The sequence below is a fragment of the Maricaulis parjimensis genome (genome assembly GCF_016817355.1).
Classification (GTDB): Bacteria; Pseudomonadota; Alphaproteobacteria; order Caulobacterales; family Maricaulaceae; genus Maricaulis; species Maricaulis parjimensis.
This window is the reverse complement of the sequence record NZ_JADOTT010000002.1, coordinates 400,212-455,528: the sequence shown is the minus strand read 5'-3', so window position 1 is coordinate 455,528 and position 55,317 is coordinate 400,212. Positions and strand designations below refer to the sequence as shown.

The 55,317-nt window shown below is 63.7% G+C and carries 59 protein-coding genes (2 of these 59 running past the window's edge); 26 read left to right on the top strand and 33 right to left on the bottom strand.

The features are described 5' to 3' along the window. Together I0K07_RS05720 and I0K07_RS05715 are read left to right on the top strand one after the other, a co-directional pair. Window positions 1-233: the 3' end of an acyltransferase family protein gene (locus tag I0K07_RS05720; RefSeq protein WP_203291854.1), read on the top strand. It extends 874 nt beyond the left edge of the window; the window shows 233 of its 1,107 coding nt (coding positions 875-1,107); its start codon lies off the left edge, out of view; the stop codon is at window positions 231-233. Between the two features lie 75 nt (window positions 234-308). Next, complete coding sequence (locus I0K07_RS05715; protein WP_203291853.1) at window positions 309-1,790, top strand: KAP family P-loop NTPase fold protein; 1,482 nt, start codon at window positions 309-311, stop codon at window positions 1,788-1,790. Between the two features lie 5 nt (window positions 1,791-1,795). On the opposite strand, the gene I0K07_RS05710 is transcribed toward I0K07_RS05715, so the two are convergent. Next, window positions 1,796-2,152: a hypothetical protein gene (locus tag I0K07_RS05710; protein WP_203291852.1), complete on the bottom strand. Its 357-nt coding sequence runs from the start codon at window positions 2,150-2,152 to the stop codon at window positions 1,796-1,798. A gap of 138 nt (window positions 2,153-2,290) precedes the next feature. Here I0K07_RS05710 and I0K07_RS05705 point away from each other — a divergent pair, with 138 nt between their 5' ends. Then, window positions 2,291-2,728 carry a hypothetical protein gene (locus I0K07_RS05705; RefSeq protein WP_203291851.1) on the top strand — a complete coding sequence of 146 codons (438 nt, stop codon included), beginning with the start codon at window positions 2,291-2,293 and terminating at the stop codon, window positions 2,726-2,728. 10 nt (window positions 2,729-2,738) lie between these two features. On the opposite strand, the gene I0K07_RS05700 is transcribed toward I0K07_RS05705, so the two are convergent. The 4 genes from I0K07_RS05700 to I0K07_RS05685 all read right to left on the bottom strand — a co-directional run bounded on the left by I0K07_RS05700 (window position 2,739) and on the right by I0K07_RS05685 (window position 7,762). Then, complete coding sequence (locus tag I0K07_RS05700; RefSeq protein WP_238934571.1) at window positions 2,739-3,941, bottom strand: hypothetical protein; 1,203 nt, start codon at window positions 3,939-3,941, stop codon at window positions 2,739-2,741. A 4-nt stretch (window positions 3,942-3,945) separates the two neighbouring features. Continuing rightward, window positions 3,946-5,235 carry an adenylosuccinate synthase gene (locus tag I0K07_RS05695; protein ID WP_203291850.1) on the bottom strand — a complete coding sequence of 430 codons (1,290 nt, stop codon included), beginning with the start codon at window positions 5,233-5,235 and terminating at the stop codon, window positions 3,946-3,948. 155 nt (window positions 5,236-5,390) lie between these two features. Next, window positions 5,391-6,926 (bottom strand): serine hydrolase domain-containing protein, encoded by a 1,536-nt coding sequence (locus I0K07_RS05690; RefSeq protein ID WP_203291849.1) that lies wholly within the window; start codon window positions 6,924-6,926, stop codon window positions 5,391-5,393. Between the two features lie 83 nt (window positions 6,927-7,009). Next, complete coding sequence (locus I0K07_RS05685) at window positions 7,010-7,762, bottom strand: helix-turn-helix domain-containing protein (protein WP_203291848.1); 753 nt, start codon at window positions 7,760-7,762, stop codon at window positions 7,010-7,012. Window positions 7,763-7,960: 198 nt separating this feature from the next. Here I0K07_RS05685 and I0K07_RS05680 point away from each other — a divergent pair, with 198 nt between their 5' ends. Further along, complete coding sequence (locus I0K07_RS05680) at window positions 7,961-8,530, top strand: hypothetical protein (RefSeq protein ID WP_203291847.1); 570 nt, start codon at window positions 7,961-7,963, stop codon at window positions 8,528-8,530. Between the two features lie 73 nt (window positions 8,531-8,603). Here I0K07_RS05680 and I0K07_RS05675 read toward each other — a convergent pair whose 3' ends face one another. Next, window positions 8,604-9,176 (bottom strand): acyloxyacyl hydrolase, encoded by a 573-nt coding sequence (locus tag I0K07_RS05675; RefSeq protein WP_203291846.1) that lies wholly within the window; start codon window positions 9,174-9,176, stop codon window positions 8,604-8,606. A 67-nt stretch (window positions 9,177-9,243) separates the two neighbouring features. Continuing rightward, window positions 9,244-10,434 (bottom strand): phosphoserine transaminase, encoded by a 1,191-nt coding sequence (locus tag I0K07_RS05670; RefSeq protein WP_338041026.1) that lies wholly within the window; start codon window positions 10,432-10,434, stop codon window positions 9,244-9,246. 88 nt (window positions 10,435-10,522) lie between these two features. On the opposite strand from I0K07_RS05670, the gene I0K07_RS05665 reads away from it, so the two are divergent. Together I0K07_RS05665 and I0K07_RS05660 are read left to right on the top strand one after the other, a co-directional pair. Beyond that, window positions 10,523-11,656, top strand: a complete 1,134-nt coding sequence (locus tag I0K07_RS05665; protein ID WP_238934570.1) for an aminotransferase class V-fold PLP-dependent enzyme — start codon at window positions 10,523-10,525, stop codon at window positions 11,654-11,656. Continuing rightward, window positions 11,653-12,558 (top strand): DMT family transporter, encoded by a 906-nt coding sequence (locus tag I0K07_RS05660; RefSeq protein WP_338041025.1) that lies wholly within the window; start codon window positions 11,653-11,655, stop codon window positions 12,556-12,558. Before I0K07_RS05665 ends, I0K07_RS05660 begins: the two co-directional genes overlap by 4 nt. Here the strand turns inward: I0K07_RS05660 and thiD are convergent. From thiD to I0K07_RS05640, 4 genes are all read right to left on the bottom strand, one after another. Next, complete coding sequence (thiD, locus tag I0K07_RS05655; protein WP_203291845.1) at window positions 12,555-13,364, bottom strand: bifunctional hydroxymethylpyrimidine kinase/phosphomethylpyrimidine kinase; 810 nt, start codon at window positions 13,362-13,364, stop codon at window positions 12,555-12,557. The two genes, I0K07_RS05660 and thiD, sit on opposite strands and share 4 nt — an antisense overlap. Before the next feature lie 68 nt (window positions 13,365-13,432). After that, entirely contained in the window at window positions 13,433-14,413 is a 981-nt protein-coding gene (locus I0K07_RS05650; RefSeq protein ID WP_203291844.1) for a tetratricopeptide repeat protein, read from the bottom strand. A 42-nt stretch (window positions 14,414-14,455) separates the two neighbouring features. Then, window positions 14,456-15,301: a hypothetical protein gene (locus I0K07_RS05645; protein WP_203291843.1), complete on the bottom strand. Its 846-nt coding sequence runs from the start codon at window positions 15,299-15,301 to the stop codon at window positions 14,456-14,458. A gap of 106 nt (window positions 15,302-15,407) precedes the next feature. Then, on the bottom strand, window positions 15,408-16,298 hold the full coding sequence (locus I0K07_RS05640) for a LysR family transcriptional regulator (RefSeq protein WP_203291842.1): 891 nt from the start codon (window positions 16,296-16,298) through the stop codon (window positions 15,408-15,410). A 96-nt stretch (window positions 16,299-16,394) separates the two neighbouring features. Here I0K07_RS05640 and I0K07_RS05635 point away from each other — a divergent pair, with 96 nt between their 5' ends. Then, window positions 16,395-17,156: a DODA-type extradiol aromatic ring-opening family dioxygenase gene (locus I0K07_RS05635; protein WP_203291841.1), complete on the top strand. Its 762-nt coding sequence runs from the start codon at window positions 16,395-16,397 to the stop codon at window positions 17,154-17,156. 1 nt (window position 17,157) lies between these two features. Here I0K07_RS05635 and I0K07_RS05630 read toward each other — a convergent pair whose 3' ends face one another. From I0K07_RS05630 to I0K07_RS05560, 15 genes are all read right to left on the bottom strand, one after another. Further along, complete coding sequence (locus I0K07_RS05630; RefSeq protein WP_203291840.1) at window positions 17,158-18,273, bottom strand: glutathione S-transferase family protein; 1,116 nt, start codon at window positions 18,271-18,273, stop codon at window positions 17,158-17,160. Window positions 18,274-18,332: 59 nt separating this feature from the next. Continuing rightward, entirely contained in the window at window positions 18,333-19,508 is a 1,176-nt protein-coding gene (locus I0K07_RS05625) for a hypothetical protein (protein WP_203291839.1), read from the bottom strand. An 89-nt stretch (window positions 19,509-19,597) separates the two neighbouring features. Next, window positions 19,598-20,266, bottom strand: coding sequence for a helix-turn-helix domain-containing protein (locus I0K07_RS05620; protein ID WP_203291838.1), 669 nt, complete (start codon window positions 20,264-20,266; stop codon window positions 19,598-19,600). Next, window positions 20,266-21,096 carry a class I SAM-dependent methyltransferase gene (locus I0K07_RS05615; protein ID WP_203291837.1) on the bottom strand — a complete coding sequence of 277 codons (831 nt, stop codon included), beginning with the start codon at window positions 21,094-21,096 and terminating at the stop codon, window positions 20,266-20,268. Before I0K07_RS05615 ends, I0K07_RS05620 begins: the two co-directional genes overlap by 1 nt. 83 nt (window positions 21,097-21,179) lie before the next feature. Next, entirely contained in the window at window positions 21,180-21,392 is a 213-nt protein-coding gene (locus I0K07_RS05610) for a hypothetical protein (protein ID WP_203291836.1), read from the bottom strand. Between the two features lie 1,091 nt (window positions 21,393-22,483). After that, window positions 22,484-24,694, bottom strand: coding sequence for a 3-hydroxyacyl-CoA dehydrogenase NAD-binding domain-containing protein (locus I0K07_RS05605; RefSeq protein ID WP_203291835.1), 2,211 nt, complete (start codon window positions 24,692-24,694; stop codon window positions 22,484-22,486). Next, on the bottom strand, window positions 24,694-24,951 hold the full coding sequence (locus I0K07_RS05600; protein WP_203291834.1) for a glycine zipper domain-containing protein: 258 nt from the start codon (window positions 24,949-24,951) through the stop codon (window positions 24,694-24,696). Before I0K07_RS05600 ends, I0K07_RS05605 begins: the two co-directional genes overlap by 1 nt. Window positions 24,952-24,954: 3 nt before the next feature. After that, window positions 24,955-26,160 carry an acetyl-CoA C-acetyltransferase gene (locus I0K07_RS05595; protein ID WP_203291833.1) on the bottom strand — a complete coding sequence of 402 codons (1,206 nt, stop codon included), beginning with the start codon at window positions 26,158-26,160 and terminating at the stop codon, window positions 24,955-24,957. A gap of 100 nt (window positions 26,161-26,260) precedes the next feature. Then, a complete protein-coding gene (locus I0K07_RS05590) occupies window positions 26,261-26,866 on the bottom strand; it encodes an FMN-binding negative transcriptional regulator (protein ID WP_203291832.1) in 606 nt (201 codons plus the stop codon). A 34-nt stretch (window positions 26,867-26,900) separates the two neighbouring features. Further along, window positions 26,901-27,257, bottom strand: coding sequence for a hypothetical protein (locus I0K07_RS05585; protein WP_203291831.1), 357 nt, complete (start codon window positions 27,255-27,257; stop codon window positions 26,901-26,903). Continuing rightward, window positions 27,250-27,624, bottom strand: coding sequence for a hypothetical protein (locus I0K07_RS05580; protein WP_203291830.1), 375 nt, complete (start codon window positions 27,622-27,624; stop codon window positions 27,250-27,252). The genes I0K07_RS05585 and I0K07_RS05580 overlap by 8 nt, the downstream gene beginning before the upstream one ends. Beyond that, complete coding sequence (locus I0K07_RS05575) at window positions 27,621-28,094, bottom strand: hypothetical protein (protein WP_203291829.1); 474 nt, start codon at window positions 28,092-28,094, stop codon at window positions 27,621-27,623. Before I0K07_RS05575 ends, I0K07_RS05580 begins: the two co-directional genes overlap by 4 nt. 2 nt (window positions 28,095-28,096) lie before the next feature. After that, window positions 28,097-29,263 carry an acyl-CoA dehydrogenase family protein gene (locus I0K07_RS05570; RefSeq protein ID WP_238934569.1) on the bottom strand — a complete coding sequence of 389 codons (1,167 nt, stop codon included), beginning with the start codon at window positions 29,261-29,263 and terminating at the stop codon, window positions 28,097-28,099. A 103-nt stretch (window positions 29,264-29,366) separates the two neighbouring features. Continuing rightward, a complete protein-coding gene (locus I0K07_RS05565) occupies window positions 29,367-31,157 on the bottom strand; it encodes an acyl-CoA dehydrogenase C-terminal domain-containing protein (RefSeq protein WP_203291828.1) in 1,791 nt (596 codons plus the stop codon). A 53-nt stretch (window positions 31,158-31,210) separates the two neighbouring features. Further along, window positions 31,211-31,696, bottom strand: a complete 486-nt coding sequence (locus I0K07_RS05560; RefSeq protein WP_203291827.1) for a MerR family transcriptional regulator — start codon at window positions 31,694-31,696, stop codon at window positions 31,211-31,213. A gap of 122 nt (window positions 31,697-31,818) precedes the next feature. Between I0K07_RS05560 and I0K07_RS05555 the strand changes: the two genes are divergently transcribed. The 6 genes from I0K07_RS05555 to I0K07_RS05530 all read left to right on the top strand — a co-directional run bounded on the left by I0K07_RS05555 (window position 31,819) and on the right by I0K07_RS05530 (window position 39,309). Further along, window positions 31,819-33,420, top strand: coding sequence for a hypothetical protein (locus I0K07_RS05555; RefSeq protein ID WP_203291826.1), 1,602 nt, complete (start codon window positions 31,819-31,821; stop codon window positions 33,418-33,420). A 273-nt stretch (window positions 33,421-33,693) separates the two neighbouring features. Further along, window positions 33,694-36,813 carry a peptidoglycan-binding protein gene (locus I0K07_RS05550; RefSeq protein ID WP_203291825.1) on the top strand — a complete coding sequence of 1,040 codons (3,120 nt, stop codon included), beginning with the start codon at window positions 33,694-33,696 and terminating at the stop codon, window positions 36,811-36,813. A gap of 7 nt (window positions 36,814-36,820) precedes the next feature. Then, window positions 36,821-37,753, top strand: a complete 933-nt coding sequence (locus I0K07_RS05545; protein ID WP_203291824.1) for a TSUP family transporter — start codon at window positions 36,821-36,823, stop codon at window positions 37,751-37,753. Continuing rightward, on the top strand, window positions 37,754-38,518 hold the full coding sequence (locus tag I0K07_RS05540) for a TIGR02186 family protein (RefSeq protein WP_203291823.1): 765 nt from the start codon (window positions 37,754-37,756) through the stop codon (window positions 38,516-38,518). Between the two features lie 20 nt (window positions 38,519-38,538). Then, the gene (locus I0K07_RS05535; RefSeq protein ID WP_203291822.1) at window positions 38,539-38,808 is read left to right on the top strand and encodes a hypothetical protein; all 270 of its coding nucleotides are present in this window, start codon (window positions 38,539-38,541) and stop codon (window positions 38,806-38,808) included. A 42-nt stretch (window positions 38,809-38,850) separates the two neighbouring features. Further along, window positions 38,851-39,309 carry a DUF3429 domain-containing protein gene (locus tag I0K07_RS05530; protein ID WP_203291821.1) on the top strand — a complete coding sequence of 153 codons (459 nt, stop codon included), beginning with the start codon at window positions 38,851-38,853 and terminating at the stop codon, window positions 39,307-39,309. On the opposite strand, the gene pdeM is transcribed toward I0K07_RS05530, so the two are convergent. Both pdeM and I0K07_RS05520 read right to left on the bottom strand, forming a co-directional pair. Beyond that, entirely contained in the window at window positions 39,306-40,016 is a 711-nt protein-coding gene (gene pdeM, locus I0K07_RS05525) for a ligase-associated DNA damage response endonuclease PdeM (protein ID WP_238934567.1), read from the bottom strand. The genes I0K07_RS05530 and pdeM overlap by 4 nt on opposite strands. After that, entirely contained in the window at window positions 40,009-42,489 is a 2,481-nt protein-coding gene (locus I0K07_RS05520) for a ligase-associated DNA damage response DEXH box helicase (RefSeq protein ID WP_203291820.1), read from the bottom strand. The genes pdeM and I0K07_RS05520 overlap by 8 nt, the downstream gene beginning before the upstream one ends. 146 nt (window positions 42,490-42,635) lie before the next feature. Between I0K07_RS05520 and I0K07_RS05515 the strand changes: the two genes are divergently transcribed. The 11 genes from I0K07_RS05515 (at window position 42,636) to I0K07_RS05465 (ending at window position 50,456) form a co-directional block, all read left to right on the top strand. Beyond that, a complete protein-coding gene (locus I0K07_RS05515; protein ID WP_203291819.1) occupies window positions 42,636-43,592 on the top strand; it encodes a hypothetical protein in 957 nt (318 codons plus the stop codon). Between the two features lie 70 nt (window positions 43,593-43,662). Beyond that, the gene (locus I0K07_RS05510; protein WP_203291818.1) at window positions 43,663-44,394 is read left to right on the top strand and encodes a hypothetical protein; all 732 of its coding nucleotides are present in this window, start codon (window positions 43,663-43,665) and stop codon (window positions 44,392-44,394) included. A 63-nt stretch (window positions 44,395-44,457) separates the two neighbouring features. Next, the gene (locus I0K07_RS05505; RefSeq protein WP_203291817.1) at window positions 44,458-45,288 is read left to right on the top strand and encodes a mechanosensitive ion channel family protein; all 831 of its coding nucleotides are present in this window, start codon (window positions 44,458-44,460) and stop codon (window positions 45,286-45,288) included. A 66-nt stretch (window positions 45,289-45,354) separates the two neighbouring features. After that, the gene (locus I0K07_RS05500) at window positions 45,355-45,678 is read left to right on the top strand and encodes a DUF6460 domain-containing protein (protein ID WP_203291816.1); all 324 of its coding nucleotides are present in this window, start codon (window positions 45,355-45,357) and stop codon (window positions 45,676-45,678) included. 71 nt (window positions 45,679-45,749) lie between these two features. Then, entirely contained in the window at window positions 45,750-46,583 is an 834-nt protein-coding gene (locus tag I0K07_RS05495) for a response regulator (RefSeq protein ID WP_203291815.1), read from the top strand. Between the two features lie 67 nt (window positions 46,584-46,650). Continuing rightward, complete coding sequence (locus tag I0K07_RS05490; protein ID WP_203291814.1) at window positions 46,651-47,157, top strand: PaaI family thioesterase; 507 nt, start codon at window positions 46,651-46,653, stop codon at window positions 47,155-47,157. Next, window positions 47,154-47,576, top strand: coding sequence for a PaaI family thioesterase (locus I0K07_RS05485; RefSeq protein WP_203291813.1), 423 nt, complete (start codon window positions 47,154-47,156; stop codon window positions 47,574-47,576). Before I0K07_RS05490 ends, I0K07_RS05485 begins: the two co-directional genes overlap by 4 nt. Before the next feature lie 150 nt (window positions 47,577-47,726). After that, window positions 47,727-48,059, top strand: coding sequence for a UrcA family protein (locus I0K07_RS05480; RefSeq protein ID WP_203291812.1), 333 nt, complete (start codon window positions 47,727-47,729; stop codon window positions 48,057-48,059). Window positions 48,060-48,160: 101 nt separating this feature from the next. Further along, window positions 48,161-48,523, top strand: a complete 363-nt coding sequence (locus tag I0K07_RS05475) for a thiol-disulfide oxidoreductase DCC family protein (RefSeq protein WP_203291811.1) — start codon at window positions 48,161-48,163, stop codon at window positions 48,521-48,523. Between the two features lie 191 nt (window positions 48,524-48,714). Then, the gene (locus I0K07_RS05470; RefSeq protein ID WP_203291810.1) at window positions 48,715-49,035 is read left to right on the top strand and encodes a UrcA family protein; all 321 of its coding nucleotides are present in this window, start codon (window positions 48,715-48,717) and stop codon (window positions 49,033-49,035) included. 50 nt (window positions 49,036-49,085) lie between these two features. Next, window positions 49,086-50,456, top strand: a complete 1,371-nt coding sequence (locus I0K07_RS05465; RefSeq protein ID WP_203291809.1) for an MATE family efflux transporter — start codon at window positions 49,086-49,088, stop codon at window positions 50,454-50,456. Here I0K07_RS05465 and I0K07_RS05460 read toward each other — a convergent pair. Next, on the bottom strand, window positions 50,408-51,439 hold the full coding sequence (locus tag I0K07_RS05460) for a quinone-dependent dihydroorotate dehydrogenase (RefSeq protein ID WP_203291808.1): 1,032 nt from the start codon (window positions 51,437-51,439) through the stop codon (window positions 50,408-50,410). The two genes, I0K07_RS05465 and I0K07_RS05460, sit on opposite strands and share 49 nt — an antisense overlap. 1 nt (window position 51,440) lies before the next feature. Further along, window positions 51,441-51,797: a DUF952 domain-containing protein gene (locus I0K07_RS05455; protein ID WP_203291807.1), complete on the bottom strand. Its 357-nt coding sequence runs from the start codon at window positions 51,795-51,797 to the stop codon at window positions 51,441-51,443. Between the two features lie 92 nt (window positions 51,798-51,889). Here I0K07_RS05455 and I0K07_RS05450 point away from each other — a divergent pair, with 92 nt between their 5' ends. Then, the gene (locus tag I0K07_RS05450; RefSeq protein ID WP_203291806.1) at window positions 51,890-52,513 is read left to right on the top strand and encodes a S24 family peptidase; all 624 of its coding nucleotides are present in this window, start codon (window positions 51,890-51,892) and stop codon (window positions 52,511-52,513) included. 72 nt (window positions 52,514-52,585) lie between these two features. After that, window positions 52,586-53,968 (top strand): cytochrome P450, encoded by a 1,383-nt coding sequence (locus I0K07_RS05445; RefSeq protein WP_203291805.1) that lies wholly within the window; start codon window positions 52,586-52,588, stop codon window positions 53,966-53,968. 158 nt (window positions 53,969-54,126) lie between these two features. Here the strand turns inward: I0K07_RS05445 and I0K07_RS05440 are convergent, their stop codons facing one another. The 3 genes from I0K07_RS05440 to I0K07_RS05430 form a co-directional block, all read right to left on the bottom strand. Continuing rightward, a complete protein-coding gene (locus I0K07_RS05440) occupies window positions 54,127-54,348 on the bottom strand; it encodes a helix-turn-helix transcriptional regulator (RefSeq protein WP_203291804.1) in 222 nt (73 codons plus the stop codon). 3 nt (window positions 54,349-54,351) lie between these two features. Continuing rightward, window positions 54,352-54,783, bottom strand: a complete 432-nt coding sequence (locus I0K07_RS05435; RefSeq protein WP_203291803.1) for a hypothetical protein — start codon at window positions 54,781-54,783, stop codon at window positions 54,352-54,354. Window positions 54,784-54,923: 140 nt separating this feature from the next. Further along, window positions 54,924-55,317, bottom strand: the 3' end of a protein-coding gene (locus I0K07_RS05430; protein WP_203291802.1) for a lysine--tRNA ligase. 1,196 nt of this gene lie beyond the right edge of the window; only the last 394 of its 1,590 coding nucleotides appear in the window; its start codon lies beyond the right edge, outside the window — the gene reads right to left on this strand; the stop codon is at window positions 54,924-54,926.

Sequence of the window (55,317 nt, the reverse complement as noted above, 5' to 3'; positions counted from 1 at the left end):
ATGTCGAGGATATCTCCTACGGCATCTACATCATGCACTGGCCGCTGGGTCAGATGCTGATGGTCTCCTTCCCGGCCATGAATACGACCGTGCTGGCCATCGCCATGTTCCTCGCCGTCCTGCCGGTCGCCTGGCTGATGCGCGTTCTAGTGGAAAGCCCGTCCCTGGCGCTGAAGTCGAAACTCTTCCCGCGCAAGGCGCGCACGGCGACAGCCCGACCTGCCACCGCCTGATCCTGATCCGATTGCCTTGCCCAAACCGCAACTTTAAACTGCCGGTCCTTATCGGCAGAAAGAAGCGGGGCAGGCATGGCGGAGTTCTTGTGGGACGAACCGGTTGCGCCTGACCTGAATTCGGTGACCGGCCGGATTGCCCGCGCCCTGTCCAGTGCCACCAGCCGCTATCAGGCCGGCGGCAGCCATGCCGACCAGGCCAATTCGGAAGGTCCGGTCACCATGGCGGTCTACGGACCGTGGGGATCCGGCAAGACCACCCTGCTCAAACATGTCGAGAACGCCTTCGGGGCCGATCGGGCCAGCGGAGGCGCCGAGGCCTTCACGCTCTGGTTCGAACCCTGGCGCTATGAGCGCGAGGAAAACCTGATCGTGCCGCTGCTCACCGAGCTGACGGCCCGCGTCACCAGCCAGGTGCGTGGTGAAAAGACGAAGCAGGCGGCCATCAAGACCGGCATGAAACTGATCGGCCGCGTAGCCAAGGCGAGCGCAAGGACAGCCGCCAGCTTCCTCGCCGAACGGGTCGGTCTGAAGGGCGAGGATATTGAGTCCATCGGCGAAGACTTTCTCTCCTTCTATGAGGATGAAAGCAGCCGCTTCAGCTATCCCTCCAGCGAAAACGAAGCCTTCCGGAATGACTTCAAGGAATTGATCCGGCTGGCGGGCTCCGGACGTCTCTCGGGTTCGGCCAATCGCCCGGTCTGCATTTTCATCGACGATTTGGACCGCTGCTCCGCCGCCCAGGTCCAGCGCATGCTGGAATCCATGAAGAATTTTCTCTGGGTGGATGGCGTGACCTATGTCCTCGCCCTGGACCGCGAACAGGTCACGCTGGCGGTCGCGGAACAGTATTTCGCCCTGGTTCAGGCCAGCTATCGCGACCCGGTCCTGCAGGCCAAGGCGATGGCCAAGAATTATCTCGAGAAATTCTTCCTCTACACATTCGACCTGGATGACGGGGCGGACCTGCTGGAAAACGGCATCATCGATCAGGCGCGCACGGACTTCTGGGACCAGCTGGAAATCGCGGTTCATCCGGCTCCGCCGATAGGCTGGGACGATTTCAGGGCGGTCTATGAATGCACCGACGTCAATCTTCGGCGTCTCAAACGCGTGGCCCGCTGGCTCTATTACGAGCTCGCCCTCGCCCACGAAATGGGCATGGATGACACTTTCTATTCCGACGAGCTGCTGCCGCGTTTCGCGGAATTCGTGATCTCCGAGAACTATTCCGAATTCTGGCTGGGCATGCTGGCGAATTCAGGCAAGACGCAACGCAAGTCTGTCTATTTCCTGCTCACCAATCTGCTCAGCACATTATCCACTCTGATCGGTGACGACCTTGCCCAGACTTTCGAAAACACAATTGACGACGTCCGCATGGTCCTGATCGGTGAAGATGTGGCTCCGACAAACCTGGGGGCGTCATCCTTGAAAATGGCCAAACGGCTGGCCAATACCCCGGCCGGAGACTTGCTGCTGTCGATCATGGATGCCGATGACCCGGACGCGGTCGACCAGTTGGACCGCCTGATCACAACTGCCATGCGCCAATAGGCTGCCTATTTCTTGGACCGCCGAGCCTTCTTGCGGGCCCGAAATTCCTCAGCGTCAAGAATTTTGACCCGGGCTTTCAAAGCGGCAACATCGAGAAGCTGGCTGACATCTTCCGTATCGAGGGCGATCTGGCGAGCCGCCTCTTCCCGCGCCTTCAGCACGGCATCCCGCTCATCTTCCGGAAGACCGAGAAGCTCGCGCGCTTCCTCATCCTGCGGATCGGGCTTACGCATGTCCGCTTCGATGCCGGCGATCGCGTCGCGCTGCTTCTTCATGAACTCGGCATGCTCGTCCAGCGCTTCCTTCTTGGTCAGAGGACGCTGTTGCTGGGTACGCGGCTGGAAAGGCGAATAATTCGACATGGTCCAAGGATAGCTCAGAATTATGGTCTTGTCTTGACGCTCACTTCAAAACTCCACGCGACCGACTACGCCGCTTTAATCCTTCCCTGCCAGTCTGGCGGGCGTATCCGCACTGGACCGGATTGAGGGGAGACCATCATGGCATTTGATCGCATCGCTCGGACCGCAGTCTTGGCGACAGCTCTGGCCACGGGCCTGGGCCTGGCCGCGCCGGTAGCTCTGGCTGACGACCAACGCCTGCCATCCGGCGAAATTCTCGAGATGGATGGCAATGCCGGCACCTGCCAGCTCACCTTCACGGCCGATGGCCAGATCACGGCCTCCGGCGGCACGACGTGCGAAGCCCTCTGGTCCGGCAGCTGGCAGGCCGAGCCCGGCATCATCGCCTTCTACTGGGCGCAATACCGCACGGCCTGCCCGTCCTGGCCCGAATATGAAACCGGACAACGATTCGATCTGGGCGGTTCGGCGGATGCTTTCCCCACACCACCCGGTGTGGCCGACGCGCGCTGCTGGATCGACGAATACCGGTCCAATGCCACCTATCTTGAAGTGATCGAAGGCGCAGCGGACTGAGGCCTGCAGGCTAACCCTCCGCCGGCGTCCCAAAAACAGAAATCGCCACGCCCAGCACGGTCAGCGCGCCATAGGCCCCGACCTTCGTCCAGGCATTCTCCCGCCAGGCGGAACGCGCGGCGATCAGGGATTGGACGGCGTAATAGGCGGCAAAGGCGCGCGAGGCGTAGGCGATGATCTCATAGAGATTGGCAAACCAAGTCAGGCCGAGCCCGGCCAGAACCAGGATGAGATAGGCCAGGCGCAGGGGCAGGCGGTCACCGGAAAGCTCCACGAACAGGCCGCCCGTTCCGGCCGTGTCGGCCACGGCCGCGCTGAGCTGGGAGCTGAGCGCCGCGCCGACCAGAAGCACCGGCAGGATGGGCGCCACAACGCGCATCATGTCGACGATGGCGGTCTCGCCGGTGGGCATGCCCTCGCCGTCAAAGCTGATCGCGACCAGGCCGATATAGCCCAGATAGATCACGGCCGAGATGTATTGCGCCCAGCGCATGGTGTGGATGCGTTCAACCGGGCTGTAGGTGTCACCGAGATAACGCGAAGTCTCGAACCCCTGCACGGTGACAATGAGGCCGAAAGCCAGCGTCACGGCCGTCCAGCCGGTGACGGACGGCGCTTCCAGCACCACGCCGCCAGCCTGGTATTCGCCCCAGGCAAACAGGCACAGCCCGGCCAGCAGACCGGTAATCACCGCCAGTTTCACACTGACGAAGATCTGCTCGACATGCTCCAGCGCGGAAAAGCCGCGCGTCCAGCCGGTCAGCAGGATGAGGAGGAAAGCCGCGCTTGTCAGAAGCCGGCCATGGGCCTGGTCGGCAACATCGGTCAGGCTGACGCCGAACGCGCCGAACAGGTTGAGATAATAGGCGACCGAAATGATATAGGCGAAGGCCAGCAGCCAGGAGGCCAACCGGTCCAGACGTCCATCCCAGACGGGCCGCTTGTCCTGTCCCTCTCCGCGCACACGGATATTACGCCTCACCGCCGCCCCGAACATCCAGGCTGTCGCGACAAGGGCTGCCATGACGGCCGGCCCCCAGACGCCATAGGAGGATTGGAGGACAGGCGCGAGAATGAGAAAGCCCGATCCGATGATCGAGGCAAGCGGCGTGATGGTGGCGCGCCAGAGACGGTTTTCCGCGACCTGACGGCTGGCCAGGATGATCCCGGCCAGCACACAACCGGCAATGATCACGGCATTGGCCGCGATCATGATCCTACCCCTTGAACGGATCCTGCATCAGGATCACGTCCTCGCGCTCCGGCGAGGTGGAGACCAGGGCGATCGGGCATTCGATCAGCTCTTCCAGGCGGCGGACATATTTGACGGCTTCGGCCGGCAGGTCGGCCCAGGAACGGGCGCCCGCCGTGGACCCCTCCCAGCCTTGCAGTTCTTCATAGACCGGCTTGACCTTGGCCTGCGCTTCCTTGCCCGCGGGCAGATAGTCCAGACGCTCGCCATCCAGCTCATAGGCCACACAGACCTTGATCGTCTTGAACCCGTCCAGCACATCCAGCTTGGTCAGGGCGACACCATGCACACCGCCAACCTGCAGGGTCTGGCGGGTGATCACGGCATCGAACCAGCCACAACGGCGCTTGCGTCCGGTGACAACACCGAATTCGCGGCCGCGCTCGCCCAGGCTCTGGCCGTCCTCATCAAACAGCTCGGTCGGGAAGGGTCCTTCACCCACGCGGGTCATATAGGCCTTGGCGATGCCCAGCACATAGCCGACATCCTTCGGGCCGACACCGGTACCAGCCGAAGCCTGGCCGGAGACCGTGTTGGACGAGGTCACATAGGGATAGGTGCCATGGTCGACGTCCAGCAGGGCACCCTGGGCGCCTTCAAACAGGACTTTCTGATCGGCATCGATCACAGATTTCAGGACACGCCAGACCGGGGCCGCATAGGGCAGGATTTTCGGCGCGATTTCCATCAGCTCTGAAACCAGCTGATCGGCAGAGTATTCCGACTGCTTCATGCCACGGCGCAGGGCGTTGTGGTGGTGCAGGATTTCCGAAACGCGGGCGCGCAGCGCCGTCTCGTCGGCCAGATCGACAACGCGGACAGCGCGACGGCCGACCTTGTCTTCATAGGCCGGGCCGATACCGCGACGGGTTGTGCCGATGGCTTCCCCGTCATCGCGGTTTTCGCGCATGGCATCCAGTTCGCGGTGGATCGGCAGGATCAGCGAGGCGGTCTCGGAGATTTTCACGACATCCGGGGTGATCTGGACGCCCTGTTCGGCGATCCGCTCGACCTCGGAAATGAAGGCCCAGGGGTCGACAACGACGCCATTGCCGATCACGGAAAGCTTGCCGCGGACCACGCCGGACGGCAGCAGGGAGAGTTTGTAGACCTTCTCGCCGACGACCAGGGTGTGACCGGCATTATGGCCACCCTGGAAGCGGGCCACCACGTCTGCGCGGTGCGACAGCCAGTCGACCAGCTTGCCCTTGCCTTCATCGCCCCATTGAGCGCCGACGACGGTTACATTGGCCATTCAAGCCTCCCGTTTTGAACCCCGGCCATCCCGCCAACACCCGGTCCTGCGAGCCGTCTCGCAGGGGAAGGATGTCAGTCATCTGATGATCAAGAATGGCCGGTCCGAACGGGCCGCAGGCTTAGAACAGATCGGGGGGTCTCACAAGAGAGGGATCAGTGCTCCACATCCCCCATTCGCGCAAAGCGGATACCATCAAGTGTGAGGGCTTCGATCCGGTCCGCATCATTGCGCTCGAATTCGACCGGGTCCGGCACGGCTCCCGGATTGTTCCAGCCGGCGAACAAATCCCGGCGGCCCGGTTCCAGCACGAGGCGATAATCCTGCAGACGGGCCACCAGCCCCTCCTCTTCCAGACGCAGCACGAAATCCGCATCCGGCAGACCGGCTGAATACACACCTTCATACTCGGCCAGTTCGGCAGCATCCGGTTGCCAGGTCCAACCTTCCCAGTCCGCATCGGCGCGGAATTCGGCCAGCGCCGTGCTGCGGCGGTTCAGCAGCCAGTCAATCCGCGGACCGTATTGCTCGACCCGGACATCCGACCAGCGCTGCGCATCCTCATGCTCGATCAGGAATTGCAGATACATGATCACGGTGCGGCTGGTCAGCCAGCCGGTCATGTTGTCGGAGTTGGAGAAGCTCGCCACACCGACACCCAGATCCGGCGAGAAGGCCATCATGGTGCGCGCACCGGTATAGCCGCCACCATGGACATACAGGGTATGCCCCTCGAAATCACAGACATTCCAGCCCAGCGCATAGCCCGAACAGGGTAGTTCGATGGCGTTACGGCCATTCTCCTCATGCGTTTCGGCATAGGAAGTCTGGGCCGTGGTCACCATGTCGGCTGTCAGCCCGGAACCGGCCGGGCCTTCACCACGCAGTTGAAGCTGCAGCCAGTGCGCCATGTCGGTGGTGGAGGTCACCATGCCACCGGCCGATTGCATCATCCCGTCGGTCTTGGGCGGAATATCGGCCCAGCCGCCCTCCTCGCCCGTCCAGATATGGTTCCAGGACAGGGTGTCGAGGCTGAAATCGGAGGTTCGGGCCGAGGTGTTCTCCAAGCCCATCGGCTGGAAAATGTCCTCGGCCAGCCAGTCCTGCCAGGTCCGGCCCGTCGCCGTCTCCAGGATGGCGCCATAAACATTATAGCCCAGATTGGAGTAGTCGAAGCCGGCTTCGCGCTCTTCGCCATAGGCGGTGATCAGGCCCGGATAGGCGGCCGGGTCGACCCGCATCGCATAGGCTTCCAGGAAGGTGATGATACCCGCCTCAAACGGCACTTGGTGGGTGATCAGATCGCGCAGTGTCCAGTCGGCAGCATCCAGATCGCCCGGCAGGTCGAGATCGGGCCAGTAATCGGCGATCGTGCTGTCGAGGGAGAGGATGCCTTCAGCATCCAGACGCGCGGCCAGCAGGCCCATATAGGCCTTGGTCTGCGACGCGATATAGATCGGCGTTTCCGGCGTGAAGGGTGCGCCCGTCGCCGTGTGCCGGATCCCGTCCGTGCGGTTGAGCAGGACATCATCCGCCGTCACCACCACAACGCCATAGCCCGGATCAATCCCGTCGAACCGGTCCAGCCAGGCGCTCAGCTCGGCCGCGGCGCCTTGAGGCGTTTCGGCTTGGGCGGCAGGCAGGACACAGACCAGGGCAGCAGCAGACAGGAGGCAGGATCGGATACGCATCTTCATTTCTTCCGGTTCAGTTCGACGTGACGCCCTGATTACGCGCGCCGGGATGACGGCGTCTTGAACGGATGTAACCCCGGTCAGGCGGCCGGGATCAGTTCGCGCATATCCCGCGGCGACCGGCCCAGCTGGCGCTTCATCGTCCGGCTGAGATGGGCCTGGTCGGCGAATCCGGCGGCGGCCGCGATTTCCGCCAGTCCTTCATCCCGCCCCATCAGGCCGATGGCCCGGGCCAGCCGGCAGCGTGTTCGATACAGGCTGGGCGGAATGGTGAAATGTCTCACAAAACTCCGCGAAGCTTGCACACGGTGCACGCCGATCTCGGCGGCCATCTCGGCGAAGTCAGCCGCGTCGTCCGGATCGCTCAACCGCGCCCGCAATTGCTCCAGCCAGTCCGGAACAAAGCGTTCCATGGCCGGCTTGCGGGCCAACGCCAGCAAATCCGTCAGCACGCCGGACGGATCACCGGAGGGGTCGTCCAGCAAGGCGATCAGTCCCGACAGGGACGGGTCCGGCCGCCGCGCCTGCCAGTGCCAGTCCTCACCCATTTCCGCTGCCATTTCGCTGTCCGGGTCGATATTCACTGCCAGGATCACAGCCCCATCGCGGCCATAATCATTGGCATGGTCCAGACCGGCCGGCTTGATGCCGAAACTGGGCAGGTCGGTTTCCACTTCCTGCCCGCCATGCCGTTCCCGGATCGATCCGGCGAGCAGGAAGGAGAGCTGGTGATAGTCATGTGTGTGGGCGTCCATCCCACTGGCCGCGCCATAGCCGGTCAGCCTCACACGCACGCCTTCATGCCGGATCAGCTCTGCCTGACGGTAGTTCATTAAGTTACGCATCCTTTTCATCTGAAGGAGAGATGCCTGAGCGCACCTGTTCAGATGATGAAACTTGCGTCATCCAAGCCGAACCCCGTGCGACAAACAGCCGGGAAAGTGCGATGAAGGGTCCCGCCTTCGCCTTGTCGCGCCTTCTACTGCGTGCCAGCGTGGCGCAATGACGATGCGTGATCGGGAGGGAATGCAATGAAACTCACCAAACTGGCCAGCGCAGCCGCACTATTCATGCTCGCTACGGGCGGCAGCCTGGCTCAGGCCGGCGCCCCCGCCTGCACCAGCGATGTGCATGATGATTTCGACTTCTGGGTTGGCGAATGGAATGTCTATGCCCCTGGAAATGAAGAGGGTCTGGGCCCCTATGTCGGTCACAACACGGTCTCCCGCATCCATGGCGGCTGCTTGATCACCGAACATTGGGTCAATACGGCCGGCGCTGGCGGGGAAAGCATGAACATGTATGACCCCCTCATCGGCGCCTGGCGCCAGGTCTGGATGAGCAATGGCTGGTATATCGACTATACCGGCGGTCTCAACGCGGACGGTGCCATGGTTCTGACCGGGGAATCCTACACAATTCAAACGGATACCCGCGCCGAACTGCGCGGCATCTGGACCCTGCGCGAGGACGGCACGGTCAGCCAGGAATTCGAGCAGAAGGATGCCGAGGGCGTCTGGCAAAATGTCTTCACCGGCATCTATGTCCGCGAGGAAGACGACCCGCGCGCGGAAGAAGCCGAAGCCGCCAGGGCGGGCTAGATCCGAAGCTCAGCGAAGAAAAAAGGCTCCGCCAACCGGGCGGAGCCTTTTTGCTGGCCGCTATGCCTGAACCCTACCGGCCCCAGCGATAGCCCAGGCGGATACCGACATTGTCGAGCGCCTGATTGCGGCCCGAGGCCAGGATCTGGCCGTGGGAGATGTGTTCGTAATAGGCACCGATCGACCAGGTTTCGGTCAGGTCGTAATCCAGGCCCAGCGCGGTGTGGAACAGGATTTCATTGCCCATCAGCGCCCGCGTGGTCGCCAGACGGATCCGGGTCGGATCTCCCGGCGGGGAGTTCTCATCAATGTCCACGACGCCGTCATTATAGGACAGGCCCTCGCGCACTTCGAGATTCCAGCCGTCGGCGAATTCCCAGTTCCAGGCCAGGCCGGCGGCTCCGAAATTGGTCAGGCCATTCGTGTTGAAAGAGCCATACACATAGGGGCGCGGCGACCAGATGACGTCCAGGAAATCCGGCGAGGCAAACAGCACGTCCACCGTGATATTCGGCCCGTCCTCAACATGGTCGGACAGGTCATGCGCCGTGGCACCGATACGGAATTCAAGGCCGCGATCATCATCCGCCATCGCCGTGGCCGACAGACAAGAAACGGCCAGAACGGCCAAACCGGTGCGAAGCATGAGCATTTCCCCTCTACCCGCCGGACCGGCGGTCAGTACAGATTCGTTACGAGCGATACCGCTTTGATCACATCGCGTCCAGCGCTTCGCGATAGGCCCAGTCGAGCCAGGGCCCCAGCGCGGCGACATCATCCGCCTCGATCGTCGGACCGCACCAGATCCGGATGCCCGGCACGGAGGAGCGGTGCATATTGACGTCCAGCGCCGCATTTTCCCGCTCCAGCAGGGAGCAGAGCTTCTTGGTCAGCGCCCATTGCGCTTCCGTATCCATCGCCTGGACTTGCGGATCGGTGAATTTGAACGCCACGGACAGCGGCGAACGCACGGCTTCATCCTCGCACAAATAGCTCGCCCAGTCGCAAGTCTTTGCCCAGGCATCCAGGGTCGCGAAATTGGCTTCGCGGCGCTTGATGAGGGCATCGAGCCCGCCAATCCGCGTCGCCCATTTCAGAGCGGCCACATAATCCTCGACGGCCATCAGGGAGGGCGTGTTGAGGGTGGAGCCCTCATAGATCGCCATATTGGCCTTTTCGCCCTTGTGCAGCTGGAGAATGGCCGGGATCGGCCAGTCCGGCTTGTAGCTGTTCAGGCGTTCGATCGCGCGCGGTCCCATCACCAGCATGCCGTGCTGGGCCTCCCCGCCCATGCATTTCTGCCAGGAGAAGGTCAGCACATCGATCTTGGACCAGTCGATATCCACGGCGAAGGCCCCGGACGTCGCGTCACACAGGGTCAGCCCCTCACGGTCGGCATCGATCCAGTCATAATCGGGAATGCACACGCCGGCCGCCGTGCCATTGAGCGTGAAGACCGCATCGCGCTTGCCGTCATATTCCGACAGGTCCGGCAATTGGCCGGCCGGCGTCTGGAAAATCCGCAAATCCTCCAGCGGCAATTCCTCGCGCGCATCGGTCGCCCAGCGATTGCCGAACACGTCCCAGGCAAACACATCGACGCCACGCTGGCCCAGCAGCGACCACATCGCCGCTTCCATCGCGCCGGTATCGGAACCCGGCATGACCGCAACCTGATAACCGTCCGGCAGGCCCAGAAGGGCATGGGTACGCTCAATGGCTTCCTTGATCCGCGCCAGGCCCGGCCCGCCCCGATGCGTGCGCGACAGTGGCGCATCGGCAATCGCCTCCCAGGACCAGCCCGGGAATTTCTTCACCGGCCCGCACGAAAATCGCGGATCGGCCGGTCGCAGGACAGGTTTGGGATTATTGGTCTGGGCAGGGGCGGTCATCGTGTCGTCCACGTCGGATCTCCAGCAGGTGGCGGCAGGCAGGTCTGTACAGCGGTTTGCACGTTGACGCCCTCTGTGCGCCGGGGCAAGAGGCTGGGTCATGATCCCGTCCCAACGCTCCCTTTTTGATCTGCCTCGCGACCGGATCTACCTCAATGCCGCCTATATGGGCCCGATGCCCAAGGCCGCCGTCGCCGCGGGCGAAGCCAGCTATCGCGGCAAGGCGCAGCCCTGGCATTATGACATCCAGCAGGATTTCTTCGACACGCCCGACGCCCTGCGCGCCCAGGCTGCCCGACTGTTTGGCGCCGAGGCCGGAGATGTCGCCCTTGTCCCGGCGGCCTCCTACGGTCTCGCCACGGCCGCCCGGAACCTGGCCCCGCAGAAGCGCACCGAAATCCTGGTCCTGGACGAGCAATTCCCCTCCCATGTCTATGTCTGGCGGAAGCTGGCGGAAGAGCATGGATGCCGCGTCCGCACGGTGAAACGCTCTGCCAACCAGTCCTGGAGCGAGGCCATGCTGGGCGCGATCGGCCCGGCCACGTCCATCGTCGCCTGCCCGCAGGTCCATTGGGCCGATGGCGGCCAGCTCGACCTTCCTGCCATCAGCGACGCCGCGCGCCGCCAGGGTGCGGCGCTCGTGCTCGACCTGACCCAATCCCTGGGTGCCCTTCCCTTCGACATGCACGCCATCCAGCCCGACTTTGCCGTGGCGGCGGGATACAAATGGCTACTGGGCCCCTATTCGCTCGGCTATCTCTACGTCGCCGAACACCATCAGGATGGCGAAGCGCTGGAAGAGAACTGGATCGTGCGCGACCGGGCAGAGGATTTCGCGCGCCTTGTCGACTATGCGGACGCTTACGCCCCCGGCGCCAAGCGCTTTGACATGGGCGAGCGCTCCGGCTTCCAGCTGGTACCGGCGGCTGCGTCAGCGCTGGCCCAGATCCTGGACTGGGGCGTGGACGCGCTCTGCGAGACACTTGCCGCCCGCACGGCTGAAATCGCCGCCGCCACAGCGCCGCTGGGCCTGACCGACGATACACCGGGTCGGGCACCGCATTATCTGGCGCTCACCCTGCCGGCCGGCAGCCCGCCGGACCTGGTCGCCCGTCTGGCCGCGCGGAATATCAATGTGTCCCAGCGTGGCGACCGACTGCGCGTGACACCGCACCTCTACAACGACGCCGACGACATCGCGGCCTTTGTCGATGGGTTGGAATCCGTCCTGTGACCACACCGCTGAAACATCCCACCCTGCGTGACTGGGCGGCCCTGCTCCTGCTGACCGTGTTGTGGGGGTCCGCCTTCGCCTTCATCAAGCAGAGCGTGGAAACCCTGCCGCCCGCGGCCCTGATCCTTGTGCGGATCGGTGCTGCTGCCGTGCTTCTCACAGGCTGGGCCTATTTGCGGGGCCGCAAACTCCCTGCGCTCCGGGACCCGCGCTGGCTCTGGTTTGCCGGGTTGGGCTTTTTCGGGAACACACTGCCCTTCTTCTTCGTCAGTTGGGGTCAGCAGCATATCGACAGCGCCCTGGCGGGCATTCTGGTGGCGACCATGCCTCTGGCGACGGTCGCCCTGGCGCATGTTTTCGTTCCGGGTGAGCGACTCAATTCGCGCCGGATGGTCGGCATCATTGTAGGTTTTGCCGGCGTCGTCCTGCTTCTGGGACCAGCCGCCCTGTCGCAATTGGGCGGACAGGATACCTGGGCCCAGCTGGCCATTGTCGGCGCGGCGGTCTGCTATGGCATCAATGCCATTCTGGCGCGGCTCGTGCCGGAAACCCCGCCCTCTGTGTCCAGTGCCGGCATGCTGATCTGTGCGGCGATATTCGCGCTGCCGCTGGGCTGCTGGGAATTGATCCGGCATGGCGCAGAGGTCGATCCCCATGCTTGGCTGTCCGTGGCCTGGCTGGCCGTGGGACCGACGGCATTGGCCTCGGTCGTTCTGATGCGGGTGGCCGGCTCGGCGGGCCCGAATTTCCTGGCGATTGCCAATTATCTCACACCGATCGCGGCCATGCTGACCGGCCTGCTGATCGGAGAAACCATTGGCTGGAATGCCGTGGCCGCCCTCGGCGTCATCCTGCTGGGCGTGTGGCTGGCCCGCAAACGCCCGGACGAGGCCGCAGACTAGGGTCGCAGCACCCACATATGGTCGACCGGGCCATGGCCTTCGCCGAAACCGGGCGCGCGATTGATCGCTTCATGCAGGTAATCCCCGGCGGTCCGCACCGCGTCAGACAGGGCCTCCCCATTGGCCAGCCGGGCCGCAATCGCCGAGGCCAGCGTGCACCCCGTGCCATGCGTATGACGCGTCTGGATGCGCGGACGCTCCATGATCTCCATGCCCCGTGTGGAAACCAGGACATCCGTGACGACCGGGCCCTTGAGGTGCCCGCCCTTGATAAGCGCCGCCTTGGCGCCAAGCTCCATCAAGGCCTCAGCCGCTGCGATCTGGTCGCCCAGATTTTCAACCGTCCCACCAGTGAGGCGTTCGGCCTCAGGGATGTTCGGGGTCACCAGCGCAGCGAGCGGAAGCAGCCGATCGCGGATCGCTGTTTCCGTATCCTCATCCACCAGGCGATCGCCCGAGGTGGCAATCATCACGGGGTCCAGCACCAGCGGAAGGAGCGGCCCCTGCTGCTCCAGACATTCGGCGACCAGCTCCACAATGGCGGGCGTCGCCAGCATGCCGGTCTTGATCACATCCGCGCCGATATCCTCCAGCACGGCCTTGATCTGTCCGGCGATGATGTCATCAGGTACGGGATGGATCGCCGACACACCCTTTGTGTTCTGGACCGTGATGGCAGTGATGGCCGTCGCCGCATACCCGCCCATGGCCGAGACCGCCTTGATGTCGGCCTGGATACCAGCCCCACCACCACTGTCGGAGCCTGCGATAATGAGGACGCGGCCTGCGGGTTCAATTTCGCTCATCGGAATTCCTGCGGGATGGCAAACGGATTTGCCTTCCTCTCGCACACAATGCTGGCCGGGGTGAAGCCCTAGTATTCACGCAACTCGCGAAGACGGGCACGGGCCCGGGCAGCCTCTGCATCACTGATCGCGTGCGAGGCCGCCTGATTATAGAGATCGCGGGCACCGGCGGGATTGCCCTGTTCCTCGCGCAGCTCGGCCAACGCAATCAGGGCGCGGAAATTTTCCGGTTCAAAGGCCAGCATCTGCTCATAGATCGCGGCAGCGCGCCCCAGATCATCCGCCATGCTGAGACAGGCCGCGTGAGCAAACAGGCGTTCATCGTCCCAGGGGCTTTCTTCAACGGCGGCCGCCTCGTCGGCACATTCCGCAGGCGGCAGTGCCTGGTGGGCGGAGCCAACCGTGCCTGCAGGCTCCCCAGATTCGGGTGCTGGCGTCGACGCGACCGGCGAAGCCGCAGGCGTGTTGGGCGCCTCATCTGTGGCATGATCGTCATGTCCGGATACAGGCATCACCGGACCCGCATCTGTCGCCATGTGGTCAACGGGCTCGGTCGACACTTCGTCAGCCTGATCGTAGACCATCGGGCCTGAAGCGAAATCGCCCCCGGGCTCGGTACGGCGCAAGGCGCCTGTCTGCGGCTCAGGCGCTTCTGCCACCTGAATGACGCCAGCCGGCCCAGCCTCGACACCGAAGCGGACCAAAACAGCATTACCCACCACGTCTGCACGGGCACCGGCCCAGGATTGCCGGCCCTGCAGGTTCACCAGGACACCGGCATCGCCTTGCGGCACCAGTTGGACAGCGGAGACCAGAGCGTTGTTGTAGGGCGAGATCGTGCGCGAGCGGGCATTCACGCCGGCAATCATCAGGAGCAAACCCGTTTCGGTGACCTGGGTGGTAACCGCCTCAGGCTGCTCATCAAATTCCAGCCAGATCGAACCCGTCCCGGCCTCAACAGAATAGGCGACATCCCGCAGCTCCGCATGGGCGGGCGCGGCGCTCAGACTGGTCAGGGCCAGACAGGTGATCAGCGCACGTATTTGCATGCCCAAGCCCTCGGCCCGTTCGCGTAAAAACGGGGTTAAGACCTAGCCCACCCCCGGCTCGCGGGACGAGACCAGGGTGGCATTGCAGGTATCGAAACCGAATGATCCCACCAGGCTGCCATCGGCCAGGCGCACGGTTTCATAGACATAGCAGCCTTCCCCGAAGTCCGGATACTCGCCGCGGACAAAGATCGGATCGCCCTCTCCATGCATGATATCGACACCATCCAGCTGACGCAGGGAGTTGATGGCCATACCCTCTTCGCGTGTCGCGCATTCCCAGGTCTGGGTTTCCCTATCGACAAGACGAATGGCGATATTGCCGCCCGGCAGCGTGTAGGCCACCGAGACATGGCGGGCGCGATCACCCATTTCGTCCAGACAGGCATCAATCGCCGGCAAATAGGACATCAGATAGTTCGACCAATTGTCGTCACGCGCCACTTCCCGGCCGCACCCCGACAGGGTCTCGCCCCCATAGCTGACCACAGCGAAATACGTATGGCCATTGCCTGGAGCGGCTTCGCACGGTCCGGCCTGAAGCTCGACGGCGACACGCTCTCCACCGGCCGTGTGTCCGTAGAAACGCCGCACACCGCCGTCGAGATAAGGCATGGCGATGGCCAGATCGACATAATCGGCTTCGCCGCCATCCTGACGCAGTCGCAGCGACACGCGCGCCTGACCGTCTTCCTCGAGATAGGACATGCGGCCATCCCAGTTATTGAAGCTGGAAAGCTCATACCCAAAGGACGTGATCTGCCCCTCATTGGCCCGGACATCATCCACCGCCGTCATGGCCATGCCATAGCCGGACGGCCCGGTCGTGGTCGTCGTGCAAGCTGAAATACCGGCACACACCAGTGCCAGTGTCAGAAATCGTTTCATGTGCATCCCCTCATACGCACCGAGCGCCTGTCCAGAACCGCTCAAAGACAGGATAGCACATGAATGGGTGATGAGCGCGTACGATCTGCCCTCGGATCCGACCGGATCAGATCACGCCGGCAAACCGTTCGCTGAGATAATCGACAAACAGGCGGACCCGATGGGTCATGTATCTGTTGGATGGGAAGACCGCCCAGAGATAGCGATGCTCGGGTGTCCAGTCCGGCATGATCTCGACGACCCGGCCAGCCGCCAAGGCCTCCTGCGCTGCCCATTTCGGTGAACAGGCAATGCCGAGCCCCGCTTCCGCCGCAGCGACGGCGGCCACGGCCCCGTTCAGTGTGATCCGACCGCTGATACGGGCTTCCGCCATTTCACCGTCGCGCTCGAATTTCAGCAATTGGGGTGCCGGCTTGTTGCGGTCGACAATGCATTCATGAGCGCTCAGATCCGCCGGCGATGCCGGTGCCCCGGCGCGGGCGATATAGTCAGGCGCCGCCATGGTCACCATGTCCGCCTGGGCCAGGCGCCGGGCGATCAAGGCGCTATCGGTAAGATTGCCGATACGCACGCCCAGATCGAAGCCTTCATTGACGAGATCGACCATGCGGTCTGCAAAGGAGAGCCGGACCTCGACCTGCGGCCAGGCCTTTATGAAATCCGCCACCACTGGCACCAGGGCACGCGCGCCGAAATCGACCGGGGCTGCAATACGGAGCGTTCCGGCCGGTGCAGAGCGGGCTTCCGCCACCCCTTCCGCCAGCGCGTCATATTCGGAAAGCCAGGGCAGAACCCGTTCCAGCAGGGCCGAGCCCGCATCAGTGAGGCGGACAGACCGCGTCGTACGCTCGAACAGCCGGGCCTGAAGCCGCTGTTCCAGCGCTGTGATCTGCTTGGATGCCGCGCCTGGCGTCATCGCCTCGCGCTCGGCCGCCTTGGTGAAACTGCCCAGCTCGGCCACAGAGCAGAATAGGCGCAGCGCATCAATCCGGTCCATTTATTCCCCACAAGAAACAGAAAGTCTCGATTTCTCATACTTATATGATTTCAGAAAAAACACCAGATTGTCGGTCCAGAAACAATTGAGGCCGACATGATTGCCCCGCTCTTCATCTCCCATGGCGCACCCGACGTGTTGATCACGCCGTCTGAATCCCACAAGGCCATGGCCGACCTGGCCCTGCCGGCAGATGTCCGCGCAATCCTGATTGTCTCGGCGCACTGGGAAGCTGACCCGGTCCGTGTCCAGACGGGCGCTGAATTGCCGACCATCCATGACTTCCGGGGCTTCGGCCCTGTGCTGGAGAGCACGCTTTACGAAGCGCCCGGCGCTCCGGACGTGGCGGACACGGTGCTGGAGACCCTTCGATCGGCCGGACTGAACGCTATCGCGGAACCGGTGCGCGGTCGTGATCATGGCGCCTGGATTCCCATGGCGCTCATCCGGCCCGAAGCCGACATCCCGGTTTTCCAGGTCAGCCTGCCCGCAACAGACCAGGCAGCGATCGCCCTGGGCCGTGCACTCCAACCCCTGTCCGAACAGGGCGTGCAGATCATCGGCTCCGGTTCCCTGACGCACTCGCTGCGCCTGGCCTTCAGCCATGACGAATATGATCCGCCGCATCCGGCCGCCCAGGCCTTCCGCTCTGCGATCCTTCCGGCCATTGAGAGCGGCGATGCAGAAGCCACCGTGAACTGGCAGGCCCTGCCCTTTTCAGACCTCAACCACCCGACACCAGAGCATTTCCGCCCACTCCTGACCGCCATGGCGGCCGGCGGCGGAAAGGCAGAATGCCTGCACACCTCCTGGAGCCGGGGATCACTGGCAATGGATATCTGGCGGTTCGGCGCCTGACCTATCCGGCGCGGGACAATTTGAAATGGGGCCGCGCGAGACGGAAAGGCAGTTGGAAATCGATCAATTGCTGCGCCCCGATGCTGCGCAGCAATTCCTCCGCTTCAGCCCTGTCCTCACCTGTTAGGCCGCAGAGATAATCCGTGACCCGCTGCAGCATCCAGAGCGGATAAGGAATAATTGCCCGATCCGTCTCGACGACACTTGCGCCACGGCCGATTTTTGCTTTGTGAAACCCGAGGATACGCGGAATTTCCACCTCGTCAGGATTGGCCTTTCCCCAATCTTCCAGCGCCGATGCTGTGTCCATGAGCACGGGCAATTGCTGCGCAGCAAACTGCCGCAGCAAAGCCGTGACGCCGGACGGGATTTCATCATCCGGCAGGAAGTCTCCGGTCAGGGCATGTTGCGGAGCATGACAACGCTCCGCCCAGTCGGCCACGCGCGGTGCAATGCGCCGCATCAAGGCACCTGACTCAGGGTCACGCAGCAAGTGCGCGTAGAGCGGGCCCAGAAACCCGAAATCGCCAATGGAAGGCCGACTGCCGAACAGGAAATCATGCTCGGCCAGATGCGCGTCAAAGACCGCCAGAAAGGCCTCATACGCATCCTCGATCGCGGCAACACTGTCCGGATTGACGCCCAGACCGCGTATACTGCCGGAGAAGAAGGCGACCGCCTTCTCCGCCGCATCCCATTGTTCCTGGGCCGGCAGATGCGGGTTCTGCATGGCACCGAATTCGCGGTGGGCGAAATCGCGATTATAGGCCCAGCGGTAATGCATGGCGGGGATAACCAGCCATTCATCCCCGAACAATTCCAGGATAAGCGCGGCCAGATGCTGGCGGACCGTGTCCGGATAGACGGAGGGACCAGGTTCGGCCTGTTCCACATGATCGATGATCTCGGTCGTGTCCTGCAGTGTCACCCCGTCCTCGGAGCCATCCTCATGGATGACCACGGGAATCACCGACCAGCCCACCCGCGGCAGGATGGTGCGTTTGTAGACTTCACGCGTCGCCATTTCCTCGCGGAAGGGGACATTTTTCCAGCGCAGATAGCCGCGGACTTTGCCGGTGTAGAGGGATACCGGGGCGCCGATAAGGGTATAGCTCATTCCATTCTCCCGCCTGTATCCGCACAGTATCGGGATTTGGCGCCCGGCAAACCCGGATATCAGTTTTCCGCGTGCAGGCGCTCATACCAGGAATTGACGGTCGCCTCGTCGACGACGATGGCCGCGCGCCGGCGCACTTCCTCCGGGGTCAGAAGGCCCCGGTCGAAGGCTGATTTGAGCCAGTCGGAATAGACCCCGCCGCTCTGGTCGAACCCGTCTTCCTTCATCGCGTGATAGAGGGCCGCCGCCAGCAAATGCATGCTGCCATCGGCATGGGTCCAGCGTTGGCGCGGGTCGCGCGCTACACCGATGCGTTCCGACACGATCTGGTCCAGAGCCTGGGTGGAGTCCTCGTTGAGGATGCTCATCGCGGAATTATAGCCGAAGGCCGGATCGTGATTATCGACAATGGAACGGAACCAGGGATCCGCTTCCAGGGCCTCGAAACGCGACAGGATTTCCGGGTCGGTCCGGTCAAAGGGCGGATGGAAGATCTCGTGCGCCGCAACCCGCAGCTGGATGTTCGCATCCCAGCCATAATAGGCGATGAAGCGCTGCCCCGTGATCCGGATCCCATAGGGCTGGGAGAAGCGCAGGACCAGGATTTCAATCTCCGGTGCGAGCGTGCGTCCCAGAAGGCGCTCCTGCTCCGGAATGATGTCATAAGCCGACACGGCGGCCAGATTGGCCTCCACGGCCGGAGCGATATTCGGCATCAGCTGGGCTTGGTACCAGGCGGAGTAATTGATGCTGCGCAGGCCTTCGAGCGCCGTGTGGACGTCCGGCAGGATCTCCATGAGACCGGAATAGCGCTCCTCGCTCCAATTGTCCGACGCTTCCAGATTGGCCCGCAAATGCGTCTCCGGATCGGCTGCAGACGCAATCACATCATCAAGCGTCGCGAACGGACCCGCGGAAAAGATGAGCGCCAGGGTCGGACCGGTCAGACTGCCGCTTTCCCGGAAGCTGGCCCCGACACGGTCGGCCGCTTCTACGGCTTCGGAAGGCAGCGCTTCGCGCAAGAAGCCAATGGTTTCCCCATAATAATGGGATTGCAGCTCATCACCGGACAGGATGCCGATCAGCAGGATCGCATCCATCCCCGGCGCCGCGCGGACCGTCCATTGGGTGGTGAAATCAACGGCCGTGTTGGCCGCCTCTTCGGTCTGGGCCAGAACAGTGGGAGCGATGGCCGCGCTCAGCGCAGCGGCACAGGTTAGGGCAATCAATCGCATGGTCGCGGTCTCGTCGTCGAAGCGCCCCCCAGGCGCTTACACAAGAGAGACAGATATCCGTGCCGCCGTCTTGAACATTTCTGATCTGCTCAGACGCAACAGATGCGCGAGGGCGTGAAACCGGTCTGGGCGCGTAGGACGCGCGTGAAATGCGGCTGGTCGGAAAAGCCCGCAATGTCAGCAGCCTCGCAGATCGGCACACCTGACCTCAGAGCCCGGATCGCCTCACGAATCCGGGCTTCACGCCGCAGTGCCAGGGGCGGCAGGCCATACCAGTCTTTGCAGGTCCGGCTGGCATGTTCAGGAGAGACCTGCGCCTGCGCCGCACTCCAGGCCACTGATCGCCCGGCCAGGACACGCGAAAGAAAGCTGTCCAGCCAGCCTGGGGGTTCGAGAGCTTCGCGGCCGGTACTTTCCTCGATCAGGGCGTGTCCGGCCGCCTTGGGGTCTGTCCGGGCCAGATGCAGCAAGACCTCCAGATCGACACCGGCGAGAACAACAAGGCCCCGCTGATCTGCCGCATCGCCCGGCAGGGGGATGTCGAGCACGTCTGCCCGCCCTTGGGAAAAATGGTTCCCGTGCGCGTGAAAACGGGGGTGAAGCACCACATCCCCCGCCGCGCAGGCATAGCGGCCATCCAGGCCGAACTCGTCATAGCCGCCTTCCAGGATCAGAGCGGCATAGGCTTGGGCATGCCGGTGCATGGGCAGGCTCTGACCCGCATCAAACTGCGCTGTATCGGCTGGATGCCCTCCCATCAGCCCGGCTTCAAGGCGCTGAATTCCAGCACCATCGGCGTGATCAGCAGGCTAGCCGGGTCGGCGGTCCGGCGCGCCAGAAAATCGCGGAAGGGCCCAACATCCCCGGCGTCCAGAAAGCCCAGCTCACTCAGGCGCTGCGGCGACTGTTCCAGCCAGGCCGTCGGCCAGGTCCACATCCATTCGCCCGGACGGGTCGCATGGATGACCGGGCGCATATCATCGACGCTCCAGCCCAGCTCCTTGGCCAGGCCGGGCAGACGCCGGCCAATATCCGGATCGCCGCCGAAATGCACCCAGCTGGCCCGGACGGCAGACAGGAAGCGCTCGAAGACGGGTTCGGCGGGTTCGATCCGGAAGCTGCGATAATCGACATATTCCTGCGCCAGGAAGCGTCCGCCGGGTTTGAGCGCCCGATCGATGCCCGCCATCACATCGGGCACGCCCGGCACGAAGCACAGGCACCAGCGGGTCCAGGCGAGATCGCATTCAACCGCCGACCAGTCCATCTCGGCCAGATCGGTCTCGATACAGGTGATATTACCCAGCCCGCGTTCGCGGGCACCGGTCTCAAGGGCGGTCAGGAAACGGGAGGACTGGTCCAGCGCGATGACCCGGCCCTCCGGGCCCACCATGCGCGCCAGGTCGAAACTGGCATAGCCGGGCCCGGCCCCGACATCCATCACGGTCATGCCCGGCTTGATCCCGGCCCGGCGCCACGCCGCCAGCGCGGTTTCGCGCCAGATGGCGTGCTGCTGCCCCAGGCGCGCAATTTCGATATCATCCGTGCCGATGATGTAGTCATCATCATCCAGGCTGGCTTCGGCCATGGGCGTGTCTCCTCTTGCCAGGAAACACTAGCGCCGGCGCGGCCCGGACGGCCAGCCGTGAAATCATGAATTCGAAGAAAGGCCTATTGGCGCGCGACAAGACTGACGGGCTTGGACGCCACGCTGACATCCTGGCCCAGACGGGCTTCGACATGACGCGTTGTGGCACCGGCCGTGTCATAGGCCTGCCAGGCCGACCAACCCAGCGCAGCCGTCATCACGACAGCGAGGCTCCAGCATACGAGCGCCACAGTGCGCACATAGGCCGGCCATTGGTTATGGGTCTGGTTCGTCATGGTCGTTTCAGTCTCTGCTCAGCTTGCCCGTTTCACAGATGAGCGCATATTGACCGGCGAAAAGGTTAACGCACCTCATAATTGATTAAACTTCTATACACTATAGTAATATTGGCAAGTTTCTTCGATATTTCAGTAATTTGGTGCGCTCGATATAGTTATGCGTGAAACGCAAAAATCGCCTGAAAGGCGAAAATGGCGACCAGAACAACGAGTCCCGTCAACACAAGACGCGCCAGTCGGGCGAGCCGCCAGGCCAGGGGCCGCGCATATTCGGAGAGGTTGAGTGACATGTCCGGACCGGTTCTCTGGAGGGAGCCAGATTGGGCGATGCGTCAGCATCTGTCACATCAGCTTGGATGACATCTGCGTGAGAGGCGCGGCCACTATCCCGGCCCTATCCGCCGGACAAGCCGGATGGCGTGGTGGGGCCCTCTCCCAGCCGGAAACGCGCAAACATCGCTTATTTAATGTCATGAGGGGAAAGCGCTCGCCCAAAGCACCAACCGCCCGTCCCATCTCCCCGGGGGGATCTGGAGGCGGGCGGCCGTGTTGCTTCCGGTATCGGCTTTGGGGCCGTTTCCTTCCGCGCACCCCGGTCCGGGGACCGAGGCCAGTACAGACCCGGGTCTGTACTGTAATCGTCGCTTCCTGTTTCCCGTCTCCGAGGAGCCGGTTCGGTCTCGCCAGAAGGTCTGACTGTCCGTTTCGGAACCCTTGCGGGTCCTTCCCTTGAGCCTGGCTTTCCGATCCCTCCCCTTGCGGCTTGGTCTCTTCCGGCCTGCCCGTCTCTGGTTCTGCCTCCCGGGGGAGCCAGCCCGTCCGGGCTTTCCTTCCGTCGCGCCCTGGGCCTGAGGCCCGCTTCGGTCGCTGTCGATGATTGAAGTAAAGCAGTCAGACGCCGGGTCAGCAATGCACCGAACATGCCGTTTCGTGGACAAGTTCGCGCTCTTGGTGGAAAACTTTCCGGATTCTGTGGATATCCTGGTGAAAACTTCCAACACTCTGATTTCGCGCCCGGAATAGCGGCAAAGAAAAGCCGGCGCAACCGAGATTACGCCGGCTTTCCTGCTCAATTGCAGTGACGAAGCCTAGGCGGCTGCAGCCTGCGTTCCGAAGCGGCCATAGAAGGTTTCACCCTTCGACGCCATCTCTTCCAGAAGCGCGGGAACCTTGAACTGGTCGCCATAGGCGGCCTCAAGTTCCTTGGCCCGCGCGACGAAGGCCTTGGCCCCCACAGTGTCGATGAAGGAGAGCGTGCCACCGGTATAGGGCGCAAAGCCCCAGCCGAGAATGGAGCCGACATCGGCTTCCCGCGGATCCTGGACAATACCCTCTTCCATGCAGCGGGCGGCTTCCAGGGCCTGGGCGTAAAGGATGCGATCCTTCACGACATCGGCGCTGGGCTGGTCGGCAGCATAGGCACCGCCCGGAGCAAACTGCTCCAGTTCCGGCCAGAGGCGTTTCGGCTGCCCCTTCTCAGCCGGATAGTCGTAGAAGCCCTTGCCGTTCTTGCGGCCGCAACGGTCATAGTCTTCGACCATCTTGAACAGGATCGGCTCGGTGCCGTTGGGCTGATAGGCATCGCCCAGATCGGACTGGGTCTGCTTGATCAGCTTCACGCCGAGATCTAGGGCCACTTCATCCTGCAGCGAGAGCGGGCCGACCGGCATGCCCGCCATTTTGGCAGCATTCTCGATCAGGGCCGGCTTGACGCCTTCGGACAGCATTTTCAGGCCTTCGCCAACAAAGCGCATGACGCAGCGATTGGCGTAGAAGCCGCGCGTGTCGGACACGACGATCGGCGTCTTCTTGATCTTGGTGACGAAATCGATCGCGCGCGACAGGGCGTAATCGCCGGTTTCGCCGCCCATGATGATCTCGACCAGATTCATCTTCTCGACCGGCGAGAAGAAGTGGATGCCGATGAAGTTCTTCGGACGGGCCGAAGCCTTGGCCAGATCCGTGATCGGAATGGAGGAGGTGTTGGAGCCGAACACGGCGTCTTCGCCGATCTGCTCTTCCGCCATCTTGGTGATCTTGGCCTTCAGCTCGGAATTCTCGAACACGGCCTCGACGACCAGATCGACATCCTTGATCAGGGTGTAGTCGGTGGTCGGCGTAATCAGGGCGCCCAGCTTGTCAGCCTTTTCCTGGCTCAGCTTGCCGCGGGCGACGCCCTTGGCGAAGTGGTCCGTACAATGGGCCTTGCCCTTGTCGGCACCTTCCTGGGTGGCGTCGATCAACACGATCTCGATACCCGCCTGGGCGGAAACCGTGGCGATACCCGCACCCATGAAGCCGGCACCGATGATGGCGATCTTCTTGACCTCGCCCTTGGACTGGCTGGCCGGACGGCGGCCGCCCTTGTCCAAATCCTGCTTGGACAGGAAGATGGAGCGGATCATGTTGCGGCTTTCCGGACGCAGGAGCAGCTTGGTGAAATAGCGGCTCTCAATGCGGATCGCCTGATCCATGGAGACCTGGCTGCCTTCATAGACGCAGGACAGGATGTAGCGCTGGGCCGGGTAATTGCCATAGGTGTTCTTGCGCAGCATCGGAGAGGCGGCGGAGAACATCTGGGCGCCGGCGGGATGGTAGGGACCACCACCCGGGAATTTGAACTTGTCGCCATCCCAGGGCTGCTTGCCGCCCTTGGGGTCATCCTTGACCAATTGCTTGGCCGTCGCGACCAGATCGGCCATCGGCACGACCGCATCGGCCACGCCCAGGCCCTGGGCCTTGGTGGCGTCCAGCTGCTGACCCTGAAGCAGGATCGGCGCAGCATTCATGACACCGACCAGGCGCGGCAGGCGCTGGGTGCCGCCACCGCCCGGCAGAACGCCGACCATGGCTTCCGGCAGGCCCAGCTTGGCGGACGGATTGTCCGACGGCATGACGCGGTAATGGCAGGCCAGGGCAATCTCGAACCCGCCGCCCAAGGCGAGGCCGTTGACCGCCGCGGCGATCGGCTTGCCGCAGGTTTCCAGGCCACGGAAGGTCTTGTTGAGACGGAAGCACTGCTCAAACAGCTTCGCCTTCATCTCGTCTTCCGGAAGCTTGGCCGCTTCGGAAGACGACCCGCCGAGCTCGGACAGATCGGCACCGGCGCAGAAGGCCGACTTGCCGGAGGTGATGACGACACCCTTGATGGCCTCGTCGGAAATGATCTTCGCGGTCAGGGCGTCAAAGTCGTCCATGACATCGGCGGAGATGACATTCATCGACTTGCCCGGGCTGTCAAACGTGACCAGGGCAATGCCGTCATTATCGATTTCGAGTGTGAAGTTTTTCAAAGACATCAGGATTTCTCCTCGTCGGACGCATCGCCAGTCTGGACGGCGTCCTGCTTTTTCTTGAGTTCTTTCGCCTTGGCCGCGCCGAAGACGAGAGAAAATGACATCGCAAAAACGACACCCAACGAGATTCCCAGCGCCACATTCTGCAGCGCCACACCCATCGCAACGCCAAGAGCAATGCCCATCGGCACGCCGCGCGCAAAGCCCAGCTGGATCAGATTGTCTTCGCTCTTGCGATCAGTCTCGTTGGTGTCGCTCATGACCTAGACCCGCTCGATGATGGTGGCCGTGCCCATGCCGCCGCCGACGCAGAGCGTGGTCAGGGCGGTTTCCTTGCCCGTGCGCTCCAGCTCGTCGAGGACAGTGCCCAGGATCATCGCACCGGTTGCGCCCAGCGGGTGACCCATGGCGATAGCGCCACCATTCACATTCATCTTGTCGTGCGGAATGTCATAGGCCTGCATCAGGCGCAGGACGACGGCGGCGAAAGCCTCGTTCAGCTCCCACAGATCAATGTCGGAGGCGGACATGCCGGCCTTCTTGAGGACCTTTTCCGTCACCGGAACCGGACCGGTCAGCATGATGGTCGGCTCGGAGCCGATCGATGCCATGGCACGGATACGGGCGCGCGGCTTGAGACCGGCTTTCTCGCCCGCTTCCTTGGAGCCGACCAGGACCATGCCCGACCCGTCCACGATACCGGAGGAATTGCCGCCCGTGTGGACCCAGTTGAGATATTCCACTTCCGGATAGCGCTGGGTCGCGACGGCTTCGAAACCGACGAAATCGGAGAGATCCTTGAAGGCCGACTTCAGCGAGCCCAGACCCTGCATGTCGGTACCCGGGCGCATATGCTCGTCATGGTCCAGGATGGTCAGTCCCAGCTGGTCCTTCACGGGCACGATGGATTTGGCAAAGCGCTTCTCGGCCCAGGCCTGGGCGGCGCGCTTCTGGCTTTCCACGGCATAGCTGTCGACATCATCGCGGGAGAAACCGTATTTGGTCGCGATCAGGTCGGCGGAGACGCCCTGCGGCACGATGTAATGGTCGAAGGAAATCTCCGGGTCGGCACCCATGGCCCCGCCATCGGACCCCATCGGCACGCGCGACATGGCTTCAACACCGCCGCCAATGGCGAAATCGGCTTCGCCGGACATGACTTTCGCGGCGGCCACGTTCACGGCTTCCAGGCCGGAGGCGCAAAAACGGTTGAGCTGATAGCCCGCCGTCGTCTCGGCATAATTGGCATTGATCACGGCGGAGCGGGAAATGTTCGCGCCCTGCTCGCCCACCGGCGAGACCACGCCCATGATCACATCATCGACCAGCGCCGTGTCGAGATTATTGCGATCCCGGATCGCCTCGAGCTGCTGGGTGGCCAGCTGCAGCGCGGTGATCTCGTTGAGCGCCCCGTTCTTCTTTTTGCCGCGCGGGGTCCGCGTGGCGTCATAAATATAGGCTTCCGTCATGTTGGGTTCCTTTCCCTTGGCGGGCTGGTTTCCTTTTATCGACTAACGCTTTTGGCCCCTGTTGGCGGGGCGGGTGGTTGTTCCACTATTATTGGGCGCCTCACTCATCATCCCCCTCCTGGTCTTCGACCATGTGGAAGGCGACAGCGTGTTCGCCGCGTTCATTGAGGGCATGCGCGATGCGCAGGCGTTCCTCGATGGACTTGTTCTGGGAGAGCTTGGCCTTGCCTTCCAGGCGATGGATCTCGAACTCGAAACACTGGATGGCGGATTCCAGCTTGGCCCGGCGCTGCAGCTCGATATCGGTGATGCGCCATTCGGACTCGAAATCGGCAATCTGGGAGGACAGGGAGCGCTCGGCCTCCTCACCTTCCAGCGGCACCAGGACGCCGAAGGCATGGACGGCGACATAATTCCAGGTCGGCACATTCTTGCTCGGATCTTCATACCAGGTCGGTGAGACATAGGCGTGCGGACCGGAGAAGATGGCGACCGCCTCCTTGCCTGCCTGGATCGCCTCGGCCATTGGATTGGCCATGGCAACATGGCCGATCAGGACCTGGCGCTCGTCAGCCAGTTTGAGCGGGATGTGCGTGGCCGCCAGGTCCGGCGCGCCGGGCACCAGCATGAGCGCGAAATCATAGGTGCGCATCAGCGAACGCATTTCGCTCTCATCATCCATGCGGAAGGCGGGGGGGATGTACATCAGACACGAACTCCGCGGCGGGAAAACAAAAGGCTCATCGGCGGCGATACTTCTGCAGGAAGGCCCCGGCGATGAAGGCCAGGGTGATCAGGCCGAGCCAGACGAAATCCATGGCGAACGTGCCGGCGGAAACGAGCATGCCGGCAACCACGACCAGCCAGATCCCGGCCATCATGAAGGCATGGGTCCGCGTTTTCGCAACGCCGGCTGCAATGACCAGGGCGGCGAAGGCGGCCGCAGCCAGACCGCCGGCCTGTCCGATCGCCGGGTTGAAGATCGGGCCGAGCACCATGGAGACAATCACCATGGCCACGACCGGTCCGAGAAGCCCCAGCACGGCATTGCCGACATAGGACATCACGGACGGTTTGGTTTCGCCGGCTTCACTCATCACCGGCCTCCGCTTCACACCGCCAGGCCATGGTCTGGAAGCCGGAAATCTGGCTGCCCATTTTCAGCTGGCCATCCTCGATGATCCAGACCGCGATCTCGCCACGCTCGTCCTCTTCGGTCTCGCCGCACAGCGAGCCAATCCGGAAACCGCCCGTATGGGGATCGCGGATGAAGTAATCCATCGTGCAGGCCTCACCCTCGGCATTTTCAAAACCGGAATGCTGGATGGTGCGGCCGGAGGTGCACCCCTCCTCGCCCCATTCCCCCGCCAGGCACTGGTCGAACTGCTCTTCCAGCGTGCCCTCGGCGCCATAGCCGATGCATTGGGTGGTGAGGAGGAGGGACACGGCAAGCGGGGTGATCATTTGAAGTTCTCCCGAAGTTTTTGAGCGCCGGCACCAAGAAACACCAGAAGTACAAGGATAGGAACCGGCGTCAGAAACGGCAGGTAAGACACAGACCAGTTGACCATGTCGGCATCCCCCTGAGCCCGGCGGACAGCATCGATCCAGCTCGAGCCGCGCACAAAACCGTCCCACACACCGACGACGGCCAACAGGCTGACGCCCCAGAGCACTGAACCCTGCCTGCGCAGCCACCAGCCGATAGCCGCAGTCGCCAATCCTGCGACAAGGAGGGCGATGAAATTCAACGTGCTGGAATGCTGCGCCAAAGCCTCGGGCGTCAAACCGTCCAGTAGACCGAACGAACGGGCGAGGGAAAACAGGGCGCCGCTCAAGACCGAGAACAGGGAAAGCGCCGCGAGGCCAGCAAATGCCGACAGCATGCGGTTCTGCCCACGTCCCTCAACCTGAATGGCGCCCGCCTCACTCATCCCTACAGCGTCCTTGCGATCAGGAGTTTCATGATCTCATTGGTCCCGCCATAGATCCGCTGGACGCGGCTGTCGGTCCACATTTTCGCGATCGGATATTCGCGCATGTAACCATATCCGCCGTGCAGCTGCACGCACTCGTCGATGACTTCATTCTGGGCTTCGGAGACCCAGTATTTCGCCATCGAGGCGGTGGCCGGATCGAGTTCGCCCTTCATCAGGCGTTCCGAGCAATGGTGGACGAAGACTTCCGCCATGGTCGCCTTGGTCTTGCACTCGGCCAGTTTGAACTGGGTGTTCTGGAACTTCATGACCGGACGGCCGAAGGCTTCGCGTTCCTTGACGTATTTCACCGTCTCGAACAAAGCGCGCTTCATGGCGCCGACACCCTGGACGGCGATCTGCAGGCGTTCCTGGGGCAATTGCTGCATCAGCTGGATGAAGCCCTGGCCCTCTTCCGCGCCCAGAAGCGCATCGGCGGGCACCCACATGTCTTCAAAGAAGAGCTCGGCCGTGTCCTGGGCCTTCATGCCGACCTTGTCGAGGAGGCGGCCGCGCTTGAAGCCTTCCACCTTTTCCGTCTCGACCAGGAAGAGGGAGACACCGTCGAAACCCTTGGTCGGGTCCGTCTTGGCGACCACGATCACGAAATTGGCGGAGCCACCATTGGTGATGAAGGTCTTCTGGCCATTGATGCGATAGCCATTGCCATCCTTGACGGCTGTGGTCTTGACGCTCTGCAGGTCGGACCCGGTGCCCGGCTCGCTCATCGCGATGGCGCCGATCAGCTCGCCGGAGATCATCCGCGGCAGGATCGACTTCTTCTGGTCCTCCGACCCGTAATGGGTGACGTAGGGCGCGATGATGGAATTGTGCAGGCCGACGCCCCAGCCCGCCGCGCCGATCTCGGCACCCGCGGTGTGGAAGACGTATTCATGGCCCCAATCACCCCCGGCCCCTCCATATTCCTCGGGCACGGACGGGCAGAGAATTCCCGCCTCACCGGCCTTGGTCCAGACCTCGCGGTCGACCATGCCATTGGCTTCCCATTTTTCGGCATTGGGCACGCATTCCTTCGCCATGAAGGCGCGGACGCTGTCCTCGAACATGCGCACATCCTCGCGTTCGAGGAAGGCGGGTTTTGGTACGTTAAGCGGGTCCTGAAACATCAATCATCCTCCCCAGGATTTGACTGTCCTTGACGATATCGACCGGAAACGAAAAGGGCGGGCCAGGCTCTCACTGGCCCGGTCCCGCCCTGTCCTGATCGGCTTAGAAGGCCTCTTCTTCGAGGGCCATCATGCTGTCGGCACCGGCCTCGACCTTGGCCAGGTGCATGCCGGCTTCCGGGACCCAGCGGTCCAGGAAATAGCGGCCGGTCTTGAGCTTGGTCGCATAGTGCGGATCGGTCTCGCCGGCGGCGATCTTGGCCGAAGCGACCTTGGCCATCTTGGCCCACATATAGGTGAGGCAGGTCAGGCCGAAGAGGTTGAGATAGTCATGACTGCCCGCGCCGGCATGGTCGAAATTGTTCAGCGCATTGTTCATCAGCCAGTCGGTCGCCTGTTTCAGCTTGGCTTTGGTGTCCGCGACCGCGTTGACGAAGGGCTGGGTCTCGTCATTGCCGCCCTCGGCGACAAAGGCGTCCAGCTCGGCAAAGAAGGTTGTGATCGGGCGCATGCCGTTCATGGCCAGCTTGCGGCCGACCAGGTCGAGCGCCTGCACGCCATTCGTGCCTTCATAGATCAGGGTGATGCGGGCATCGCGCAGGAGCTGGGACGCGCCCCATTCCTCGGTGAAGCCAGAACCGCCATGCACCTGCAGGCCGTTGGAGACCATGTCATAGCCCTTGCCGGTCAGGTAGGACTTCACGATCGGGGTCAGCAGCGCCATGTAGTCGCCACCCTTTTCGCGCTGGGACGGATCGTCGGATTTCTCTTCCAGATCGCCATGCAGCGCGGTCCACAGGGCAAAGCAACGGGCGGCTTCGACGAAGGATTTCTGGTCCATCAGCATGCGGCGGACATCCGGATGCACGATGATCGGGTCGGCCGGACCGTCCTGGTTCTTCGGACCGGTCAGGGAGCGGCCCTGCAGACGGTCTTTCGCGAAGGCCAGGGATTGCTGGTAGGCGGCCTCGGCCAGGGCATAACCTTGCAGGCCGACGCCGAGACGGGCTTCATTCATCATGACGAACATGATTTTGAGACCCTTGTTTTCCTCGCCGACTAGCCAGCCGGTGGCTTCGTCATAATCCATCACGCAAGTGGCATTGCCGTGAATGCCCATCTTGTGTTCCAGACCGCCGCATTTGAGCGAATTGCGCTCACCCGGATTGCCGTCGGCATCGGGGATGAATTTTGGCACCACGAAGAGGGAGATGCCCTTCACACCGTCCGGGGCACCTTCAACGCGGGCCAGGACGAGGTGAATGATATTCTCCGCCATGTCGTGCTCACCGGAGGAGATCCAGATTTTCTGGCCGGTGATCTTGTAGGAGCCATCCGCCTGCGGCACGGCCTTGGTACGCAGCAGGCCCAGATCGGTTCCGCAATGCGGCTCGGTCAGATTCATCGTCCCGCCCCATTGGCAGGAGATCATCTTGGGCAGGTAGAGCTCTTTCTGCTCATCCGATCCACCCGTGTGAAGCGCCGCAGCGGCACCCAGCGTCAGGCCCGGATACATGCCGAAGGCCATGTTGGAGGCGGAGACCATTTCATTGAAGGCCAGGTTCAGCACGTGCGGCAGGCCCTGACCGCCATAGGCCGGGTCAGAGGACAATGCCGTCCAACCGGCTTCGGACATTTGCTGGAAGGCATCCTTGAAGCCCGTCGGGGTCTCCACATTGCCGTCCTCGTCCCGCACACAACCTTCCACATCACCGACCTTGGAGAGCGGGGCGAGCACGCCTTCGCAGAATTTCCCGCCTTCCTCGAGGATGGCGTCAATCGTGTCGGCATCCGCATCGGCAAAGCCGGGCAGGTGGGAATACTGGGTGATGTTGAGCACGTCGTGCAGCACGAAACGCTGGTCACGAACCGGGGCGCGATACGAGGCGGTCATCTGGGTTTCTCCGGGAAAGTCGGTGTGAAATCGGTCGGGGTTGGTGAAGGGGATCAGCCGGCGCTGGGCGCACCGGACCACGGATCAAGTCGGGCCTGGGCCAGGGCTTCAAACGCCCGGGCACGGCGGCGGACATCATCGGACGGGGTACGATCTTCCAGACGCTCGCGCATCCAGGCGAGGCCGGCCTGGAGCTCGGCAATGGCGCGCTCGACATCCTCGCGCTGCTGCTCAAGCACCTGGATTCGGGCGGTAAAGCGTTCGATTGCCGGCTCCAGCCGTTCACGGCCGCCCCGGTCAATCGCCTCGAGATCGAGGATTTCCTTGATTTCATCGAGCGCGAAACCGACCCGCTTGCCGCGCAGGATCAGTTCGATCCGGGCACGGTCCGCAGCGGAATAGATCCGCGCGGCGCCCCGGCGGGACGGGGTGATCATCCCTTTTTGCTCATAAAAGCGCAGCGTGCGCGGGGTCACATCGAACTCTTGGGCGAGCTCGCGGATGGTGAATTCGGAATCGGGAGCAACCGGCTTGATCATGCCGTGAACTGTGTTCACAAACTTACGCGAACGTCAACGTCAAATCTGTGACATTCAGGATTTTCAGCGCCTCTCCGCCTTTCCCCTTTCAATGCCAAGCCAGCCCATGCAAGCTGCATCTCATGTTTGAACCGGTTCTGTTTCCCGCCCGTTTTACCGGCCTGGCCTGCCTGGCCGGCCTCGCCCTGTCTGCAACGGCTCCGGCCCTGTCCCAGCAGCCGGACCCGGGCTTTTCCATCTTCGCGCCACAGCCCGAGGAAGAGACCGAGGAGACGGTTGACGCGCCGGAAACTGAGCTCTCGCCGAGCCTCACACAGACCGCCGGGGCCTGGCTCGACCGGGACGCCTATCTGGCACTCCGCGGCGAGCGGTCGACAGATGTGCTGCGCACGCGCTGGCAGATCGAAACCAGCGCCCTGGACGGAACTGCGCTGGGCAGGGAACAGCGCGAGATCGTGATCGGTGACGGCTATGCCTCCGAACCGGCCAGCGAAGGCCGGACCGTGTTCGATTTTGCCACCGACCGTATCCTGACCCGCACCGCCCTGCTGGAAGGGCCCGCCGTGCTGAACGCACCCATCGTCGCGCATGTGCACCGCCAGGTCAGCACCTTCTCCTATTTCACCCAGAACGGGGAGCTGGACGAGGTGACCGGCCCGGGCGGCAGCCAGTTCGAGCGCTTCTGGATCGAGGCCGCCATGGGCGTGCGCCTGTCCGAAGCGGACATGCATGTCACCGAGAACGAGGACGGCCATGTCGCCATCCGCCGCTTCGAGATGGGCAGCGAGATTTTCGGTTATGATCCCGGTGAAAGCGACACATCACAGGCGGCCGCGTTGTTCCAGGCCTGGATGCGCCACGCCCTGCCGATCCATCCGGACGCCCTGCACGCCCTGCCCGAAGACGGCGGCATTCCGGAACGCTTCTCCTTCCTGGTCTTCAGCCCCTCCAGCCCGGATGGGCGCCGCGAGACCTGGACCCGGCTGAGCCTCAATCCCGGCGAAGGCGCCTTTCCCTGGCCGGAAAACATTCCGTCAGCGCCAGCCGAGGCCTATGAGACCGGCCACCCGGCTATCACCCGGCTTCTGGCGGCGGGATTTGACGCCCTGAACCAGCCGGCCGCGGCTGCCACCACGGATGCCACCCTGGTCGCGGCCTCCGAAGCCGCCCAGAACCGCGCCGATTTCGCCGGTGCCTATCTCGCGCTCTACCAGATCGCCCAGCATGCCGGCCCCTGCCGCAATGGCTCGGACTCGCCAGCCTGCGCCCGGATGAGCCAGGTGACCGCGGCCGGTCTGGGCAATGCCGATTTCGAAGCCCTGATGAACGCCCTGTCCAACATGCAGGATGACCGTGAACGCGCTCTGGCCTATCTGCGCAGCCAGACCCACCGTCAGGGATTTGCCGGTGCCGCCATCAACATGCTGGCCGCCCAGTCCATCGCGGCCCAGCAAGCCGCGACGCCGGGCGCCTTGCCCGACTTGTCGCCGCTGGACTTCTTTGCGGCCAGCGCCGAGGCCGACCCGTTCGCGCCGCTGACCTATTGGCATGCCGGCCGTTATGCCGCCGCACGCGATGATATCGAGAGCGCCTGGATGCTGTTCGAGATCGCCCGTCGCTTGCCTGACGCCGACCGTTTACCCCCCTTGCGCGAAGCTTCCGCAATGCAGGAACAATTGCAGTCGCTTGCCCCGGATTTCTTCGGCCCGGCCGCTGCAAATTAACCACGATTGTCCACAGATTTAAGCCCGCATTAACCGAGTCAGAGCCTTGTCTAGACTCAGGAAATTCGCGTGCGAGCCCTAGTCTGCGATTCGGTGTGGAAACACTACATCTTGGGGCGGCGCGCTTGGTTTACACAATATTAACCGCAGAATAGCGTTGAGCGGTTAAGTCGAGCGAGCGATTCGGAAATGTCGTCCAGTGGGCCATGGAGCGTGAAAGGGATCGATCCCCGCGCCCGGGCGCGGGCTAAGTCAGCAGCGCGCCGGGAAGGCGTGACTCTGGGCGAATGGATCAATCGCGTCATCCTGGAAGACTCCGATCCCTCCAAGGCGGAATGGGATGATGCGCTGGAATCCTTCCCGGGATTTGGCGGCGGCTCCGCGCTGAATGAGGAAGACGACCGGCTGCTGCGCGCCATGGTCAATCGCCTCACCGAGCGCGTGGAAAACACCGAACAACGCTCGGCCCGCACCCTCTCCGGTCTCGACAAGGCCATTACCCAGCTCGCCGAGAAGATCAGCCGGTCCAGCGACCGGCAAAGTGCGGAATTGCAGTCCGCCCAGGCCACGCTCGACCGGGTCCGCAAATCCCATGAGGAACTGGCCGACCGTCTGCGCCAGGTCGAAGCGGCCGGCCCCGCTTCCAATTCGCCGGAAGACCGTGCGGCGTTTGAAACCACGATCATGAAGCTGGCCCGCCGGCTCTATGAGCATGAAAATGATATCGCCGCCCGCCTGCACGAGCTGGATACCGACGCCCGCTCCGCTTCGGAATCCCTGGAAGCTCGCCTCGCCCGGCTGGAAGCCCGCGCCGATGATTACGCGGATCTCGACCGCAAACGGCAGGACCGCACCACCGACACGCTGGGTCAGCTGACCTCGACCACGGAAGCGCTCAAGGCGCGGGTGGAAGGGGCCGAACGGATCACCAATGACGCGGCCCGCGCGCTCGACACGTCGGTCTCGCGGCTGGATGACCGTCTGCGTCATCTGGAAACCCGCAATTCTTCCGACACGGTCGATCTGGAGCGCCGCTTCGAACGCCTGTCCGAGGATGTCGCCCGCGTTATCGCCGACACGCGCAGCCAGATGGCCAAGGCCATGGCCGGTGCCGCTTCGGAACCGCGCATCGACCGGCTTGAGGACGCGCTGACCCGCGCCATGGCCCGGATGGACGAAGCGGAACGCCGCCAGGGCGACAGCATGTCCCGTCTGGGCCAGGAGATCACCAAGCTCGCCGGTGCGATCGATCGCCGCCTGACCGAGAGCGAGCGTCGCGCCGCTGACGCGCTGCGCGAAAGCCAGAATGAGAGCAAGCTGGACCGCCGTCTCGACGAGGTCCGCCAGGAAAGCCGCGATGCCATCCGCCGCATGGGCGAGGATGTCACGCGTCTGGGCCGCTCGCTCGCTGACCGCATCGACCAGTCCGAGACCCGCGCCAGCCAGGTCGTCGAGAATGCGACCGACCGCATGGCGCAGATGCTCGACAAGATCGAGTCCCGCCGTTCCAGCGAGGATGAGCTGGAAGACCGGCTGCGCCAGTCCGAGGAACGCACCGCACAGCGGATCGAGGATGCCCTGGGCAGTGTCCAGGAACGCCTGTCCTCCGTGCGCGACGAAACGGAAGAAGCCCTCTCCCCGGTCCAGCGGGCGATGTCTGCCCTGGCCGACCGTCTCGAGGCGATCGAGGCCAAGCATGCGCCGAAGCCGGAGGCTGAGCCCGAGGCCCAGCCGGAGGTGAAGGTCGAGGACAAACCGATCGCGATCGAGCCGGAAGAGGATATCGATTTCGATACACCGCTTTCGCCGCCGCCGCAGGCCGAAACACCGCTGGGTGCCGATCTGGACGAGGATGATCCCTTCCTCGCCGAAGCCGCACCGGCACCGAGCAGCAAGGCCCGTCCGGCCGAGCCGGCTCCCCAGCCGCAGCCCCGCCCGCAAGCACAGCCGGAAGTGCAGCCCGCTGCGGCCGCCATGGTCCTGCAACCCGCCCCGGTTCAGCCGGAACCGGCACCGCAGGCCCGCGCCCCGCGCCCGGCCGCGCCGACCGGCCGTATCGGCGCCACAGCCGATTCCGATTTCCTGGCCGCCGCCCGCCAGCGCACGCGTGCGCCGGGCCAGCCTGCTGCCCAGGCCACGAGCAAGCCCCGCAAACCGTCGCGTCTGGGCCGCACCCTGCTCTACACCCTGCCGGTCTTTGCCCTGGCCATGCTGTCCGGTGCCGGCGCGCTGCTGGTCTGGGAAGCCTGGAAGGGCGATGCCGAGCGCGTCGCCGTGGAAGCCCAGGCCGAACGCGACTTCATTGCCCAGGTCGAGGCCGGCCTGTCGGAACAGCCGGCATCTGCCGCCCCGTCAGAGAGCCCGGCTGAAACGCCGGTCGAAACCCAGGCCGAGGCACCCGCCATCTCCCAGGAGCCGGTGGCCCAGGCCCAGCCTGATCCGGAACCGCAAACCCCGCCACCCTCCAATGTGATGGCGGATGCGTCGGGCACGATGATGCCGGCCGCGGCCGAGCCGGTGGATGCGGCTCCTGTGACTTCGGCTCCGGCCCGCTCGCAGCCGCAAGCTCCGGCCTCCAGCCGCGAAACCACCCTGGCCAGCGCCGCTTCGGACGGAAACCCGGTGGCGCGCTATCAGCTGGGCATGCAGGCGCTGGAGAACGGCAATCCGGACAGCGCCGCCATTCTGCTGCGCCGCGCCGCCGAACAGGGCGTGCCGTCGGCCCAGTATCGCTATGCCAAATTGCTGGAAACCGGCGAAGGCGTGCCCCAGGACCTGGAAGCTGCGCGCCGCTGGACCGAACGGGCCGCCAATGCCGGCCACCGCCGCGCCATGCACAATCTGGGTGTGATGTACTACTATGGCACCGGCGTCGCGGAAAATCTGGAGACCGCGGCGCGTTGGTTCCAGGAGGCAGCCCTGCTCGGCCTGCGTGACAGCCAGTTCAATCTCGCCCTGCTGTATGAAACCGGGGATGGCGTGCCGCAGAGCCTGCCCGACGCCTATGCCTGGTTCACGATTGCCGCCAATGGCGCCAATGACCCGACGGCCCGCGAACGCGCTGCAGCGCTGGAGGGCGCGATGGAACCGGCCGCCCTGGACGCGGCCCGCTCGACGGCTGCCGGCTTCACGCCGCGCCCGATCGACGCTGAAGCCAACGGGATCTACCAGGACCTGCCCTGGGAGCGCACGGCAACCACGGATGTCGCCGCCGTGCGCCGGGCCCAGGGCTTCCTGTCCGTGCTGGGCTATGCGCCCGGCCCGATTGATGGCGAGATGGGCGCGCGCACGCGTGAAGCCATCATGCAGTTCGAGGCTGATCTGGGCCTGCCCCGCACCGGACATGTCGATGATGTTCTGATCGAACGTCTGGAACGTGCCGCGGCGGGCTGATCGGCCGGTGCAGATCTACCTCCCCATCGCGGAAATCTCGGTCAACATCTTCCTATTGCTCGGATTGGGCGGCGGGATCGGATTCCTCTCCGGCCTGTTCGGGGTTGGCGGCGGCTTCCTGATGACGCCGATCCTGATGTTCATCGGCATTCCGCCAACCGTGGCCGTGTCGACCCAGGCCCCGCAGATCGTCGCCTCCTCCTTCTCCGGAGCCCTCGCCCACTGGAAGCGCAAGACGCTGGACCTGAAAATGGGCGGCCTCCTGCTTGCCGGCGGTGTTGTCGGCTCCTTCTTCGGCGTGCAGCTCTTCTCCTATCTGCGCAGCCTGGGCCAGATCGACCTCTTCATCGGCCTGTCCTATGTCGGCTTTCTCGGCGTGATCGGCGGACTGATGTTCCTGGAAAGCGTGCGCAGCATCCTCAATGCGCGCTCCGGACGGGCCAGCACCGCCCCCAAACGCCGCCGGCGCAGCTGGGTGGAGCAATTGCCGGTGAAGATGCGCTTCCCGGCCTCCGGCCTCTACATCTCGATCTTCCCGCCGATCGCGATCGGTTTCCTGGTCGGCATTCTTGCAGCCATCATGGGCGTGGGCGGCGGCTTCGTCATGGTGCCCGCCATGATCTACATATTGCGCATGCCGACCAATGTCGTGGTCGGCACTTCCCTCTTCCAGATCCTGTTCGTGACCGCGCTGACCACCGTGCTGCAGGCCGGACAGAACCAGACGGTGGATATCGTTCTGGCGGCCCTCCTGATCGTGGGTGGCGTGATCGGTGCCCAGTTCGGGGCGAAGGCCGGACGTTTCATCAAGGCCGAGGAATTGCGCGCCCTGCTGGCCTTCATGGTACTCGCCGTCTGCTTCAAGATCGGGCTGGACCTGGTGGTGACCCCGTCCGATCTCTTCGTGGTCATCCCGGTCGAACCGCAGGGGGGCAGCTAGATGATCTCCGCCATTCTGCTCGCCATGGCCCTGCAGGGTCAGCAGCCCCTTATCCAGACCGAGGCGCCGAGCATTGTCGCCGCGCTGACCCATGAGACCGTGGAAATCCGCGAGGATTTCGTCGGCCAGGAACTGGTTCTCTATGGCGCGACGCGCGGCCTGACCATCCAGGACGAGATCGTCGTCGTGCTGCGGGGTCCGGAATATGATCTGCGCGTGATGCGCAAGGAGCGCAATTTCGGTGTCTGGGTCAATTCCGACCCGGTCGTGTTTGCCGATGTGCCCAGCTATTACGCCATCGCCACGTCTTTGCCGCTCGAGGACATTGCCTCCGATGCGGAACTCGCAGCAGGCCGGATCGGCCTGCCCTCCCTGTTTGCCCGCCAGCCGGTTTCCAATGGCCAGATCACACTGTCACAGGAAACCGTCCTGCCTTATCTGCAGGCCATCGCCCGGGCGGGGGAGCGCCAGAATCTCTATGCGGAAGCCCAGCGCGGCGTCGAAGTCCTCGATGGCGGTCTGTTCCGGGCCACGATTTCCCTGCCGCCCCTGACGCCGGTCGGGGATTATGTCGCCGATGTCTATCTCTTCCGCGAAGGCCGGGTGATCGCCAGCCGGTCCGCTGCCTTGCGGGTGGAAAAGGCCGGGCTTGAACGCTTCATCTATGATTTCGCGCAGACCCTGCCCTGGCTTTACGGCCTGTTCTGCGTCCTGCTGGCCGTGCTGGCCGGCTATATCGCCGATGCCATCTTCAACCGGCGCTGATTTCCCGGTAAATTGCCCGCATGGGTTGGATCAAGGATATCTCCGACAGCACACTGAGCTGGTGGCGCGAGATTTCGTCCGGTTCGCTGGAGCGGAGCCAGAAGGCACGCCTGCTGGCCATGCTGGAGGATGAGCGTTTCACCTGGCGCAAGCTGGACACTTTGGCCAGCGGGATTGGTGCCACCCCCGAAGAAACCCGCAAACTCCTGGTCCAGCTGAAAGCCCGGCCACAGGAAACCGATCCGGACAAATGGGGGCTGATCTCGCGCAATCCGGTCTCCCGAACATAGCCCGCACTTTCCCGGGCGCGCCGCCGGACTATGTCTGCCGGCATGACCGGACACACTCCCATTCCCGCCCGCGCCCTCTGGGGCGGACTGGCCGGCTGGATACCCTTCTGGCTGCCCGTGGCGCTTGCCATTGAGGCCCGTTTCACTGGCCGCAGCCCCGCCGCCGAATTCGCGCTTTTCACACTCTATGGTGCCCTGATCCTCTCCTTTCTGGGCGGGGCGCGATGGGGGCGGGCCCTGGCACCGGACAACGAGACGGCCACCTGGGGGCTGGCGCTTCTGCCGACCTGTCTGGGACTGGCCGCCATCGGCCTTCACTGGGCGCTGGGCGCGCCGGCCGGGATCGCACTGATCATATTGGGCCTGTGCGCGCACCTGTTCTGGGATCGACAAGCCATGCGGTGCGGTGAATTGCCGGACTGGTATGGGCGGCTGAGGCTGGTGCTGAGTGCGGGCGCCATTCTGGCCGGATTGGCCTGTCTCGGCCTCGCCCTGCTCTAATAGCGGTCCGGGACGCAGGCCTTCGCGGCAACGGGCCAAACCCGGTCCCGGCCCATGATCATGGCGTCCGGCGTGCCACCGAAACAGCGCGTGAAGGCGTCATCACAGACATTCAAACCGCCGGTATAGGCGCCGAAGGCCGGCAGGATGAGACGCGTTCCGTCCGTCGCGAAACAGCGATTGCGGACGCTGCGCCCCTTGCGGCGGACCTTGGCGCAGGGATGGAGGTGGCCCGCCACCTCGCCGGGGGCCGCTCCCTCGGTGGGCTCATGGCGGAAGACCAGGCCGGCCAGCTCGATCTCATCCGTCACCTCTCCGCCGAATTGCGGCGGCGGTGCCGGATCGTGATTGCCCTCGATCCAGATCCAGCGTTCCAGCCGGTTCACCAGGGCGCAGAGCGTGGCCGCATCCTCGTCATGCATGCGCTGATCGGCGCGTGTGTCGTGGAAACTGTCCCCCAGTGCTATCACGGTTCGGGGCTGGTGCCGCTCTATCGCCTCGGCGAGCCGGCGCAGTGTCGTGCGCGTGTCATAGGGTGGCAGCATCTGGCCACCCACGGCGAAGGAGGAACCCTTCTCGAAATGGAGGTCGGACACGACCAGGAGACCCACTTCCGGCACGACCAGAACGCCGTCCGGATCCGCCAGGACCAGTGTTTCATGGACGCGAAAACGGCATATCGCCTGGAGCTGGACGGTGTCAGTCAAGCCGCATGGCCTCCGCAATCAGATCCTCGGACGAGACGTCTTCCAGGATGCTCTCATGGCCTTCGCCATAAACGGGTTCCTTGCCGATCTCCAGCATGACGGGCACGGCGAGTGGGGAGATCCGGTCCAGATCGACATGCTCGATCTGCCCCTTGATCCGGGACAGCGCCGTGCCGAGCCGGTGGATGTCCAGCAGGCCGCTGCCGGCATCGGCCCAAGCGGCCTTCAAGAGAACATGGTCCGGCTCATGTTCACGCAGGACATTATAGATGAGATCGGTGGACATGGTGACCTGGCGGCCCGTCTTCTCATGGCCGGGAAAGCGGCGCTCGATCAGGCCGGCAATGACGGCGCAATTGCGGAAAGTCCGCATCATCAGCTGGCTCTCGGCCAGCCAGGCATCCAGATCATCCCCCATCATGTCTTCGTCAAACAGGGCGTCAAAGTCCAAGCCGGACAGATCGCGCAGCCCCCAGACCGAGAGCGCGTATTCATTGGCGACAAAGCCCATGGGCCGCATGCGCATCCGCTCCAGCCGCCGGGTCAGCAGCATGCCCAGCGTCTGGTGGGCGAGCCGCCCCTCGAACGGGTAGCAGACCAGGTAGAAGCGCGCCGACCGCGGGAATGTTTCCACCAGAAGCCCCTTGGCGCGCGGCAGGCGGGAACGCTTTTGCTGCAAGTCCAACCAGTCGCGGACCTGGCTGGGCAATTGGTCCCAGCCGGAGGGATCCTGAACCAGGTCACGAACGCGCGCCGCCAGATAGGTGGAGAGCGGAAACTTGCCGCCATTATAGGTCGGGATGCGCGGTTCGGTATCGGTGGAGCGGGTCACACGGACCGCCATCTCCTCGATCCCCTCGAACCGCAGGACCTGTCCGGCAAACAGGAAGGTGTCGCCCGGTGCCAGCTGGTCGACAAACCATTCCTCGATCTGGCCAAGCCGGTGCCCGCCCCGCCCGCGCGATGAGACCACGACGTCCAGCATCGGCGATTCCACGATCGTGCCGACATTGAGCCGGTGACGCTGGGCGATCTGCGGCGTGCGAGCCGTCCACAACCCGTCGCGACGTTTGATCAGACGGCGAAAACGGTCATAGGTCGCCAGCGCGTACCCGCCGGTCGCCGTGAAATCGAGGACCTTGTCATAGGTTTCCCGGTCCAGCTCCGCATAGGGCGAGGCCGTGCGGATCTCGTCGAACAGGGCGTCGGCATTGAAAGCTTCGCCACAGCCCCGCCCCATGATGTGCTGGGCCAGAACATCCAGAGCGCCGGCCTTGAGTGGCTCTCCGTCCAGCGCATTGGCGGCCACCGCCTCCCGAGCGGCTTGGCATTCCAGATGCTCAAACCGGTTGGTCGGCGCCAGCAGGGCACGCGAGGGACTGTCGAGCTGGTGGTTGGAGCGGCCCAGACGCTGGATCAGGCGGGAGGAGCCTTTCGGCGCACCCATCTGGACGACGAGATCGACATCCCCCCAGTCAATGCCGAGATCGAGCGTGGAGGTACACACAACGGCTTTCAGCTTGCCCGCCGCCATTGCCGCCTCGACCTTGCGCCGCTGCTCCGGCGCCAGCGAACCATGATGCAGGGCGATGGGCAGGTTTTCGTCATTGATGTTCCAGAGTTCCTGGAAGGTCATCTCGGCCTGGGAGCGCGTATTGACGAAGACCAGCGCCATTTTCGACGCCTTGATCCGCTCATAGACATCCGCAATGGCGTGACGGCCGGAATGTCCCGCCCAGGGTATGCGCGTGTCCGGATCGAGAATGTCGACCCGGGGCCGAGCCCCCGGCGCACCGCGGACAATGCGGGCAAAGCGCGAGGTATCGGGCGACTGTGCCGTCAACCAGCGGGCCAGCCCGCCCTCATCGGCCACCGTTGCCGACAGGCCGGCACGGCGGGCATCCGGCGCCCAGCGGGTAATGGCCGCCAGTCCCAGCGCCAGCAAATCCCCCCGTTTTTGCGGCGCGATGGCATGGACTTCATCGATCACGATCCGGCGGAGATCGCGGAAGAAGGCCTCAGCATTCGCCGTCGCACAGAAGAGGGCCAGCTGCTCCGGCGTGGTCAGCAGAATGTCCGGCGGCTGCGCGCGCTGGCGCTGACGCTTGGACTGGGAGGTGTCCCCCGTGCGTGTCTCGATGCGCAGATCCAACCCCATCTCGCTGACCGGCGTCATCAGATTGCGGGCCACATCAACCGACAGGGCTTTGAGCGGAGAAATGTAGAGCGTGTGCAGGGCATGCGGCCGGTCGGGGCGCGGGTTCGCGGCGACGGTCTCTGCCAGTTCGATCAGGCTGGGCAGGAATCCCCCCAGCGTCTTGCCGCCGCCGGTGGGCGCGATCAGCAGCGCATCCTCGCCGGCCTGCGCGGCCTCGATCATCTCCAGCTGGTGCGGGCGCGCGGCCCAGCCCCGGCTGGCGAACCAATCGGCAAAACGCGACGGCAGGAGAGAAGGGGGCTGCGTGTCCGGCATGCGGGAAAGACTAGTCCGCCGATGCTGGCGGGGCGAGAGACCCGACAGCAAAAGCAGGGGACAATCCGCAAAAGCGTCCCCCTGCCCTGTCCGCCCCGATTTCGCCATGCTTGCGGGCAATGAGTAGAGTTGCGAGGGAAAGTGAAATGCCAGGGACCGTTTTTGACCGGTACAAGGCGCTGGATGCCGCCTTTGTCGACCGTGCCGCACGCGGCGGGAAGCTGTATGCGCATTTCGCAGCCCTGGCGAGCCTGTCATCGACACAGGACCCCGTCCTGCAGGCAGAACGCACGATCCAGCTCCGTGACCAGTTGAATGAAGGCTTGGGCATGTGGGCCAGCCCCACCAAGTCGATGCGCCTGGTTTTCGCGGCCGCCTTGGCCGCCAGTGGCCGCACCTCGGACCATTTCTTTGCCGCCCGAACGGCGCTGGAGGACTGCCGCAAGGCGCGGGGTGGGCGCCGGCTCACCCATAATGGTGCCTGCGCCGCCCTGGCGCTGGTGTCCTCGGGCGGGCAAGGCCACCAGGCCGACAGTTTCTACGACATCCTGGAGGCCATCGCCGCCCCGTGGTGGCGGCGCGATGCCGGCCGGGAGGAAGTCGTCGCCGCCATCTTCGCCGGGCTGGGCGAAACACCGGAAGAAGCGCTGGGTCATCTGAACCGCGCCCGCCAGGATCTCCGCGATGCCGGCATTCCCAAGGCTGCCGCCGAGGCCGCCGCCTGCGAGATTGCCTTCCAGCAATATGATGCGCGGGCCATCGGCCCCGCCTGGGCCGCTCTGAATGCGGGCCTGCGCCGCCATGGCGCACTGCGCAGCGGGATCGGCAAGACCGGCATGGCCGTCGCGGCCGCGCACGGCCGGGGCAAGGAAATCGGCACCCAGCTCGTGCAGACCTATCAGGCCATCAAGGCCGACAAATCCCTGCGCGTCTCCAGCGATGTCGCCGCCAAACTGGCGCTGCGCCTGACGCTGGCTGGCCAGGGCGATGTCCAGCCCATCGATGCAGCCCGGGATCTCGCGGCCATCCTGGCAGCCCAGGCCGCGATGATTGTGGCCGCCACCTCAGCCAGCGTTGCGGCGACCACCGCCGCCACGAGCTGAACACGCTTTTAGGCCTGTCCCGTTCGGGCCGGCAGACAGACACACGGACCAATCGGCAAGGGGGGATTATTTGCCATTCAGCTCACTGGACTCGAACCATATCGTCGACACACTGGAGAGGCTGGCCGCCCGCGTTCGAGAACGCTTCCCGGATGCCAGCCTGAACAATGTCATTCTCGAGCTCATCGAGCTGGGCAAGCGTGACCGCCGCCGAAGCGAACGTCTCGCCCGTCCCTATTTTCTGCTTCGCGCCGGCACGATCCTCGCCGTGCTTCTGTCCGTAACCGCCCTGGTGCTTGTTGGCCGCGGTTTCTTCAACTGGGTCGATGTCGACGGCACACAGGCGGATATCTATACCGTGTTCGAAGGCGTGGAGGCCGGGCTCAATATCGTAATCCTGACAGCCGTCGCGATCTTCACGCTGACGCGCGTCGAGGAAAGGCTGAAACGCTCCCTGGCGTTGGATGATCTGCACGAATTGCGCTCGATCGCCCACGTGATCGACATGCACCAGCTGACCAAGGACCCGATCGCCCTTCTGCGTCTCGGCCCGCAGACCAAGGCTTCGCCGCGCCGGGCGATGAGTGATTTCGATCTGACCCGCTATCTGGATTATTGCGCCGAGGCCCTCTCCATGGCGGGCAAGATTGCGGCTCTTTATGCCCAGAATTCACGCGACCCGGTCGTGATCGCCTCGGTCAATGACATTGAAAGCCTGACAGCCAACATGTCCGCGAAAATCTGGCAGAAAATCACCATTGTCCGCGATACGACGGATCGTGTTCCCGAGCCCGCCACATAAGCATTCCCCCAACAGGGGAAGGGTGCTAGTAGCGATTGAAACGCTTGCAGAGGGGCATGTGCGATGAATCTCGAGGAATTCCTCAATCCGGAAACCATGGCCGTCCTGGCCGAACGCGGCATTGCCGCCGGGACCAATCTGATCCTGGCCGCCCTGATCCTGATCGTCGGCTTTATTGTCGCCGGCTGGGCGCGCAGCGGCGTCCGCAAAATGGCGGCCAGCTCGGAACGCCTCGACGACACGCTGGGCAATTTCTTTGCCTCCATCGTCTATTATGCCGTGATCGCCGTGGTGATCATCGCCGTTCTGGGCAAGTTCGGCGTGGAGACGACCAGCATGGTCGCCGCACTCGGTGCCATCACCCTGGCCATCGGCTTTGCCCTGCAGGGCACGCTTTCGAACATCGCGGCCGGCGTGATGATCATCGCCTTCCGTCCCTATGCCATTGGCGACTGGGTGGAAGTGGCCGGTGTCGCCGGCACGGTGAAGGATGTGAACCTGTTCACCACCATCATGGCGACGGGCGACAACAAGAAGATCATCATTCCCAACGGCCAGGCCTGGGGTGATGTGATCACCAATTACAGCGCCAACCCGACGCGTCGTGTCGATTTCGGTTTCTCCATCGATTATGGCGACGATATCGACAAGGCGATGGCGGTGATCAAGGAAACCCTGATGGCCGACGAGCGCGTGCACCGCGACCCGGACATTTTCCTCGCCGTGACCGCCCATGGCGAGTCCTCGGTCGACCTCGCCGCCCGCGTCTGGGTCAACACCGCCGATTATTGGGGTGTGCGTTTTGACGGTTTGAAGAACGTCAAGGAAGCCTTCGACAAGAACGGCATTTCCATTCCCTACCCGCACCGCGTCAATATCGCGAAAAAGGGCTGAAGCGGCTTTGGGCAATCGGGGTGGTGATCGCCCCGATTGCGCCGCATTTGGAGGTAGAGTGAAGCCATGACCGAGACGAATACGAACACGTCGACCTCCACCCCCGAACGCCGCACTTTCGTGCAGCGCCTGATCAGCCTGTCCGCCAAGGATATTGTCCGCCTGGTACTGCTGTGTGTGCTGGCCGGCTTCCTTCTGGCGGCGCTCAACGTCAATCCGCGCGATCTGTGGATCGATTTCTTCGGCACGCTGGCGGAGAGCTGGTCGCGGTTTGCGTCCTTCATCATCGATAGCGCCGGCTGGGCCGTGGAGTATTTCCTCCTGGGTGCCGTCCTGGTGATTCCGATCTGGATCGTGTTCCGCGTGATCCGGGCAACCGGCCGCCCCTGATCCGCAGAAGTCATGCGGCGTTAACCACTTGCCTTTGCAAGATATCAACAGGTTTGACTTAAACCCTTCGCATGATCGAACGGGCGGAAACCTTTCCGGGCGTGTCCAACGCCCTTGTCCAGGCTGACGCCTGGTCGCCCCAGCGTGCGCCGCTCCTGCTGCAATCCAATCCTTTCATGCGTTCCATCCTGGTCTCGCTGCTGCGCGATGCCGGCAGCAATGAAGTGCATGTCGCGCGCTGCGCCGACAGCACGATGGAGATGATGAATGAGCGCCTGCCCGGCGTGCTCGTCTCAGACTGGAATGATGCCTCCACGCCGACCGAAGACCGTCTGCGCCTGATCCGTCGGATCCGCGAGATGGACGACCGTGTCCTGCGCGAAATGCCGATCATCATGATTTCCCAGCCGCGCTCGCGCCGGGAGATTGAACTGGCCCGCGATGCCGGTGTCAGCGAATTCATCATCACACCGATTGCCCCGGTGACCCTGCAGCACCGGCTGACCTCGCTGCGCGAGAAACCGCGTGACTTTATCGAGTCCCCGCGCTTCGCCGGGCCGGACCGCCGCCGTCGCAAACGGCATGCCGCCGGTCCCAGCTACAAGCGCATGGCCGATGTTGAAGCCGGCCTGACCACGCCGATGCAGGCGGCCCGCGCCGCCGCCGTTTCGCTGGTCCAGGAAATGCAATTGAGCGGGGACCCGCTGACCCTGCGCGTGGCCCGCTCGCTGCAGCGCTTCATCTCGCACATCAAGACTTACACGCTGGTCGAGGCGGAAGTCGCCGACATGCACCGGGCGACGATTTCCCAACTCTCCCGCATGGCCGAGGACGGCAATCCGCTGCGCGAACCGGTCGTGATGGGCCTGGAACAGGTCGTCGAGAAGCGGATGCGCCGCGGCTAAAACCGCTTGGCCGGGCCCCTGGGCATGACCTATCAATTTCCGGTCTGCTCGCAACACGGCCCCTTCCATGGACCCGGAACCCCCAGAAGACCCCGAAGAATTCCAGAAGCGTCTCGACGCGCTGGCACCGCTGATCGTGGATGGCGCGCCCTATGCGGTCTCCCTGGGATTCAAAATCATCGAGATGACGCAGCGCCGGGCGGTGATGACGACACCCTATTCCGAGGACCTGATCGGCGACCCGGAAACCGGAACCCTGCATGGCGGGGTGATCACCGCGCTTCTGGACCATTGCTGCGGCATGGCTGCCTTTGGCGGTCTCGGTGCCCGGCACACCCCCGCCACACTGGACCTGCGGATCGACTATATGCGTCCGGCCAAGCCGGGCTGCGACATCACCGCGGAAGCCCATTGCCTGAAATCCCACGGCCTGGTCGCCTTCGTCCGGGCCACGGCCCATGACGGAGACCCGGAAGACCCAGTCGCCATTGCGCAGGCCGCCTTCATGATCTCCGGCGCTTCCAAGGCCGCGCACAAGCGCGCCATGGACGCGATCAGGGGAGGCGGCGAATGAGCCAGGTCCTGCTGGAAACCCTGCTGGCCACGCCCTTCGTCTCGCGCATCGGCGTGCAGCTGGAGCAGAAGGGGACCGAACTGACCGGTGTCCTGCCTTTCACGGACACGTTGGTCGGCAATCCATTGATCCCGGCCCTGCATGGCGGGGCTGTCGGGGCTTTTCTGGAAGTCGTGGCCTCGGCCTCGCTGCTGGTCAGCCAGCCCATGGCCCGCCTGCCCCGCCCGATCGATGTTGCGATCGACTATCTGCGCCCGGCCCGGGCCCAGGATGTCTATGCCCGCGCCATCGTCGCCCGTTCCGGCCGACGTGTGGCCAATGTGCGGGTGGAAGCCTGGCAGGGGCGGACCGAGGCCCCGGTGGCCACGCTGCACGGCCACTTCCTGATCACGCCGGAAGGCGCTGACAGCGCATCCTGACGGTTGCGTTACGGTTCCGAGAGAATATGACGCAGGACTGACGCCGGTTTAGGTCGGGCGCCATCTTCGCGTTATGCGCAAGGCGTCAGTGTGGGTTCTGCGGTGAGGGATGCGAGGTGCATGCCTGCCGCCCGTGAACAGGAGCCCCCTATGATCAAGACCCTTCTGGCCGCAACGGCCACCCTCACCCTGCTGGCCCCCGCCACCCTGGCGTCCGATGCCAACCGCCAGTCTGAAACCGTGGTGTTCGATGCCACCGATCTGCACAATCCGAATGCGGTTGCCGAGATCCGTGCCGAACTGCTTGATGCCGCCGAAAAGCTCTGCGTCGAGCGCGGCCTGCGGGGTCTGGACCGGGCCCGTGTGGAACAACAGTGCATCGAAGCGACTTTTGCCGCGGCCGACTTCCGTCTGGAACAGCGCCTGGCCGACGCCAGCAACGGCTCGTCGCGCTTCGCCATGACCCTGGTGCGTTCCGAATAGTGCCGCACACCGTGTGACGAGCCGTGCCAGGGGCTGACACGGCTCGCACCGCGACGCCTTGCCCCATGGGATCCCCATCCAGGGCCCGCTAGAGTGTCCGCATGGATACCACCGGACCTCTCATCGCCTATTACGACGCGCTTTGCCCGATCTGCCGGATGGAGATGGGACGTTATGCGCGCCATGGCGCGCACATCATCCAGCTTCATGATTGCAATGGCGAGTTGCCGGACGACGTGGACCGGGATGCCGCGCTGGCCGCGCTGCATGTGCGGCTGCCAGACGGGCGTGTCGAGACCGGCTGGAAGGCCTTCATCGCGATCTGGGAACGCATCCCGGGATGGCGCTGGCTGGCCCTTCTGACCCGCCCGGCGCCCATACGCATCCCCCTGGATGTGCTGTATCGCTGGCTTGCCCCCTACCGCCCGCGCCAGAAATGCCGCGATGGCGTGTGCGGCGTCTGAGCCTGATAATTTCGTAATTTCAGCATCTTGAAGCCAGCGCGGGATTCGTGCCAAAGGCGCCATACATTTTTGCATTTTCGCAGTGCACCATTTTTTGCTGCAGCGCACTGGAAATTCCCACGAAGCATGTCCAGTCTAGTGTCCATCGGCCATGCACTCACGCATCGCCCCAAGACATTTGGAGTTCTGTCATGCGCATCATCGCCCTTGCCGCCCTCGCCGCTGTCGCTTCCGCTCCGGTCGCTTTCGCCGACCAGCCGGCCGACGCCGTCACCATTGAGCTGGCCTCTTTCAACCTGGACAGCGCCTCTGACCTGGCGGCCCTGGAAGCCCGTATCGAAGAAGCCGCCACCGACGTCTGCCGCGACCGCGTCATGACCGACCTGCTGCGCTCCTACACGATGCGCCAGTGCGTCCGCGAAACGACGGCCCACGCCATGGCCCAGCTGGATGTGGCCCGCGGCGTCGTCACCGCCGAAGCGGCGTCCCAGCAAATCGCGCTGAACGACTAATTCACACCACGACCCTTGCCCGGCCCCAAAGGCCGGGCTAGGTGCGCGGGATGTCCACCGCCCCGCTCACCCGGATTGATGTTCTCAAACGCGCCTGGCCGCTGGTTTTCGCCAATGCGGCCGTGCCCCTGGCGGGCGTCGCGGATACATTTGTCCTCGGCCTGTCCGGTGATACCGCCGATCTCGGCGGCGTGGCACTGGGCAGCGCCATCTTCTCCGTCTTCTACTGGAGCTTCTACTTCCTGCGCATGGGCACGACCGGGCTGACCGCCCAGGCCGATGGCGCCGGAGACACGGCGGAAGCCCAGCGCATCCTGCTTCGCGCCCTTGCGATTGCCAGCCTGCTCGGCCTTCTGGTCTGGGCGCTGCGCGATCTCATCGCCTGGGGCGGATTTGCCGTCCTGCAGGGTGAAGCCGCTGTCGAGAGCCGGGGCGAGGATTATCTCCTGGCCCGCGCCTGGGGCGCACCGGCCGCCCTGGCCACTTTCGCCCTGTCCGGCTGGCTGATCGGACTGGGCCGGAACGCAGCGACACTCGCCATCTACATCACGTTCAGCGCCCTCAACATTGTGCTCGATCTCTGGTTTGTCCTGGGGCTGGGCCATGGCCCCGGCGGTGTCGGTGCCGCCACAGCGATTGCGGAATGGGGCGGACTGGTCGCAGCCCTCGGCTTCACCGCCCTCGCCCTGCGTCAGCAAAAAGGCTGGGCCGCAGGCGTTCTGGACCGGGCCCGCCTGATGGCCCCCAAGGCGCTGGCGGAAATGTTCCACGTCAATCTCAACCTGATGATCCGCACCTGGTGCCTGGTGATCGGCTTTACCTGGTTTGCCAATGCCGGCGCGCGCCAGGGCGCAGCGCCCCTGGCCGGCAATCACGTCCTGCTGCAGGTCATCTCGCTCTGGGCCTTCGTGCTGGATGCCTTCGCCTTCGTCGCCGAGACCGAGGCCGGCCGTGCCTTTGGCCGCAAATCCCTCGGCGATCTGCGTCGCGCTGTCCGCCTGACGGGCGAGCCCATGTTCGCAGCCGGTGCTGTGTTCGCCGGGCTGACCTTCCTGTACGGGGATGAGGTCCTGGCTTCGGTGATCAAGGATGAAGCTACCCTCAACGCGGCCATCACCTATCTGCCCTGGTGCGCGATCGTACCCTTCCTGGGGGCCGGTGCCTGGCTGCTGGACGGAATATTCATCGGCACGACGAGCGGAAAAATCCTGCGCAATGCCGGCATTGCCTCGGTCCTGGTTTATCTGGGCGCCGACGCGATCCTGTCACCCAGTTTCGCCAATCACGGCGTCTGGGCCGCCTTTGTGGTGTTCTACTTAGCCCGGGCCGGAGCCCTGGGCGTGGCCTATCCGGCGTTGGAAAGACGACTGGCTCAGCCCACCCCGACAGCATCGGCGACGGACGCAAATCCGTCCGCCTGAAGCCGCTCGACCAGGCCTTCCTTGATCTCGGTGATCAGGCTGGGTCCGTGATAGACGAGGCCGGTGTAGAGCTGGATCGCATTCGCCCCGGCCCGAATCTTGGCATAGGCCGTTTCCGGACTGTCCACACCACCCACACCGATAATGGCCAGATCCGGCCCGGCGACATGGCGGAACTCCCTGACAAGATCGGTGGAGCGCTGGAAGATCGGCGGACCGGACAGACCGCCCGCTTCGCCCATTTTATCACTCTGCAGGCTTTCCGGACGCGTGATCGACGTGTTGGACACGATCACACCATTCAGCCCGTGCCGGCCGATGGCCGCGACAATATCGGCCGCCTCACGGTCCTCAATGTCAGGCGCGATCTTGATGAAGACGGGCGCCTCATCGCGCACGGCCACAACCCGGGCCAGCAGCTCGTCCAGCGCACCGGACGCCTGCAGCGTGCGCAGGCCCGGCGTGTTCGGTGAGGAGACATTGACGGTGTAGAAACCGGCCAGCCCGCGCAGCTCTTTCAGGCAGGCGACATAGTCGGCGACGCGGTCTTCGCTATCCAGATTGGCACCCAGATTCACCCCGACCAGGCCGGGTCGCCCGGACCGGCGCTGCAGCTGACGGCGAAAATGCTCCAAGCCCAGATTGGGGAAGCCCATCCGGTTGATGACAGCCTCGTCCTCTTCAAGGCGGAAAATGCGCGGACGCGGCTTGCCATCCTGCGGTCGCGGCGTGACGGCACCGCATTCGACAAAGCCGAACCCCATGGCCAGAAGCGCGTCCGGCGCATCGGCATTCTTGTCGAAACCGGCGGCCAGCCCGACCGGATTGGTCAGAGCGATGCCGGCCAGGGATGTGGCCAGCACCGGATCGTCTTCGGTCTTTTCCTTGGGCCCCAGACCGGCCTTCAGTCCCATCAGGGTCAGCTTGTGCGCCTGTTCCGGATCCAGTCCGCGCAGGAAGGTGGTGGCCAGGTCGTGCAGCATGTCAGTCCCGCTCCAGGTCCGAGGGCAAAATCCAGTCGCCATCCTCATTGCGCCGCACATGGCGCATGCCACGCACCGCGCTGGACGGGATATCCCCATATACGTGCGGGAAGAGCGCGCCGCCGCGCGAAACTTCCCATTTCACCGTATCACCCAGCGCCTCCAGATCGATCTCGACCAGAAGCAGACGGGCATGATCATTATAGTGCTTCACCAGCGTGCCCTCGACCTGATCAGCCGCGGACAAATGGATGAAACCGTCCGCCACATCATGCGGATCACCGGCAAACCGGCCCTCCGCCATGGCGGTGGCCCAGCGTTCGGGAGTGGCGAGTCGGAAGGCTTTTTTGGCGGTCATGACCCCGGGTTATCCCCGCTCGCGGAGACAGGCAAGCACCCAACCGTTCACGGACCGTTTTCCTACAACCCTGGCTGGCCTATGATGCCGGCATGTTCACACACGAGCAAATCTGGCAGGGCATTGACCGCCTCGCAGCGCATGCCCAGACAAGCCCGTCCGGCCTCGCCCGAAGGGCTGGCCTGGATTCAACCACGTTCAACCCGTCCAAACGCGTCTCGCGTGACGGACAGAAACCGCGCTGGCCCTCCACGGAGAGCCTGTCCAAGGCCCTGCGAGCCGCGCATATGGATCTGGCCGGCTTTGTCGGCCTGATCATGGGCACACCCGTGATGACGGGCGTGCAGGCGCGCGGGCTGAGCGATGACACCCAGTCCGCCTTTGACGCCGGGGGCCGTCCCGCCGGAGAGAGCTGGACCCAGATCGCCTTTCCCGGCGAAGGGGCGGAGAACGCCTTCGCGCTCACCGTGGAAGATGACAAGCTGCGCCCGGTCTATCGGCGTGGCGACCGTTTGATCGTGGCACCGGACAGCCCGCTGCGCCCTGGTGACCGTGTTCTGGTGAAACACCGGAGTGGAGGTCTGGATGCCTTCGAACTGGGCGAGCATGGCGTGAAACAGGTTGTGCTCCACCCGATCCGGCCAGACCAACCGGTTCGCAAGATTGCCCTGGCGGAGATTGACTGGATTGCCCGCATTCTCTGGGCCAGCCAGTAGGCCGGCCCCGCGACCATTCGCGCATGGCGAGCGGAGCAGATTGGCCTAGTTTCCATCGGGCAAGGAGTTGCCATGACGACCGCCTTTGAGCCGCCGCGCCCGCCCTATGCCCAGTATTCCAAGCTCGGCGAGCTGCATCTGTCGGATTATCTGGCCTATTTCAAGGCGATGCGCCGCAATCCGCTGGAGGTCTGGGGCGAGCATCACTTCTCCATCCGCATGGCCCCCTTCCGCTTTCTGGGCCGGTCCAATCTCCTGCTCTCCGACCCGGAAGGCATCCATCACTGCTTCGTCACCCGGGCCGATAATTTCACCATGAACCCGCTGCGCCAGGCAGTTCTCAAACCCTTCCTGCGCGATGGTTTGCTGACCGCAGAGGGCGAGACCTGGAAAAAGGCCCGCAAGGCCGTCTCTCCGGTCTTCACACCGCGCAAGGTCAATGCCTTTGCCCCGCTGATCCGGCAGGTCTGCGAAGACGCCACCGACCGTCTGGCGGAAAAGGACGGCCAGATCGAGCCGATGGCGCAATTCATGGTCGACCTCACGCTGGACGTGTTGATGGAGACCTTGTTTTCCGGCGATGAGGCGCTGGACAAGGCCGAGTTCACCCAGGGCATCCATGACCTGCTGGAACTCAGCGGCGTGCCGCACCCGTTCGACCTCATCCATCTGCCCGGCTGGATCCCGCGCTTTGGCCAGTCCAAGGCGCGCCGCGTGATCGAGGATTTGCGCCGGCAGGTGACGCGCGTGGCGGTCGCCCGCCGGGCCCGGCCGTCGCCGGAAGAGGAAGGCCGCGCCGCCGACTTTCTGGACCTGCTGCTGGGCGCCGGCCTTGATGATGAGGCGGTCACGGACAATCTCCTCACCTTCCTCGCCGCTGGCCATGAGACCACAGCGCGCAGCCTGGCCTGGACGCTCTATCTCCTGTCGCGGGATGAGGAGACCCGGGAAAGACTGGAAGCCGAAATTGATGCCGCCCCGCTGGACGAGACCGATCCGTCGGACTGGTCGCGCCTCCTGCCCTGGACAGAGGCCGTCATCAAGGAAAGCCTGCGTCTCTACCCGTCCGCCCCGTTGCTGGCGCGGACGTCCAAGGAATGGGATCTGGTGCGTGGTGTGCCGGTTCCCGCCGGGACGGATGTCGTCATCTCGACCTGGCTGCTGCATCGCCAGCGCGATATCTGGGACCAGCCAGATGCCTTCATCCCGGACCGTTTCCTGGGCGAGGCCGCCAAGGATATCCCGCGGGACGCCTACCTGCCCTTCGGGATCGGCCCGCGCGTGTGCATCGGGGCCCGCTTTGCAATGATGGAAATGGTGATCGTACTGGCCTGCCTCTTGCGCAAACTGCGCCTGGACTATGCCGAGACGCGCGACCCGCTGCCAGTGCTGAAGATCACGCTACAGCCGGATACGAAGGTAGAGATGCGGGTGAATCTGCGGAGCCAGGCCTGAACCTCCTCCCCCTTGACGGGGGAGGTGCCGGGCGAATGCCCGGCGGAGGGGGTGGGGGCGAGGTGTGTCCGGCTCCACCGGGATTCACCCCTTCCGTCTCGCCCCTGCGTGGCGATCCACCTTCCCCATCAAGGGGAAGGAGGACCGACAACTGCTTTTCACTCCGCCTCCGGATACTGGAACACCTCTTCCAGTCCCACTTTGAAGACGCGGGCGATCTTGAAGGCGACTTCCAGGGAGGGCGAATATTTGCCCTGCTCGATGGCGATCACGGTCTGGCGGGTCACGCCGATGGCCTTGGCGAGATCGGCCTGGCTCATTTCATCGGCGTGAAAGCGCAGGGTACGGATTTCATTGGTGATGAGGGTCGGTTTCGCCATGGCTCAGACCCCGCGGCGATAGTCGACCAGTTTGGACACGGCCTTGGCGATCTCGCCCGCCACCAGACCGGCCAGGATCAGGTTCGCGACCAGATAATAGGGCTGGGCCGTCATGGCTGAGCCCATGGCCAGCAAGGCGAACAGGGCCAGGACCAGACCGCCGCGCTGGTCACCGCGCAATTCGATCAGCTTGTCCCGTTCGTCCGATGTGTCATCGGCCTCGGACGGGGCTGCGATCGCAATGGCGATATGGACCACGATGGACGCAGCGATCATGCCCAGAACGGTGATGATCATCTTGGTATTGGTCACAGCCAACGCCGCCTCCGGCGACATCCCGCCCATCACGTCCACGATCGACGTCGTGAAATACCAGCCATAAACGCCGACCATGATGACCAGCATGGCCAGATTGCTCTTCTCGTGAAAACTCATGTCAAAAACTCCAGTCTCTGTGTCTGGTATTTTTTACACACACCGATGTCTGGAATGCAAGACATTGTGTATGATTTTTTTGACATTTGCGCAGAAAGAAAGAGCCCGACAAGCGGGCCTTTTCAAAAACTGGTTTCAAATCAGCCCTTTACCAGCTCCCCCGCCAGCGCCTTTTCGATCAGGGCGATGGTCTGCGGGACGCCGTAAATGGCGACGAAGGAGCCGAAACGCGGACCCTGGGACTGGCCGAGCAGGGTCTCATAGAGGGCCTGGAACCAGTCACGCAGGTTTTCGAATTCCTGTGTCTTGCCGGCGGCAAACACCTCATCCTGGATCATGGCCCCGTCACGAGTATCCGCCGGCATGGCCTTCAGACGCGCAAGCAGATCTTCCATGGCCGCGCGTTCCATATCGGTGGGCGCACGGAAGGATTTGGTCGGTTCGACGAAGTCCTGGAAATACTGGACGGCAAAACCGGCCAGTGCGTCCAGCAGCGGATGGCTCTCCGGCGTGGCTCCGTCGACATAGCGGCCG

Bases quoted from the DNA above. Each gene is read 5' to 3' on its own strand.
- I0K07_RS05650 (WP_203291844.1), bottom strand. From the start codon at position 14,413: ATGCAAATACGTGCGCTGATCACCTGTCTGGCCCTGACCAGTCTGAGC.
- I0K07_RS05700 (WP_238934571.1), bottom strand. From the start codon at position 3,941: ATGATCGCGGCCAATGCCGTGATCATTGCCGGTTGTGTGCTGGCCGGG.
- I0K07_RS05475 (WP_203291811.1), top strand. From the start codon at position 48,161: ATGGATACCACCGGACCTCTCATCGCCTATTACGACGCGCTTTGCCCG.
- I0K07_RS05610 (WP_203291836.1), bottom strand. From the start codon at position 21,392: ATGACGAACCAGACCCATAACCAATGGCCGGCCTATGTGCGCACTGTG.
- I0K07_RS05490 (WP_203291814.1), top strand. From the start codon at position 46,651: ATGGACCCGGAACCCCCAGAAGACCCCGAAGAATTCCAGAAGCGTCTC.
- I0K07_RS05605 (WP_203291835.1), bottom strand. From the start codon at position 24,694: ATGTCTTTGAAAAACTTCACACTCGAAATCGATAATGACGGCATTGCC.
- I0K07_RS05595 (WP_203291833.1), bottom strand. From the start codon at position 26,160: ATGACGGAAGCCTATATTTATGACGCCACGCGGACCCCGCGCGGCAAA.
- I0K07_RS05685 (WP_203291848.1), bottom strand. From the start codon at position 7,762: ATGAACTACCGTCAGGCAGAGCTGATCCGGCATGAAGGCGTGCGTGTG.
- I0K07_RS05705 (WP_203291851.1), top strand. From the start codon at position 2,291: ATGGCATTTGATCGCATCGCTCGGACCGCAGTCTTGGCGACAGCTCTG.
- I0K07_RS05465 (WP_203291809.1), top strand. From the start codon at position 49,086: ATGTCCACCGCCCCGCTCACCCGGATTGATGTTCTCAAACGCGCCTGG.
- I0K07_RS05555 (WP_203291826.1), top strand. From the start codon at position 31,819: ATGTTTGAACCGGTTCTGTTTCCCGCCCGTTTTACCGGCCTGGCCTGC.
- I0K07_RS05645 (WP_203291843.1), bottom strand. From the start codon at position 15,301: ATGAAACGATTTCTGACACTGGCACTGGTGTGTGCCGGTATTTCAGCT.
- I0K07_RS05455 (WP_203291807.1), bottom strand. From the start codon at position 51,797: ATGACCGCCAAAAAAGCCTTCCGACTCGCCACTCCCGAACGCTGGGCC.
- I0K07_RS05470 (WP_203291810.1), top strand. From the start codon at position 48,715: ATGCGCATCATCGCCCTTGCCGCCCTCGCCGCTGTCGCTTCCGCTCCG.
- I0K07_RS05435 (WP_203291803.1), bottom strand. From the start codon at position 54,783: ATGAGTTTTCACGAGAAGAGCAATCTGGCCATGCTGGTCATCATGGTC.
- I0K07_RS05615 (WP_203291837.1), bottom strand. From the start codon at position 21,096: ATGGCCGAAGCCAGCCTGGATGATGATGACTACATCATCGGCACGGAT.
- I0K07_RS05440 (WP_203291804.1), bottom strand. From the start codon at position 54,348: ATGGCGAAACCGACCCTCATCACCAATGAAATCCGTACCCTGCGCTTT.
- I0K07_RS05535 (WP_203291822.1), top strand. From the start codon at position 38,539: ATGGGTTGGATCAAGGATATCTCCGACAGCACACTGAGCTGGTGGCGC.
- I0K07_RS05635 (WP_203291841.1), top strand. From the start codon at position 16,395: ATGATTGCCCCGCTCTTCATCTCCCATGGCGCACCCGACGTGTTGATC.
- I0K07_RS05500 (WP_203291816.1), top strand. From the start codon at position 45,355: ATGACCGAGACGAATACGAACACGTCGACCTCCACCCCCGAACGCCGC.
- thiD (WP_203291845.1), bottom strand. From the start codon at position 13,364: ATGAGCGAAATTGAACCCGCAGGCCGCGTCCTCATTATCGCAGGCTCC.
- I0K07_RS05665 (WP_238934570.1), top strand. From the start codon at position 10,523: ATGATCCCGTCCCAACGCTCCCTTTTTGATCTGCCTCGCGACCGGATC.
- I0K07_RS05565 (WP_203291828.1), bottom strand. From the start codon at position 31,157: ATGACCGCCTCGTATCGCGCCCCGGTTCGTGACCAGCGTTTCGTGCTG.
- I0K07_RS05630 (WP_203291840.1), bottom strand. From the start codon at position 18,273: ATGAGCTATACCCTTATCGGCGCCCCGGTATCCCTCTACACCGGCAAA.
- I0K07_RS05560 (WP_203291827.1), bottom strand. From the start codon at position 31,696: ATGATCAAGCCGGTTGCTCCCGATTCCGAATTCACCATCCGCGAGCTC.
- I0K07_RS05540 (WP_203291823.1), top strand. From the start codon at position 37,754: ATGATCTCCGCCATTCTGCTCGCCATGGCCCTGCAGGGTCAGCAGCCC.
- I0K07_RS05625 (WP_203291839.1), bottom strand. From the start codon at position 19,508: ATGCGATTGATTGCCCTAACCTGTGCCGCTGCGCTGAGCGCGGCCATC.
- I0K07_RS05520 (WP_203291820.1), bottom strand. From the start codon at position 42,489: ATGCCGGACACGCAGCCCCCTTCTCTCCTGCCGTCGCGTTTTGCCGAT.
- I0K07_RS05570 (WP_238934569.1), bottom strand. From the start codon at position 29,263: ATGTTTCAGGACCCGCTTAACGTACCAAAACCCGCCTTCCTCGAACGC.
- I0K07_RS05530 (WP_203291821.1), top strand. From the start codon at position 38,851: ATGACCGGACACACTCCCATTCCCGCCCGCGCCCTCTGGGGCGGACTG.
- I0K07_RS05640 (WP_203291842.1), bottom strand. From the start codon at position 16,298: ATGGACCGGATTGATGCGCTGCGCCTATTCTGCTCTGTGGCCGAGCTG.
- I0K07_RS05695 (WP_203291850.1), bottom strand. From the start codon at position 5,235: ATGGCCAATGTAACCGTCGTCGGCGCTCAATGGGGCGATGAAGGCAAG.
- I0K07_RS05495 (WP_203291815.1), top strand. From the start codon at position 45,750: ATGATCGAACGGGCGGAAACCTTTCCGGGCGTGTCCAACGCCCTTGTC.
- I0K07_RS05675 (WP_203291846.1), bottom strand. From the start codon at position 9,176: ATGCTTCGCACCGGTTTGGCCGTTCTGGCCGTTTCTTGTCTGTCGGCC.
- I0K07_RS05445 (WP_203291805.1), top strand. From the start codon at position 52,586: ATGACGACCGCCTTTGAGCCGCCGCGCCCGCCCTATGCCCAGTATTCC.
- I0K07_RS05485 (WP_203291813.1), top strand. From the start codon at position 47,154: ATGAGCCAGGTCCTGCTGGAAACCCTGCTGGCCACGCCCTTCGTCTCG.
- I0K07_RS05580 (WP_203291830.1), bottom strand. From the start codon at position 27,624: ATGATCACCCCGCTTGCCGTGTCCCTCCTCCTCACCACCCAATGCATC.
- I0K07_RS05480 (WP_203291812.1), top strand. From the start codon at position 47,727: ATGATCAAGACCCTTCTGGCCGCAACGGCCACCCTCACCCTGCTGGCC.
- I0K07_RS05575 (WP_203291829.1), bottom strand. From the start codon at position 28,094: ATGAGTGAGGCGGGCGCCATTCAGGTTGAGGGACGTGGGCAGAACCGC.
- I0K07_RS05515 (WP_203291819.1), top strand. From the start codon at position 42,636: ATGCCAGGGACCGTTTTTGACCGGTACAAGGCGCTGGATGCCGCCTTT.
- I0K07_RS05505 (WP_203291817.1), top strand. From the start codon at position 44,458: ATGAATCTCGAGGAATTCCTCAATCCGGAAACCATGGCCGTCCTGGCC.
- I0K07_RS05680 (WP_203291847.1), top strand. From the start codon at position 7,961: ATGAAACTCACCAAACTGGCCAGCGCAGCCGCACTATTCATGCTCGCT.
- I0K07_RS05585 (WP_203291831.1), bottom strand. From the start codon at position 27,257: ATGAGTGAAGCCGGCGAAACCAAACCGTCCGTGATGTCCTATGTCGGC.
- I0K07_RS05715 (WP_203291853.1), top strand. From the start codon at position 309: ATGGCGGAGTTCTTGTGGGACGAACCGGTTGCGCCTGACCTGAATTCG.
- I0K07_RS05690 (WP_203291849.1), bottom strand. From the start codon at position 6,926: ATGCGTATCCGATCCTGCCTCCTGTCTGCTGCTGCCCTGGTCTGTGTC.
- I0K07_RS05600 (WP_203291834.1), bottom strand. From the start codon at position 24,951: ATGAGCGACACCAACGAGACTGATCGCAAGAGCGAAGACAATCTGATC.
- I0K07_RS05710 (WP_203291852.1), bottom strand. From the start codon at position 2,152: ATGTCGAATTATTCGCCTTTCCAGCCGCGTACCCAGCAACAGCGTCCT.
- I0K07_RS05460 (WP_203291808.1), bottom strand. From the start codon at position 51,439: ATGCTGCACGACCTGGCCACCACCTTCCTGCGCGGACTGGATCCGGAA.
- I0K07_RS05590 (WP_203291832.1), bottom strand. From the start codon at position 26,866: ATGTACATCCCCCCCGCCTTCCGCATGGATGATGAGAGCGAAATGCGT.
- I0K07_RS05450 (WP_203291806.1), top strand. From the start codon at position 51,890: ATGTTCACACACGAGCAAATCTGGCAGGGCATTGACCGCCTCGCAGCG.
- I0K07_RS05620 (WP_203291838.1), bottom strand. From the start codon at position 20,266: ATGGGAGGGCATCCAGCCGATACAGCGCAGTTTGATGCGGGTCAGAGC.